Source organism: Paraburkholderia sprentiae WSM5005 (assembly GCF_001865575.2).
Classification (GTDB): Bacteria; Pseudomonadota; Gammaproteobacteria; order Burkholderiales; family Burkholderiaceae; genus Paraburkholderia; species Paraburkholderia sprentiae.
In genome coordinates this window covers 396,681-453,190 of the sequence record NZ_CP017562.2, presented here as the reverse complement: position 1 = coordinate 453,190, position 56,510 = coordinate 396,681, and the positions used below count along the sequence as shown (strand labels likewise).

Below are 56,510 nucleotides of genomic sequence, written 5' to 3'. Positions count from 1 at the left end.
ACGTCCGCTGCGAGCGCTGCGAGTCGCTGCTCGGTTATCTGCATGAACTGCGAGAAATCAGCGCGTTCGAAGACGCCGGCGACGGCCGCTGGCGCAGCTTGCACCCGGGTGCGAAAGGCGCGCTGTTCCGGCAATGCCACAACTACGCGGTCGAAAACGTCTGCAACTGGATGATCCCCGCCGATTCGCCCGACACGCTGTGCCGCGCGTGCGAGTTGACCCGCACGATTCCGAACCTGAGCGAACCGGACAACCGGCTCTACTGGTACCGGCTCGAAGTCGCGAAGCGGCGTCTGCTGTACACGCTGGGCGAGCTTGGCCTCGAGGTGCAAACGCGCGACGCGGACCCCGAGCACGGCCTCGCGTTCGAATTCCTCGCCGACGGCGGCGACGGCGACCCTGTGATGACCGGTCACGACGACGGGCTGATTACGCTGAACATCGCCGAGGCGGACGACGCGCATCGCGAGAAAGTGCGCACCGCGATGGGCGAACCGTACCGTACGCTGCTCGGTCACTTCCGTCACGAGACCGGCCACTACTTCTTCAGCCGGCTGATCGACAACGAACCGCGCTGGCTCGAACCGTTTCGCAAGCTGTTCGGCAACGAGCGGGCCGACTACGGCCAGGCGCTGAACGCGTACTATCGCGACGGCGCGCCGGCCGACTGGCAGGCGTCGTACATCAGCGCCTACGCGACGATGCATCCGTGGGAAGACTGGGCGGAAACATGGGCGCACTATCTGTTGATCGTCGATGTGCTCGATACGTCGACGTCGTACGGACTTGCGCTGCTGCCCGACGATCCGAGCGAGCCGACGCTGACCGACCGCACGCCGGTCGAGGATGCGAGCTTCGGCAATCTGATGAAGCGCTGGTTTCCGCTCACCTATGCGCTGAACAGCCTGAACCGCAGTCTCGGCCTGCCCGACGGCTATCCGTTCACGCTCGCCGCGCCGGTGGTCGACAAGCTGCGCTTCGTGCATCGCGTGGTCACGGCGGCGGGTGGCACGCGTGGCGATCGCGGGTGCATCAGCGCATAAAAAAGCCTGCCGCCGGAGCAACCGGCTACGCGTGCTTGGTACGCGGGTTCACCGCGCCGCTTCAGTACGCCACATAGGGCCCCTTCCCACCCGGCGTCGACTGCTGCTCGATCGCCGCGTACACGTTGCGGCCGTAGAAGAACGGCAGCCCCCAGTCGAACACCGCCGACGTGACGAATGCCGGCCCCGCGAGTAACGGCAACGCCGAGTCGCCGCTATAGGTCTGCGCGATCGACGTCGCATTGCCGACGTCGAACGTCACCGCGCTTGTCGTGCCATTCACGCCCTCGATCATCGCGCTCAACTGTTGCGTCGAGTTCGGGCAGTAATACGCGCTGTTCGGGCTCGCGCAAGCCGGCATCAAGGTGGTCTGGAAGAAAAGTCCGGTCGAGCCGCTGTCGAGAATACTGCGCGTATACGTGGTGCCGTTCTGCACCGTCGTAAACGTGCCGTTCGACGGACTCACGCCGATCACCTGCGCCCCGCCGAGCGCATTGTTGCTCTGCGTGCCGATGCCGAACACGAGCTGCCCCGACACCGCTGGCGCGCCGCCCGACACAGTCGGCAGACTGAGCATGGAGCCGTTGTTGTCGGTCGCGAAGTACGGCACCGGATTGGCGACCTGATAGGTCTGCGCGAGCGGAATCGACGTGCAGCTGGTGCCGCTGCAACCGTAGTAGGTCGCGGGGATCGCCTGCTGCACGCAGCTCGCGCCGCAGTCGTGCTTGAACACGCCGATGCCTAGAATGCCGTTCGCCTGCAAGGCGGCCGGGGTGTTGCGCGCCGCGCCGACGGCCGCGCAATCGCCCGGCAGCGACGCGTAGTTCGGGTCGATCACCTGGATCGGCAGCGACGCGGCTTTCTCGCCGGCGAGTTGCACATCGGCGAGCTTCACCGCGCCCCACGTGTAGCCGTCGAAGAACTGCATGCATTCGGCGACGAGGTTGCCTGAGCCGTCCTTCTGCTGCGGCAGGTTCATCGACCCGGGCAGCTGCGACGCGAACACGCGCACGCCCCACGAGCCGGTATCGACGAGCACGTGATCGATCGTCTGGCAGTTGCTGGTGCCGGGTGCGCAAATCGTGATGCTGACGAACGGCATGTTCGGCACGTTGCTCACGCCCGCGTCGACCGTCACGCGCACCGCGTTCGCGGCCAGCACCTGCGGCGATGGCGACGTGTTGGTCACGGTCGAACCCGACGAGCTTGTCGCGCTGCTGGGCGTGCTCGAATTGGCCGTGGTGCTCGCACCACCGCTACCGCCGCCCCCGCCGCCACACGCGCCCAGCAGCAGACTCAAAACCACGATGGGCGCCGCGCCCAGCACGGTCATCCACGAAGACCTGGATCGCATGATTCGCTCCGTTACTGGATGACGCTGACGTCGACACCCGCAGGCACCGCCTGTGGCAGATAGGCGTACCCGGTGAACGCGCGCAGATGTCCGCTCGAGAACACCACGAGATCGCTGTTCGAGACCGCGAGCGGCACGCCGCGCCGCGTCGCGCTGGCGGCGACGTAGGCGTCGAATGACGTGCCGAGCATCGCCTTCAGATCGGGCAGCGTCGGGCCATCCCAAGCGACCCCGAACACGATGCCATTGGCCGCCACGTACTCGCGCACCTGGGTGCCGGACGGCAGCGTGAGCGCATGCACCGAATACGCGCCACGTGCGCTAGCCGCGCGAGCGACCGCGTGCAGGCGCGTCTGATCGCTGTCGACGGTGGTGGCGTTCTGGCCGAGCGTCGCGTGCGCGGCGAATGGCAACGCGCAACATGCCCCGAGCATTGCGCAGGCAATGCGGGTGAGAAGCATCGGTTTCAAGAGATTTCCTTCGAGGTGAAACGCCCGCGACCTGGACTGAGCCGATCGCAAACGCGAAACTAGGGGCGCACACCTGACCGGCTAAGCCGGGTTGCCTTCACGCCGGTTGGGCTGCGTGAATGCGTCTACGGACAAGCGGGCCGAAACTTTAGTCAGCGCGATGGCGCGCGCCAATCGTTTGCGGCGCGAATTAAACCTTTGCGGGTTCGGCCGCGGTTCAGCTCCGATTGGAACAGTGCGGACAAAGCCTCGTAGAGACAATGCCTTGGCGCCGTTTTCGTTTCCGTATGACGTTATAACCGGCAGCCTGTGGAAATCGCGGCCGCTGCGCGTTAAAGCTGCGAATAGGAGCGGCGTCTTTTCGCGCATGTAAGCGTCTGCCGAAAAAACGAGCGCGCGTGCGCATTCCTCTGACCAGGTGCGGCTTGCGACGCAAATCGCGACGGTAAATAAAAACCGCGGAGGGCTTGGCGGCCCTCCGCGGTTTCGAGTCGTTCGTCAATGGCGGCGCGCGCTACTTCTTCTGCTGCTGAAGCAACGACTTCAGCTCCTGCACGTTTTCCTCGACGCGTTTCGCGATCACCGCATACGACTCCGCCTGCGTCTGATACGCGGCTTGCGCGAGCTGCTGCATGTCGGCCAGCGCCTTGTGTAGGCTCTGCTGGATCAGCTCCGCGGTTTTGCTCGACGGCGCGGTGCCGGTCGCCGTGAGTTGCGTCGTCAGCGACTGTAGTTCACCCAGCGTGGTGCGCAGCATGTCGGCCTGTTTCTGCGCGAGCGACTGCATCCCCTGGAATGCTGTCTGATTCGCCTGAACCAGCGCTTCCATGTCCTTGCGGCGCGCTTCCATGATGGCGGGCACGTCGAAGCCGGGGAGCTTGAACTGCTCCAGCATTTTGGTGAAGTCGCCAAACGGATTGGCTGCATCGGGTCGGTCCATGCGAAATCCTCCTTGCGGTTGAAGACTCATCGCCTCTGCGCCGCCAGTACCGGGCGCGACGCCGATGCGGGCGGCGGCGTGTGCCGCGCGTGCCGCCACGGCGAGGTGCTCTTGGGGTCGCACGGCACATCGCAGCAATCATGCGCTATCCGGCTGCGTTGCGCCAGCGGGCTCTCGCCTTCAGCCGCTCCATGCGGCCGTGCGGGACTGCGTGGGCTGTCCCACATTGGCGCTTCACTGGCGCTTTCCATCTTCGGTCAGGTGATTACGATAGGGGCTTCACAACGCAAGGACAGGGTGACGGAATGCGCTATCCGCTGGACATGGCCATTGCCGCCGCCCTGCTCGTGTTCGTGCTGTGCTGCATCGTCAAACTCGCTTTGAACTGATCGGCAGTTCGACGTCCACAGCCTCTCCCTCGTCTCGCTCCCCTGCCGTTTCGCGTCGCCTTTCGCCCACGCATGACGCCGCGCACATCCGCACTTCGCGCCCTCATGTCGCCGTGACATCACTCGAAATAATTGTTGAATAGAGTTCGGCGGAGCACTCACCCATACTTCGTTCGCTGCCGGTGCGTGACGAATCACAGACGCATGAGATCGAAAGGCTTCATGTGCGACTCCCCTCGCCGATGATCGACGATCCCACGGTTGCCCGATCATCGGCGATGGACTCGAACCGACTGGCACCGCGTGCCGACCACAGGATCATCATGTTGACTTCAATGAACTTCATCAAAACGAACGCCGCCCGTTTCACCTGCATCGCACTCGTCTGCGGTAGCGCGCTACTGAGCGGTTGCGCCGGCGCCAGCGTCACGAATCTGAGCGCGACGAGCACCTCCGCGCCGGCCGACGCAGGCACGCAGTCGACGATGCATCCGGACACGATCTATGTCTATACATTCGATGCCGATCCGCAGCAGGTGAAGCTCGACCATGGCGGCATGCTGCAGAAACTGAAGGCGCAGATGTCGGCTTCGTCGGATGCACAGAAACAGGTTGCCGATGCCGCTCAGGTGCGCGAGCAGGTCGCAGACGAAATCGTCCAGCGATTGCAAGCTATGGGTCTGCACGCGGTACGCACCGACGCGCCGGTGCCCGCCGGCCAGAACGTGCTGCTCGTCCAAGGCAGCTTCGAGACGATCGACGCCGGCAATCGCCGCCGTCGCACGCTGATCGGCTTGGGCGCGGGCAAGAGCGACGTGAGCAGCACGGTGCGGATCGTATACCAGCCGGCAGTCGGCGCGCCGCGTGTGGTGCAGAGCTTCACCGCCAACGCGGACAGCGGCAAGATGCCTGGCATGGTCGAAACCGCCGGAGTCGGCGCGGCGGCCGGCACCGTCGCGACCGCAGCCGCGGCCGGCGCGGGCCTGCATGGCGTGACCGAAACGAAGCGCGCAGGCGTGTCCGACGACGCGAAGCGCCTCGCCGACGCGGTCGTGAAACAGATCGCGCAGTTCGGCGTCGAAGCCGGCTGGCTGCAGGCCGCGCCGAAGAGCTGAGCGGTCGCGTCCCGCATTTTTGCGAGGTCCGAACGGCTCGACGCCATCAAAAACACCCGTTTGTGCCGTGCCTTCTGCAAATCGTTGCGTCTGCGCAATAGGAATGATTCCTATTTGCACTATAATTCGGTCGAACCTTCGTTCTGCGCTCGGACCGCTTACATAGGAGAGCATCGTCCGCGCGTGCAACCAGGATAAAGGCCGCCCGGATTTCAATCAGCGCCCCGGGACGGAAGATCGACGACCACGCCTACTTTCCCATCCATGTCCGTTTCACGCTGGAATCGCCCGCAGGCCACGCCTGCCCAAGCCACTCTGCATCGCGCCACCATCCTCGCCGCCATCGCCGTCGCTTTCAGTGTTCCGGCCAGCGCGTTCGCCCAATCCACCGACACCGCCTCCTCCGCCGCCGACGGCACGCTACCTGCCATCAAGGTTCAGGCGCCCGCCGTCGAAGAGCTGCCCGGCGATCTGTCGCCGACTTACGCGGGCGGCCAGGTCGCACGCGGCGCCGACTACGGCGTACTCGGCAAGCAGCGCAACATCGACATGCCGTTCAGCATGACCACCTACACGGCCAGGCTGATCAAGGATCAACAGGCGCGCACGCTCGCGGACGTGGTCGAGAACGACCCATCGGTGCGGACCGCATACGGCTACGGCAATTTCTCGGAAGTCTTCGTGATTCGCGGCTTCCAGCTCAACGCGGACGACATCTCGATCAACGGTCTGTACGGTGTGACGCCGCGCCAGCTGGTCTCGACCGCGGCGCTCGAGCGGGTCGATGTGTTCAAGGGCGCGAACGCGTTCCTGAACGGTGCATCGCCGACCGGCTCGGCGATCGGTGGCGGCGTGAACGTGCAGTTGAAGCGGGCCGAGGACACGCCCACGACCAACGTGACGCTCGAAACCAGCGGCTCCGGCGAGTTCGGCGCGCACGTCGACGTGGGCCGGCGTTTCGGCAGCGAAGGCCAATTCGGGATTCGCGTGAACCAGGCGAATCGCGACGGCGAAACCAGCATCGACGGCGAACACCGCCGCGACAACACCACCGCGGTCGCGCTCGACTGGCGCGGCGAGAAGCTGCGTCTGTCCGGCGACTTCCTGTATCAGCGCGAACACGTCAGCGACGGCCGCCCGGTCGTCTATTTCACCGACGCGATTCCGGCCGTGCCGTCGGCGACGTACAACTACGCGCAGAACTGGTCGTACACGAACCTCGAAGACACAGTCGGCATCCTGAAGGCCGAATACGATTTCCTGCCCGGCTGGACCGCTTACGCTACCGGCGGTGTGCGTCGCACGGTCGAGCAGGGCGAATACTATTCGCCGACCTATTCGTCGAGCGGCGTCACCGGTGCGCGTCTGGGCGTGCCGTATAACCAGAACTCGACGTCCGCCGAAGTCGGTGTGCGCGGCCGCTTCGACACCGGCCCGGTGTCGCACAGGGTCGCGCTCGGCGGCGCCATCACGAGCGAGGACACCAACTCGGCCTGGACCTACGCCTACATGGGCCCGGTCTCGCTCTACAACACGGTGCAGACGCCCTACCCGCCCACGACGCTGTCAGGCGGCAATCTGGCCGATCCGGGCATGACGGCCACCACGGTGATCCGCAGCGTGTCCGCATCCGACACGCTCGGCTTCCTGCATGACCGGGTGCTGTTCACGCTCGGCGCACGCCGCCAGCAAATCGCGACGGCCAACTACGACAACACGGGCATCGGCAGCGGCAACTACAGCGACGGCATCACGACGCCGCTGTTCGGCCTCGTTCTGCGGCCGACGCGCAACATCTCGATCTTCGCGAACCGCAGCGAAGCGCTGGCCGCGGGCAGCATCGCGCCGGCCGGCACGCTCAACTACGGTCAGCAACTGGCGCCGGTCCGCACGAAGCAGTGGGAAGTGGGTGTCAAGTACGACACGCAAAGACTCGGCGCGTCGTTTGCGGCTTTTCAGATCGAACAGCCGTCGGCATACACCGACCCGGTCACGCATATCTATGGCCTGAACGGCAACGAACGCCATCGCGGCCTCGAAGCCGAAGTGCACGGCGAGCCGCTCAAGGGTCTGCGTCTGCTGGCCGGCGCTTCGCTGATGAACGCGACGCTCGAGAACACCCAAGGCGGAACCTACGACGGCAACCGTCCGGTTGGCGTCCCGAACTTCCTGTTCAACCTGGGCGCCGATTACGACATTCCGCTGGTGCCGGGGCTCGCGGTCAACGCGCGCTGGATCCATACCGGCGCGCAGCAAGCGAACGACGCGAACACGCTGTCGATCCCGTCATGGAACCGCTTCGACCTGGGGGCGCGTTACGAGACGTCCATCTACGGCAAGAAGACGACCTTGCGCGCCACCGTGCAAAACGTGACGAACAAGGCTTACTGGTCGGCCGTGTCGGCCTACGGGGCGACGACGTACCTGACCCAGGGTGCGCCGCGTACGTTCCTGTTGTCGGTCAGCACCGACTTCTGATCGCTGAACGGCGGACGCCGCCTCGCGTCACTCGACCGGCGGCTCGCCTTCGGGTTTTTTCTTCAGCCGCTGCTGATCGTCGTCGCGCTGCGGCAGCTTGCTGTTTTCGTTATCGCTGTGCTTGACGGGCTGCGGATGATTGAACTGTTCGTCGACGTCTTTCATGGTGTGCCTCCGTGCCAACGCAGCTCAACACACACAACACAACGCTCATGAATGTTCGGCGGACCGCGCGGTCTCGCCTGTGCCCGCGACTGCGGCGGGTGCATCGGCTGCCGCGCCCATCGTCACCAGCACGCTGCACGTCACGCGATCGAGCAGCAGTCCGTCGTGGCGGCCGCCCCACCAGCGCGCAAGTCCGTGACTGCGACGATGGCCAACCACGACCAGATCGGCCTTCAGATCGTTGGCAAAAAACGGGATCTCATCGAGCGGTTCGCCGATCGCGAGATGACCTGTCGCGCGAATTCCGCGTGCGGCGAGTTTCTGCAAGCCCTCGTCGAGCAGCGCTTTGGCGGATTCGTTGATGAAATCCACCGGCACTGCGGACGTGATGTCAGCGCCCTGCATCCACGCCGTATTGTTGAGCACGGAAAGCAGGTGCACTTCCGCCTTCAGGTCTTGCGCGAGCGCCGCACCGTCCTTCAACGCGTGTTGTCCTTCGCGGGTTCCGTCGTAACAGAGAAGAATGCGCTTGAAGCCCGACATGAGAACCTCCGTGCGCAGCGTGCGCGGCACATGATCAATCAAGTATATGTCAATTCGTGACATATACCGCGCGCCACTCATTCATGCAAATACCTACAGAAGCGCCCTGAAAAAAGCACTATTCACGCGGTTCGGCTGCCACCGATTCCCTGCCTTGAAATAGCGAAATGCGCCGGAATCGTTCCCGCTCGCGTTCCTCGTTGAAGATCGACAGCGAGGGTTTGACGAGATCGTGTCGCGACACGATGCCGATCAGCCGATAGCTGGATACATCGGCGACGACCGGCACGCGATCGAGCGAACGCGCGGCCAGCCGCGCGGCGACATGGCGGCAGGTCTCTTCCGGCAACGCGATGTCGAGCCGTTCGTTCGCGAGGTTCGCGTCGCTCGTGCACAGATCGCCGACCGTCGCGCTCGCGCGGCCCTCGTCGAGCGCGGCGCTCAGCATCCGCCGATCCGCCATGCCGACGAGCCGCCCCGCCTGCACCACCGGGTACGCGCGATGAAGCTGCGTCGCGCCGAAGTACTGCGCGAGCGCGTCGGCGACGCTGAGGCTCGCATCGATCGTCTGCACCGCGCGCGTCATCACTTCGTCCACGTGATGACGTTCGAGCGGATCGATGCCGTACTCGCGATAGATGTGATATCCGCGGCGCGCGATCTTTTCCGTCAGAATCGATCGGCGCATGAACAGCACGGTGAAGCCATACGACACCGCGGCGGCGGTCAGCAGCGGCAGCAACGCATTCGCGTCGTGCGTCAGTTCGAACGCGAACACGACGGCCATGATCGGCGCGCGCATCATGCCGCCGAGCGCCGCCGCCATGAACACCAGCGGCCAGATGGCGGGGTCGCCGCCCGGCATCGCCGGACCGAGCACCGCACCGACGCCCGCGCCCATCATCAGCAATGGCGCGAGCACGCCGCCGGAGGTGCCCGAAGCCAACGCGATCACCCAGATCACCGCCTTGACCAGCACGATCGCCAGCACGACGCGCACGGCAAGGTGATGCATCAGCAGATCGCCGATCACGTCATAGCCGACGCCTAGCGCGCGCGGCTGGAAATAGCCGCCGATGCCCACGGCGACACCGCCGAGCGCGGGCCACCACATCCAGTGAATCGGCAGCCGCGCGAAAGCATCCTCGACCTTGTAGAGCCACGTCGACAATCCCCACGACAGCGCGCCGGCGATCAGCCCCGCGAGCGCGCACGACGCGAGCCCGAGCGCGCCGAGCGGCAAGGTCTGCAATGGGAACAGCGGGCCGCTGCCCAGCAATAGCGGTCGCGAAAAGCCCGCCACCGCGCACGAAACCGCAACTGGCAGCAGACTGCGTGGCCGCAATTCAAACAGCAACAGTTCGACCGCGAGCAACACGGCGGCGACGGGCGTGCCGAACACCGCGGTCATGCCGGCGACCGCGCCCGCCACCAGCAGCGTCTTGCGCTCGCCGCTCGACAGATGGAAAAACTGCGCGATCAACGAACCGAGCGCGCCGCCGGTCATGATGATCGGCCCTTCGGCGCCGAACGGTCCGCCGCTGCCGATCGCGATCGCCGACGCCAACGGCTTCAGCACAGCCACCTTCGGCGACATGGCGCTCTTGCCGAACAGGATCGCCTCGATCGCTTCGGGAATGCCGTGCCCGCGAATCTGCTCCGAACCGAAGCGCGCCATGAGCCCGACGATCAGACCGCCGACGACCGGCACCACGATCACCCACAGTCCCAACGCGTGGCCGGCGGGCGAGCGGCCCGCGACCGACAGCGTCTGAAAGAAAAACAGATTAGTGAAAAAGCGGATCAGGTGCAGCAGGAAGTCCGCGGCGAACGTGCTGAACATGCCAACCACGGCGGCAATCACCGTGATTCGCAGAAGCCGGGTATCGGTGGCGAAGTCGCCTTTTGACGCGTTGGTCTGCACTGCCGCTCCTCGTGGTCGGATAAAGATGGGGAATTCGTGCGCCGTCGCAGCAGCGTCGAGTACGCATTAGCCGTACCTGAACGCACGCAGTTGCGCGGCGCGACGCTCGGGGACGCCGCGCTACGCCTGCGGCCACATAAAGAAAACGTGAGCAGCGTTTGCCGCTGGAACCACGGGCAAACTATCGCTATGCCGCCGAGCGGTCCATGCCTCGTGCGGCGAACCATTCGGCCATTTCACGAGCACCACCGCTCCATTGGACAACTGATCGACGACGGTGCCGCCATACACGCCGATCACCCTGCTTCGCACCCCGGTCTCGCCCGACGCGGCGCATGGGCCGCGCATCGGCTGCGGGTATCGGCCGATCTGCGGCACAGGTGAGAACGCATAGGCAAGCGGAACCGCGCAAACTGAAATAAGCAGGATTGCCAAACGTCGACGCGACGCACGGGCTTTCATCGCGACTCCTTCGACGAGCTACAGGCCCCAGATGATGTCCGCATCCGACTCGCGCGCCGCGCGCATCATGTCGAGAAACGGCCACGCACGCTGCGACAATCGGTTGCGCGACTCGCGTTGATTGCTCGTTGAACGGTGCAATGCTTCGAGCGTCGTTTCCGCGGCCGCGTCTTCGGTGATGGCGGCTTCGAGCCGATCGATCGCATGGGGCAGCTCGTCATGGCTGATGACACCGCGCTCGCCAAGCCGCTTGCCGATCAGACCGAGTAGATATTGCGCGAGATCCCTGAGCATGACGACATCCGGCGCCGCCGTCGATTGAAATGTAATCATCATGATGGCTCCTTTTCGATCCCCGCGATCCGCTTACCATCATTTTATCTCACAGCATGATAAAAAAGAACGCATACACGGCGCTCAAGATCATGCAGGAGAGTCTCGGTCGCGCGCTCGACCGTCTGCGAAACGCCACGGTTTATGCTGCATTCGGAATGGTCGGACCGCTTTTTATATCATATTGAAATATAATTATGACCAGACTGTATTCGCGTTGCCAGGGTTTCCCCGGTAATGTCGGGCCCCGCTTCATCGACTACTTTCCGCTTCTATCTTGTCCCGCTCCCCTGCTCGTGGCTGGCTTGCCAGCTTTCTCCCCGCACCGGTCACCGTGAAATGGCACGAGCGCGCACGTTCCTGCCTCGGCGCGCTGCTCGGCATCGCATTTACTGGCGGTCTGATGCACCTGCTGCTCGGCCCGGCCGCGAATATTCCACTGCTCGTCGCGCCGATGGGCGCCTCCGCGGTGCTGTTGTTCGCGGTGCCCGCGAGCCCGCTCGCGCAGCCGTGGTCGATCATCGGCGGCAACCTCGTGTCGGCGACGATCGGCGTGAGCTGTGCGATGCTGATCGGCGATCCGACGCTGGCGGCCGCCCTCGCGGTGTCATTGTCGATCAGCGGCATGTTCGCGCTGCGCTGCGTGCACCCGCCGTCGGGCGCGGTCGCGTTGACCGCAGTGCTGGGCGGCCCGGTCATTCATGCGCTCGGCTACCGCTTCGTGCTCGAACCGATCGCGATTCAGTCGGCCGCGCTGCTGCTCGCCGCGCTCGTGTATCACGCGGCGACTGGCCACCGCTACCCGCATGCGGGTCGCCAGGACCGCGCGACGCCGAGCCAGGCCGCCGACGAAGCCGCGCGCATCGGCTTCACGCGCGACGACGTCAAAGCCGTGCTCGGACGCCGTGACGAAATGCTCGACATCGACACTGACGACCTCTATTCGCTGCTGCGCGAAACGCAGCTTCAGGCTTTCTCGCGCAGCTTCAACGAACTGCGCTGTGAAGACGTGATGTCGCGCCACGTGGTGTCGGTCTCGCCGGGGACGCGCGCCGCCGCCGCATGGGAGTTGTTCAAGCGCCACAACGTGAAGGCGCTGCCGGTGGTCGACGCGACGCGCAAGCTGCTCGGCATCGTCACGCGCGCCGATTTCGTCGACAGAAGAAGCTTCGGCGCATTGGGTCCGATCCTGAACTACTTCGACGGCTGGCTGCGCGGCGATGCGCTTCGCACGTCGAACGTCGGCAACGTAATGACGACCGACGTGTGCACCGTCGCCGCAACCGCGCCGATCACCGAGCTGGTGCCGATGTTCGCGAACTTCGGCCATCACCACGTACCGGTGCTCGATCGCGCCGGGCGCGTGGTCGGCATGATCACGCAGGTGGATCTGATCTCCGGCCTGTATCGACAAACCGCCACCCGGGCTCGCGAGGCGGCCTGATTTTCAGCTAGAAGACCGACAGGCCTGCTGCGCGATGCCGTTGCCACGGCCGAAACTCCGCACCAGTACATCATGACGTGATATATTTTCGGTTTTTCTTCACATCGGCGGATCTGCCATGAAAGTACGGACTCGCAAGCTCCTCAAGAGGGATTTCGAGCAGCTGTCGCAGTTTCGCTACCAGATGCGGCGCTTCGAGCGCTTCTCCGAGCAGGCTGCGCAGAACGAGGGCATCACGCCGTTGCAATACCTGTTGTTGCTGCATATCAAGGGCTATCCGGAGCGCGACTGGGCAACCGTCGGCGAACTCGCGGAGCGTCTGCAGGCGCAGCATCACGGCGTCGTCGCACTGGTATCGCGCTGCGAGGCGCTGAATCTGGTGCGCCGCCAGGTCAGCGAGATCGATCGCCGCCAGGTTGAAGTACACATTGAAAAAGCGGGAGAACGGGTACTCGAGCGGCTTGCGGAATTGCATCGCGCCGAACTGAGATCGCTCGAAGGCTCCTTCCAGATTCCACAGATCGACCTCGACTAACCATGAGCATGGATTACCACAAACGCGACTTCGCGGCGAATGCCCGGCTGCCCGGCATTTTCGCGCTCGCCGCGTGCATTGGCTTCGTCAGCACGATTGCCGCTTTTGTTTTGCTGAACCTGATTCGCCTGTTCACCAATCTGTTTTTCTTCGGCACGCTGTCGTTCGTCGACCGCTCGCCCGCCACCAACACGCTGGGCCTCTGGGTGATCGGCGTGCCGGTAATCGGCGGTTTGATCGTCGGCCTGATGGCGCGCTTCGGCTCCGAAAAGATTCGCGGCCACGGCATTCCCGAGGCGATCGAAGCGATCCTGTTCGGCAAGAGCAAGATGTCGCCGAAAGTGGCGGTGCTCAAGCCGTTGTCGTCGGGCATCGTGATCGGCAGCGGCGGGCCGTTCGGCGCCGAAGGCCCGATCATCATGACCGGCGGCGCGCTCGGCTCGCTGATCGCTCAGTGTGTGAAGGTCACGTCGGCGGAACGCAAGACGCTGCTGGTGGCCGGCGCCGCGGCCGGCATGACCGCGGTGTTCGGCACCCCGGTCGCGGCCGTGCTGCTCGCGGTCGAGCTGTTGCTGTTCGAATGGCGCCCGCGCAGCTTCCTGCCGGTCGCGGTGGCCTGCGCGGTCGCCGGCTTCGCGCGCGCGATTTTCTTCGGTACCGGTCCGCTGTTTGCGCTGCAGACCGCCGCGCCCGATGGCTGGTCGCTGCTGTCATGCGCGGTCGCGGGCGTGTTGTCGGGCGCGCTGGCCTCGGGGCTATCCGCCGCGCTCTACAAGGTGGAAGACCTGTTCGGCAAGCTGCCGATCCACTGGATGTGGTGGCCCGCGCTCGGCGGCATCGTCATCGGGATTGGCGGCTGGCTCGAACCGCGTGCGCTCGGCGTCGGTTACGACGTGATCGGCGATCTGCTGCATCAGCATATCGCGGTGCAGGTCGCTCTTTTGCTGCTCACCGTGAAGGCGGTGATGTGGGTGATTGCGCTCGGCTCGGGCACCTCGGGCGGCGTGCTCGCGCCGCTGCTGATGCTCGGCGCCGGACTCGGCACGGTGCTCGCGCACTGGCTGCCGGGTAGCGGGCCGGCGCTGTGGCCGCTCGTCTGCATGGGCGCGACGCTTGGCGCCACGCTCGGCGCGCCGCTGACGGCCATCGTGTTCGCGTTCGGCCTCACGCACGACGCCAACGCGCTGCTGCCGCTGTTGACGGCAACGCTAATCGCACACGGCTTCTCCACGGTCGTGATGCGGCGCTCGATCATGACCGAGAAAATCGCGCGACGCGGCTATCACATCTATCGCGAGTACGGTGTCGATCCGCTCGAGCGCCACTATGTCGACGAAGTGATGACCGCCTCGGTCGAATCGGTCGATGCCGCCACGACGGTCGGCGCAACGCTGCAGACGCTGTTCGGCGCGACCCAGCTGCGCCGCGCGTATCCGGTGCTGCGCAACGGCGCGGTGATCGGCGTGGTCGACCGCATGTTGCTCGAACGCTCCTGCGCCGGGGACGCGGAGCGCAAGCGCGCAATGACGCTCGCCGACGTGTTCGCGCAGCACAACACCGCGTTTGCGTTGTCATCCGAAACCTGCCGGCTGGTGGCGACGCGGCTCGCCGTGCTGGGGCTGGAACGCTTGCCGGTGGTCGCCGACAGCAACAGCATGCGTCTGATCGGCATCGTGTCGCGCAGCGATCTGGTCAAGCCGTCGCTTGCCCACTTCGAAGAAGAACACAAGCGGGAGCGTTTCCGTCGTATCGGGCCGTCGCTGGGCAAGCGGCGTTTCGCGCCGGTTCGTAAAGCCGGCTAAAAAGGCTACGGGGAAAATCAAAGGCCGAGACCCGTTGGGGACTCGGCCTTTTTATTTGCGCACTGAGCTACTTGCCCGCGCCACGCGACTCCGTGCAACCGAGCACGAGGGTATCGCCCGATTTCGCGCCAGGACTCAACGCCGCGCGGTGAAAGTCGGCGTGGTCGCAATGCCATTCGGCGTGAAAGTCGCGTGGGCATGCCATCGTCGTGCCGCCTTTATGCAGGCCGGGCAGCGGGTAGTCGCAAGTCGCCCGTCCGTTGCAATGACGCGCGAGCTCGCGGGTCAGATTGCCGGGCGGCGCGCCGCAATTCTCGCCATAGGTGCCCGATACGATCGTGATTGCGCGCATTGGCGCGTCGGCGTGCGCGGACACCATGCAGACGCCGCCCGCTAATGCGAGCGCAGCACGAAGGATTCCACTGGCAAAAATCCGTCCGCATCGCGAAGTTTCCATCGGCTTCGACACTTTGCACCTCCATTCCCGCTACCGGACGACGCGCTCAACCCAAACGCGCCGCCTGTACCTGGTATAGAAGAAAGAGCAAAAGATCGCCACACAAATATCAATGCCTACATGGGATGGCTGCAAAAACCGTTATTCAAGCGCCTTGTCGTTCGGCGTCGCATAAAGCTGCTTCAGCGAATCGCTCATCGGAAAGTCGAAGCTGATGTTTTTCGGCGGCACCGGCTTGATGAACCATCGGTCGTACATCGTGTGGATTTCCGGTCCTTTCATCACCTGTTCGAGCGTGTCGTCGACCAGCTTTCTGAACTCGGGATCGTCGCGCCGCAACATGAAGCCGTACGCTTCCGACGATTGCGGCGTGCCGGTGATGATCCAGTCCGATGGCTTCGCGGTCAGCGTGCGCGTGCCGGCAAGCAACACGTCATCCATCATGTACGCGACGGCACGGCCGCTTTCGAGCGTGAGGCGCCCTTCGCCGTAATCCTTCGCGCTGATGATCTGCATGTTCATCTTCTTGTCTTCGTTCATCTTGCGCAGGATGCGCTCGGACGTCGTGCCCTGATTGGTCACGACCGTCTTGCCCGCGAGATCCGGAAAGTCCTTGATGCCCGAGTCCTTGCGCGTCAGAAGACGCGTCGTCGCGACGAAGAACGTGTCGCCGAACGTCACCTGGCTTTGGCGCGCGGCGAGATTGGTCGTCACGCCACATTCGAGATCGACCGTGCCGTTCTGCACGAGCGGAATGCGATTCTGCGAGGTGACCGGGATGAAGCGCACCTTGAGGTCCGGACGCTTCGTTTTCGCCTTGACCGCATCGATGACCTTGTTGCACAGGTCCTGCGAAAAGCCGACCACCTCGTTGTTCGCGTCGACGTAGGAGAACGGCACCGATGTCTCGCGATGGCCAATCGCGATCACACCGCTGTGCTGGATCTTGGCAAGCGTGGACGTCGCGTCCTGCGCGAACGCGCCCGGACTTGCCAACGTTGCCGCGACGAGCAGGGCAACAGTGGACCAATTCATCACTTTCATGGGTATCTCCAATCGTGCGGCAGGTTCCTGATAGATGGCGGACTGCTGCGCCAGTCGTCTACATATGTTGCCATTAAAAAAATAATTGCAACATATGTTAACTACCGACTCCATGGCGCCGCGTTGCAGCCGACCAGTCATCATCGATCCGTACCGGACGCCATTCTTCAAACCGTACAGGTACTGTACAGGGCCCTGTAGCTAGAATGAGCTTCACCGTTTTCTGTTCGCGACACCGGAGCATTCATGTCTTTCGTCACTCTCAGCGCGCTGCCCGCCGGCATTCTATTCGCGCTCGTCACCTCGATCACGCCCGGTCCGAACAACACGATGCTGCTCGCGTCGGGGGTCAACTTCGGCTTTCGCCGCACGCTGCCGCATCTGTCCGGCATCAGCGCCGGCGTGGTGCTGTTGATGTTGTCGGTCGGGATCGGCCTCGGCGAGGCGTTCGTGCATTTCCCCGTGCTGTATACGGTGCTGGAAGTCGTCAGCGTCGCTTATCTGCTGTATCTGGCGTGGAGAATCGGCACCTCGGGCGAATTGAAGCTCAGGAGCGGCGAGCGCCGCCCGATGCGCTTTCATGAAGCGATCGCGTTTCAGTGGGTCAATCCGAAGGCGTGGATGATGGTGCTGACCGCCGCGACGACGATTCATCTGAGCAACAGCTTCGGCATGAACGCCGTTGCGATGGCCGCGGTGTTCTGTGTGATCGGGTTTCCGTGCATCTGCGCGTGGGCCGGTTTCGGCACCGCGATGCGCGAGGTGCTGTCGAACCCGAAGCGGCTGCGCGTCTTCAACATCGCGATGGCGCTTCTGCTCGTGGCGTCGCTGTATCCGGTCGCGCTGAAGCTGCTTGGGCACGGCGGCTGAGCTTTCGACGCGCGTCGCCGCGTCTACCATGCCCCCTGCCGGACCCGCTCGATGAAGCGCCACAACGCGTCGTCGGTCGAATACGGCGCGTTGAAGCGGAACCACGCGCTCGGCGCGTCGTCGGGACGAAAGTAGGAGCCCGGCGCGAGCCAGATGCCGTGCGCGAGCGCGGCGGTCGCGACCTCGGCGGCGCGCTCCGCTTCGATCGGCAGACGCGCCAGCAAAAAGAGCCCCGCGCGCGGCCGGTGAAACACGTCGAGCCCGAGCGCGTCGAGCCGTTCTTCGAGTGCCACATGCGCGAGCTTGAGCCGCTCGTTGACCGTCTCGACGTGGCGCGCGTAACGCCCTTCCACCAGCACCTTGTCGACGATCCGCTCGATCGTTTCCGACGACGTCAGCCCCACCGCCATCTTCGTGCGCGCGAGTTCGCGCAGCACCGCCTGCTCGGCGACCACGTAACCGCAGCGCAGCGCCGGCGTCACCGTCTTCGAGAAGCCGCCGACGTACAGCACGCGCTGCAAGCCCTCCATCGCGGCGAGGAGCGGCGCGCCGGCCGGCGCGAGTTCGCGGCTCACGTCGTCCTCGATCACCCAGATGCGTTCGCGCTCGGCGATCTGCAGCAAGCGGAACGCGGCCGACATGCCGAAGCTCGCGCCGGTCGGATTCTGCAGCGTGGTGTTGACGAAGATCGCCTTCGGCTTGTGCCGCGCGACCAGCGTTGCGAGCACCTCCGTATCGACGCCGGCCGGCGTGCGCGGCACCCCATGCACGACCAGCCCGGCGAGCTTCAGGATCTGCAGCAGGTTGCAGTAGCCGGGATCTTCGACGATCACCGCATCGCCCGCGCGCAGCAGCGTGCGCACGATCAGATCGAGACCCTGCGTCGCGCCCTGCGTGAGCAGCACGTTCGCGAGCTCGACGGGCAGCCCGCGCCGGTCGAGCTGTTCGGCGATGTGCTCGCGCAGCGGCGCGAAGCCGTAAGGATGGCCGTAGTCGCCCAGGCGCGCGGCCGGCACCCGGCTCAGTGCCCGCAGTGAATGCTGCAGCCCGCTCTCGTTGATCCATTCGCTCGGCAGCCAGCCGCAGCCGGCCTTGATCGGCACCGAATGATCGGCGAACACGTCGGACAGCAGCCACGTCGCGGTCAGGCTCGGCGGCTGCCAGTCGGCGACGGGCGCTCGCGTGGACGGCGAGCGCGCCGCCACCCGATAACCGGAGCCGCGCCGCGCGACCACGAGCCCCATCGACACCAGCCGGTTGTACGCCTCGGTCACCGTGAAGGTGCTCAGCGCGTGGCTTTGCGCAAGCTGCCGCACCGATGGCAGCAGCGCGCCCGCGCGCAGCGAGTGCGCGTCGATCGCGCGCGCGAAGCCTTGCACGAGTTGTTCGACGAGCGTCGGCGCCGCGCGCCGGTCGCGTTGAAGGTCGAGTTCGATCATGTTTCGGGCGAAAAATCAGGGAAGAAGGCGGACTCCGGACGGCCCGACCACCGGGACAGTTCGCGCGAATCCGCCAGCACAGTTGGCACCACACTTCGTCAACTGTTTATGCCGCCATTAAACCGCGGACGCTACAGTTTGGCTACGCTAAAAGCCCCAACCGCGCCCCTTCGAGGAGATGCCATGACTTCGCGCCCCGTCATCGACGATCTGTCGTCCTTCTGGATGCCGTTCACCGCCAACCGCCAGTTCAAGGCCGCGCCGCGCCTGCTGGAGTCGGCGCAGGGCATGTACTACCGAAGCACCGACGGGCGCGAGATTCTCGACGGCTGCGCCGGGCTGTGGTGCGTGAACGCGGGCCATAGCCGCGATGAAATCGTCGCCGCGATCACCCAGCAGCTATCGACGCTCGACTTCGCACCGACCTTCCAGATGGGCCACCCGCTCGCGTTCGAAGCAGCGGCCAAAGTCGCCGAACTGATGCCGGCCGGGCTCGACCGCATCTTCTTCACGAACTCGGGCTCCGAATCGGTCGACACCGCGCTGAAAATCGCGCTCGCCTACCATCGCGCGCGAGGCGAAGCTCAGCGCACGCGCCTGATCGGCCGCGAGCGCGGCTATCACGGCGTCGGCTTCGGCGGGATTTCGGTTGGCGGCATCGCGCCGAATCGCAAGACGTTTTCGGGGGCGCTGCTACCGGCGGTCGATCATCTGCCGCACACGCACAACCTCGAACACAACGCGTTCTCGAAGGGCCAGCCCGCATGGGGCGCGCATCTGGCCGAGGAACTGGAGCGCATCGTCGCGCTGCACGACGCTTCGACGATCGCCGCGGTGATCGTCGAACCGGTGGCCGGCTCGACCGGCGTGCTGATCCCGCCGCAAGGCTATCTGCAGAAACTGCGCGAGATCTGCACGAAGCACGGCATCCTGCTGATCTTCGACGAGGTGATCACGGGCTTTGGCCGCGTCGGCAAGGCGACCGCGAGCGAATACTTCGGCGTCACGCCCGACCTCATCACGCTGGCGAAGGCGATCAACAACGCGGCGATTCCGATGGGCGCGGTCGCGGCGAGCCGCACGATCCACGACACCGTCGTAGGCAGCGGCGCGCCGGGCGCGATCGAGCTGTTCCACGGCTACACGTACTCGGCGCATCCGGCGGCGGCCGCGGCCGCGATCGCGACGCTCGATCTGTACCGTCGCGAGCAGCTGTTCGAGCGCGCGGCCAGCCTCGCACCGGGATTCGAAGCCGCCGCGCACGCGCTGCGCGGCGCGAAGTACGTGAAGGACGTGCGCAATCTCGGCCTCGTCGCGGGCATCGAGCTCGAATCGCGCGACGGCGCGCCGGGCGCTCGCGCTTACGAGGCGTTCGTCAAATGCTTCGAGGCGGGCGTGCTGATCCGCTTCACTGGCGACATCCTCGCTTTCTCGCCGCCGCTGATCATCGACGAAGAGCAGATCGCGCGGATCTTCCGCACGGTTGGCGAGGTGCTGGCGACGGTCCAGTAAGAAGGCGCGCCGCCAGGCGACGACAAAAGGCAATCCGCGCGCCGCAACCTCAGTGATGCGAGCGTGATGCCCGCGTTTGCGCGGCCTTCTTCGCGGCAGCGGAGCGTCCAGCCGCGCCCTTGGTTTGCGCGGCTTTTTTGGCTGCGGCCGAGCGGCTCGCGGCAGGCCGCTTGGCCGCCGCCGACTTCGCCTGTTTCGACATCGCCGCCGACGACGCCCCAGCCTTGCTCTCGCGCTTGAGCACGTTCTCCGACACGCGCGAGCGCTTCGCGCTCGACTCCTTGCTCGCGCTCTTCTTCGCGGCGCCTTCATGCTTGCCCGCCGCGCTGTCCTTCTGTGCTTTCTTGCGGGTCGCCTCGCTCGCGGCGCCCTTCTTCGGCGGCTTCAGATCGACACCCGCGCGACGCGCCTCCGACAGCCCGATCGCGATCGCCTGCTTCGGCGAGCGCACGCCGTGCTTGCCGGCGCGGACCTTGTCCACCTGTTCCTTGACGAACTCTCCCGCTTGAGTACTCGCTGATTTGCCCGCGCGTTTATCGGCCGCGGCACGCTTCATGGTTTTCTGCTCTGGCATGACGGTTCTCCGGTTGTGGTTGAGGCTTTAGCGTTCAGCAACGAGCGTGCCGGAGCGCCATCCGCACCAAGGTTCGGCGGCAGTTGCGCGGCGGGACTCGCGCGCGTCGGCGGGACGGCGTATGGTGTGGAGATGAGTCCGGCGTCGCGCTAAACGTGCTGCCCCGGGTCGACTGCGGTGCATGGGAGACAGCCATGAAGATAGCTACTGTTCGCGCTGGCGCACATATCGAGGGCGTGCACTGGATCGCCGAATACGCCGAAGACGTCCACGAAATCCGCGTGTTCCGCGAAGGGCAGGAAGTGGACGTGCACAACGCGCCGTCCACGCTATTCGGCGATGAAGAAAACGCGGGCTCGAAAAACACCGCCGATCATCGCGCGATGGAAGCCGCCGTGCTCGCTTATCTGAAGCGCTTCGTCTCGGAGCACGACGCGGAAGAATAGTGTTGGCCGCGGCAACCGCAGTCACGACGAAGCGCCGCGCACCACGTCCTCAATCCGCCGGCCGCAGTTTCTTCACCTCGGCATCCGATGGCTGCACGCTCGCGCCATCCACATAGCGGTACGACGTCATCACGCCCTTGCCATCCTTCACACCGGTCACGCCGACATACGCGCCCATCGTCGACTGATTGTCCTGCGCACGGTACATGATCGGCCCGAACGGCGTCTGCACGTCGAGCCCCTTGAACGCGGCGGCAAGCTTGTCCGGATCGGTCGACCCGGCCTTCTTGATCCCGTCCGCGATCGACATCAGCGCCGAATAGCCGACCACCGAGCCCAGCCGCGGATAGTCGTGATATTTCGCCCGATACGCGTCGACGAATTGCTTGTTCGCGGCCGTATCGATCGAATACCACGGGTAGCCCGTCACGATCCAGCCGCTCGGCGCTTCGGCGCCGAGCGGATCGAGGTAGTCGGGCTCACCGGTCAGCAGCGACACCACCGCGCGGTCCTTGAAGAGCCCGCGCGTATTGCCCTCGCGCACGAACTTGCCGAGGTCGGCGCCGAACAGCACGTTGAAGATCGCGTCGGGCTTCGCATCGGCGATCGCCTGGGTCACGGCGCCCGCGTCGACGTTGCCGAGCGGCGTCGCCTGTTCGACGACGAACTGCACGTCCGGCTGCGCGGCGGTCAGCAGCTTCTTGAAGGTCGCCACCGCCGATTGCCCGTACTCGTAGTTCGGGTACACGACCGCCCAGCGCTTCTTCTTCAGCTTCGCGGCCTCCGGCACCAGCATCGCGACTTGCATGTAGGTCGAAGGACGCAGACGGTACGTGTATTTGTTGCCATCGGCCCAGACGATCTTGTCGGTCAGCGGCTCGGCGGCGAGAAAGAAGATCTTCTTCTGCTTCGCGAAGTCGGCGAGCGCGAGACCGGTGTTCGACAGGAAGCCGCCGAACAACAGCTGAACCTGCTCGCGCGCGATCAGTTCCTGCGCGACGCGGACCGTATCGCCAGGGTTGCCGTTGTCGTCGCGCGAAACCACTTCGAGCTGCTTGCCGAGCACGCCGCCCGCCGCGTTCACCTGATCGAGCGCGAGATTCCAGCCTTGCTTGTAAGGCCCGAGAAAGGCGGGTTGGGCTTTGTAGCTATTGATCTCGCCGATCTTGATGGTCTGCTGTGCGCTCGCGCCGAGTGCGGCGAACGAGCACACGGTCGACACCATGAGGCGAGAGATCCATCCTGCGCGCGTGGTCATGCGTTTCTCCGTTATCAGAAGGACTGCTGGTTTTGGACAGACGTGCGAACGTGCGAACGTGCAAGGTGCGAGGGCTCATTGCTCGCGCGGTTGCGCGCGGATTCTGGCCACGTTCGCGGCGACGTCCTGCCAAGCCGGCTTGCCGCCCGCGAACTGCGAGCGCAGGTACGACACGAGCTCGGCGACCTGGGCGTCGTTGAAACTGTCGCGGTACGCCGGCATCGTACCGAGTTCGGGCCGCGCAGGCGAGCCGATGCCGTCGAGAATCACGCGAATCAGGTTGTCCGGTGTCGCGCCGTGCAGGTTCGTATTCAGCGCGAGCGACGGATGCGCGCCGAACAGCTGCGGCCCGCTGCCGGTGTGATGGCACGCGGCGCACGCGCCGTCGAAAAGCCGTGCGCCCGCCGTGACCGGCGCGCCCGTCATCGTGCTGGCCAGCTCGTAGTTGCGCGCGCTGGCGGCGGGATCGGCGTTCGGCTCCAGCGGATTGAGCGACGCGAGATAGACGGCCATCGCGCGGATGTCGCTGTCGGGCAGCGCCGCGAGGTCGCCGATCACGGGCGCCATCGGCCCGGCCGCGACGCCGTGCAACGGCGCGTAACCGTCGCGCAGATAGCGAAACAGCTCGTCCTCGCTCCACGGCACCGGCGCACTCGACAACGCCGACAGCGCGGGCGCTTGCCAGCCCTCGGCGCTGCCGCCGCCCATGAACGCCGCGCCGGTTTTTTCGGCGCCGAACGCGTTGCGCGGCGTGTGGCAGGCGCTGCAATGGCCGAGGCCATTCACCAGATACGCGCCGCGATTCCATTGGACGCTTTGCGCGGGGTCGGCGGCAAACGCGGTGCGGCGGAGAAACAGGCCGTTCCATGCAGCCATCAGCGGACGCACGCTGAACGGAAACGCCAGCTTCGTCTCCGGCGGCCGGCTGCGCACCGGCGTTTGCGACATCAGGTACGCGTACAGCGCGTGCAGATCGTCGTCGGAGATATTCTGGAACGACGTGTACGGAAACGCGGGATACAGCCGATGACCGTCGCGGCTGATGCCGTGCCGCATCGCGCGCACGAACGCTTCGAGCGACCAGTGGCCGATCCCGGTCTGGCCGTCGGGCGTGAGGTTGGTGCTGTAGACGGTGCCGAACGGTGTGGCGAGCGGCTTGCCGCCGGCGTTCGGCACGCCGTTGCGGGCGGTATGGCAAACCGCGCAATTGCCGAGCGACGCGAGCAGCTTGCCGCGCGCGACCAGTTCCGGCGCGAACGCGCTCGCGAGCGGCGGCGCGATCGGCGCAAGCGGCGCGCCGGCAACCGAGGCGAACGACAGCGCGCCAATCCAGCCGAGCGCGCCCGCCGCGCCTGCGGCCAACACGCCGAACAAGCCGCGCCGCCAGCGCTTGTTGCGGCGCGCCGCGTTGTCTTGCGCCTGCGCGTCGGCGAGCGCGGCGCGAATCTTCTCCGGCGTGAACGGCGGACGTCGGAAACGTACGCCGGTCGCATCGTACAGCGCGTTGGCGATCGCGGCCGCGCCGGGCAGCGACGCGGATTCGCCCGCGCCCATCGGCGGCTCGCCGTGGCGCGGCATCATTACGACGTCGATCACCGGCACTTCGCGGAACGTCAGGATCGGATACGCGCCCCACTCCTGGCTCGTCACCGCGTTGTCGCCGAAACTGACCTGCTCCTTCAGCGCGCGGCTCGTCGTCTGGATCACGTTGCCGTGAATCTGATGACGCAAGCCGTCGGGATTGACCACCGTGCCCGTGTCCTGGCCGACCACGACGCGCGTGACCGCCAGCTCACCGCTCCTGCGATTGACTTCGACGTCGGCGACCCACGCGGACCATGCCGCGCCGAAACCCGGAAATTTGCTGTGCACGTAGCGGGCGTACGCGATGCCCCGGCCGCGCGCGATGTCACCGTCTTCGTGGTCTGCGCCGCGCGTTTTGAACGCGGCTTCGCGCGCTTGCCACCCGGCTTTCGCCGCGACCGCCTTGACGAGGTCGATCGCGCGCGGGTCGGTTAAATGCCGGAGGCGGAATTCGACCGGATCGACGCCGGCCTGCTCGGCGAGTTCATCGATGAACGACTCGTGCGCGAACGCGTTCGGCAACGCGGACACGCCGCGCAGCCACGCGGCGCGCACGATCGGCGGCGTGTCGTCGCAGACGATGCGCATGCTGCGATAGTCGTATGGCGGCACGGCCGTGCGGTCGCCCATCTCGAACACCTGCGGCTGGGCGGGGATCGCGCCGGTCAGCAGCAGCGCGAGCGTGGGGGCGTCGTTCGACGGATAGCGCGTCGCGAAGTCGTAGGCGGCGAGTTCGCCTTCGGCGCTCAGCGCGCCGCGTACGTCCATCAGTTGCGCGGCGCCCTTCGGTTCCCACCCATGTTCGTCCTCGCGCGATAGCTGCACGCGCACCGGCGCGCCGACCGCGCGCGACAGCAGCGCGGCGTCGGCGGCCACGTCGTCCGCGCAATTGCGCCCGTAGCAGCCCGCCGCATCGATCCGCACGATGTCGATGCGCGCTTCGTCGAGCGCGAGCAGCAACGCGAGATCGGCGCGCAGCGAATGCGGGTTCTGCGTGCCGGACCAGACGTTGAGCTTCGCGCCTTCGCGGTCCGTGTTGCGATAGTCCGCGACCGCGCAGGACGGGCCGATCGATGCATGCATCTGGAACGGCCAAACATAGGTTCGCTCCAGCGTGCGGGCCGGGTGTTGGGCGAGCGCGGCATCCACGTCACCTTCGATTACCAGATCGCGCCGCGTCGCCGGATTGGCGCGCAACGCCGCTTCGACCTGCTCGCCGGTGTCGAGCGGCGGCAAGCCGTCGACCGTTTTCCAGCGCACGTCGAGCCGCCGAGCCGCCAGCTGCGCGATCTCCTCGCGCTCGGCGACGATACCGACGAAGTCGCGAATCACGACCACCTTGACGATGCCCGGCAAGTCGCGAATCGGCGCTTCGTTTACTTCCAGCAGGCTATGTCCGATGAACGCGCCCTGCGCGATGCCCGCATAAGGCGGCCGCACCACGCGTCCGTGCAGCATGCCGGGCACGCGCACATCGTGCACGAAGCTCAGCTCACCGGTCGCCTTGGCGGGAATGTCGACACGCGGCGCGCTTTTGCCGACGACGCGGTACGCGTGCGGCGATTTCAAAGGGGCATCGTTCGACAGCAGCAGTTCGACACGCTGGCCTTTGATCAGCTCGCCATAGGGAATGCCCTGCGCCGGGTCGCCATTGCGCGCAAACACGCGGCCGTCCTGCACGTCGAGATCGTTCGTGTCTGCATCGAGGCGCGCGGCTGCTTGCGCGAGCAGATACTGACGCGCTTGCGCCGCCGCTTGCCGCAGCGGCACCGCCGAAATCTGAATCGTCGCGCTGGCGATCGTCGGTCCCTGGTTCGGCGTTTCGCCGGTATGGCCGAGCACGATCGACACACGCGTGAGCGGCACATCGAGTTCTTCCGCGACGATCTGCGCGAGCGCGGTGCCGATGCCGGTGCCAAGGTCCACGTGACCATTGAACGCGACCACGCTGCCATCGTCGCGCACGGCCAGAAACAGCTCGGCCTCGCTCGGCACGAACGACGAACGCGAGCCCGGCTGGCCGGACGCGGCCTTGACCGGTGCAGGCGGCGGCCGCGCGACGATCAGCACGCTCTGCGCGTCGTACAACTGCTTGCGCGACGGCGGCGCGCCACGACGATCGACGCTGAAGTCGGGCCCGGTCATCCGCGCGCTCCGTCGTGCACATCGGTCTGCGCGGCGAGCAATTGCGCGGCGCGCTGCACCGCGCGCACGATCTCGACATGCGTGCCGCAGCGGCACAGATTGCGCGACAACTCGCGCTGGATCGTCGCGACGCTCGGATGCGGATCGCGATCGAGCAGCGCCTTCGCGGTCATGATCATGCCGTTCAGGCAGTAGCCGCATTGCGCGGCCTGTTCGTCGATGAACGCCTGCTGCACCGGATGCAACGCGGTGCGGGTGCCCAGCCCTTCGAGCGTCGTGATCTCGCGGCCCAGCGCCACTTCGGCGGTCGTCACGCAGGCGCGCGTCGGTATGCCGTCGAGCAGCACGGTGCAGGCGCCGCATTCGCCGAGGCCGCAGCCGAACTTCGGCCCGTTCAGCGCGAGATCGTTGCGCAGCAGATAGAGCAGCGGCGTCTGCGCCACCGCATCGACCACATGCGTCGCGCCGTTCACCGTCAGCACGAGCCGCGCGGCGCGGTTCGTCATCACGCGAGCACCCTGTCGCGCCGCGCGTTCACAGCACCACCGGCACTTCGGTCGCGGGCGGCGTATTGCGGCTGCGCCGGCAACGGATCAAACCATCGATCATCACCATGCCCACACCCGGAATATCGCCGAGCTGCACGCTTTCGAGCAGCGTGTCGGCGGCCGTATGCTGCGCGCGGTCCATGAACACGAGATCGGCGGGACGGCCCACCTCGATCAGCCCCTGGCGCAGGTTGCGCTGCCGCGCGGTATTACCGGTCGCAAAGCAGAACGCGATTTCGGCGGGTACGTCGGCCAAGCTCGCGATCAGCGCGATCATGCGCAGAATGCCGAGCGGTTGCACGCCCGAGCCGGCCGGGCTATCGGTGCCGAGAATGATCCGGTGCGGGCACTTCAATTCGATCGCATGCCGCGCGGTCAGCAACGCGATGCGCTCGTTGCCGTTGTGGACGATTTCGAGCGCGCGGCTCGACTGCTCGCACAGATCGCACACGTGCCGATACGACAGCGAGGTATGCCCGCCGTTGACGTGGCCGATCACGTCGGCATCGGCGGCGAGCACCACGTCGCGATCGATCAGGCCCGAGCCCGGGATCGACGGACCGCCCGTGTGAATCGTGCTCTGGATGCCGTACTTGCGGGCCCACGCAACCATCTGTTGGGCTTCCTCGCCGCCCTTCACGCTGCCGAGGCCGACTTCGCCGAGCAGCTTCACGCCGGCCTCGGACAGCTCCTTGAAGTCCTGCTCGACCATGCCCTTCTCGAGCACCGGTGCGCCCGCCAGCACCTTGACGCCGCCACCGACGCCGGCCGCGCGCATGCCTTCGAACGAGCGCTGCGCGGTGATCGCGAGCGCCTTCACGCCGAGCACGTCTTTCGGCCGGCCAGGCAAATGCACTTCGCCGGCCGAGATCATCGTGGTCACGCCACCGTTCAGATTCGACTCGATCCAGCCGAGCTGATTCTGGCGCGGCGTCCAGTCACCGAACACCGGATGCACGTGCGAGTCGATCAGGCCCGGCGCGACCGTCGTGCCTTTGCAGTCGACCGTCGTGCGCGCGCCTTCGAGATCGCAGTCTTTTTCGCGGCCGAGCGCGACGATCAAGCCGTCGTCGATCACCAGCGTGTCCGCGTCGACGATCGGCTGATCGATATCGCCCGACAACAGCAGCCCGATGTTCGTTACCGCGACCTTGCCCGACAAGCCTGTCAACGTCTCTGCCGCCATCTGCCTCTCCTTTCGCCGACACTACCGATGAATTCACACGCTCAGATAAGCGCGCCTCACTGTTTCGTTCCGCGCGAGTTCGCCGATCGTGCCGCTGAAACGGATCTGCCCTTTTTCGAGCACATACGCGCGGTCGCTGACCAGCTCGGCGAAGTGCAGATTCTGTTCGGATAACAGAATGGATAGCCCTTCGCGCTTCAGTTCGAGAATCATGTTCGCCATCTGCTCGACGATCACCGGCGCGACCCCTTCGGATGGTTCGTCGAGCAGCACCAGATACGGATTGCCCATCAGCGTGCGCGACACGGTCAGCATCTGCTGCTCGCCGCCGCTCATCTGGCCGCCGGGGCGCTTCGGCATTTCGCCGAGATTCGGAAACAGGCGGAACAGCTTCTCGGGTGTCCATTGCGGCGCGCCTTCGCGCGGCGGCTGGCGGCCGGTGTCGAGGTTCTCCATCACCGTCAGATCCGCGAACACCCGGCGATCCTCGGGCACGAAGCCGACGCCCATGCGGGCGATCCGGTACGGCGCGAGCGCGCTGATGTTCTGGCCGCGAAACGTCACTTCGCCGTGGCGGCGCGGCAGTAGTCCCATCAGCGCTTTCATCGTCGTCGATTTGCCCGCGCCGTTGCGGCCCATCAGCGCGACTACTTCGCCACGGCCGACTTCGAGGCCGACGTCGAACACGACGTGCGCGCGACCGTAGAACGCGTTGAGGCCGGAGACCTTCAGCATCGGTTCGCTCATTGCAACGTCCCCCGGCCGCTCTGCGCATTGGCCGCGGCGTCCTGTAACGGCGCGTGCGGCCGGAACGTCTTCCCGGTGCCGAAATAGACCTCCTGCACGCGCGCGTCGTTGCGGATCGTGTCGGCGTCGCCCTCGGCGATCAGCTTGCCGCGTGCGAGCACGATCATCCGGTCGGCGTACGCGAATACGACGTCCATGCTGTGCTCGGTGAACAGCACGCCGATCTTGTGTTCGCTCACCAGACGCTGGGTCAACGCCATCAATTCGTTACGCTCCTTCGGCGCCATGCCGGCGGTCGGCTCGTCCATCAGCAGCAGCTTCGGCCGGTTCGCGAGCGCGATCGCGAGTTCGACGCGCTTCACGTCGCCATACGCGAGCACGCCGCACGCGCGCTGCGCGTGCGCGCCCATGCCGACCTGTTCGAGCAGCGCGAACGCTTCGTCGGCATAGTGCGAGCCCGCTGGCTTCCATAGGCCGAAGGTCTTTTTCTCGCGCGACACCAGCGCCATCTGCACGTTTTCGAGCACCGTCATCGAGTTGAACGTCGCGGCGATCTGGAACGTGCGGCCGACGCCGCGCCGCCAGATATCGCGCGGCCGCATGCCGACGAGTTCATGACCGTCCAGCAGAATCGAACCCGACGACGGCTGCAACTGGCCGTTGACCATGTTGAAACAGGTCGATTTACCCGCGCCGTTGGGACCGATCAGCGCCAGCAGTTGACCGGCGTGGAGATCGAACGAAACGTCGTCGACCGCCTTCAGTCCCCCGAACGATCGCGACAGACCGCTTACGCGCAGCAGACTCATAGGCCCTCCTTGACCGCGGCGCTCCGTTGCGGCGGCGAGGCGGCGGCGCCGTCGGCGTTGTCGGCCTGATCGCCGTTGGCATCGCCGAAGCGCTCGCGAACGAAGCCGACGATCCCCTGCGGAAACGCGATCACCAGTAACAGGATCGCGAGCCCTAGCAGCGCCTGCCAGTAGTCGGTCTGTCGCGCGACCGTGTCTTGCAGCCACGTGAACACGGCCGCGCCGACGATCGGCCCGCTCAACGTCTGCAAGCCGCCGAGCAGCACCATCACGAGGCCGTCGACCGACCGGCTCACGCTGATCACTTCGGGCGAGATGTTGCCCTTGGAAAACGCATACAGCGATCCGGCAAGCCCGCAGAACAACGCCGCAATCACGAACGACGCCCACTGCACGCGCTTCACGTCGATGCCGATCGCCTCGGCGCGCAGCGCGGAATCGCGCGACGCGCGCATCGCATAGCCGAGCGGCGAGAACAGCATGCGGCGCAACAGCCACACGCCGAGCACCACGCACGCTAACGTCAAGTAGTAAAACGCGACCGGCGACGACAGCCAGTTCGACGGCCATAGACCGAGAACGCCGTTGCTGCCGCCCGTCACGTCGTCCCACTGGAACACGACCGACCAGACGATCTGCGCGAACGCGAGCGTCAGCATCGCGAGATAGACACCGGACAGGCGCACGCAGAACCAGCCGAACACGAGTGCGCCCACCATCGCGAGCAGCGGCCCGAGCAGCAAGGCCGCTTCCATCGGCAGATTCAGCACCTTGAGAAACAGCGCCGCGCCGTAAGCGCCAAGTCCAAAGTACGCGGCATGGCCGAACGAATGCAGGCCGCCCGGACCCATGATGAAATGCAGGCTCGCCGCGAACAGCACCGCGATCAGGATTTCGACCAGCAGCACCGGCATATAGGGAAACGCGTTGGCCGCGAGCGGCGCGAGCGCGAGCACCAGCAATACGAAGGCGGCCAGCCACTTCAGACGCTTGCCCGCCGGGCGCAATGGCGTTTCCGGCGCGCCCATCGCGCGCACCGCGGCGCTCGCGCGGCCGAGCAGACCCCAGGGCCGCACCACCAGCACGACCGCCATCACGACGAATTCGGCCACCAGCGTAAAGCGGCTCAGCGACAAGCCGATGCCGAAAATCGTCACGTGGCCGATGCCGATACACAGCGCCTTGATCTCGGCGATCAACAACGCCGCGACGAACGCACCCGGAATCGACCCCATGCCGCCGACCACGACGACCACGAACGCATTGCCGATCGTCTCGAGATCGAGCGACAGGTTCGCCGACATGCGCGGTCCTTGCAGCGCGCCGCCGAGTCCCGCGAGAAACGCGCCGACGAAGAACACGCCGGTAAACAGCCACGCCTGGTTGATGCCGAGCGCGCCGAGCATCTCGCGGTCCTGCGTCGCGGCGCGCACCAGCGTGCCCCAGCGCGTGCGCGTCAGCGCGTACCACAGCAGCAGCAAGACGACGGGACCGATCACGATCAGCGCGATGTCGTAGGTAGGCAGCGGATGGCCGAGAAAATCGACCGCGCCCGCGAGATGCGGCGCGCGCGGGCCGAACAGATCGTCGGGGCCCCAAAGCCATAGCGCGGCGTCGCGAAAGATCAGCACGAGCGCGAACGTGGCGAGCAGATGGAACAGCTCGGGCGCCTGGTAGATCCGCCGCAGCACGACGATTTCGACGAGCGCGCCCAACACCGCGACCGCGAGCGCGGCCGCCAGCACCGACAGCCAGAAGCCGCCCGCCGTGTGGCCAAAGCGGCTCGCGATGCTGTAGGCGACGTAGATGCCGAACATATAGAACGAGCCGTGCGCAAAGTTGACGATGCGCGTCACGCCGAAGATCAACGACAAACCGGCGGCGACCAGAAACAGCGTCGACGCGTCGGCGAGTCCATTGACCAGTTGTACCAGCAAGTTCGAAAGCATCGCGACCCTCGGCAGCTCGCCGAACGGCGCGCGCAACATGCGCGAACGGCCGATCGGCGGACGTTGCAGCGCGGGCGGCACCATGCACGCCCGCGTCAACGGCAGGACACTACCAGCGAAACAACCCATGCAACAAGCGAACGCAAACAAGCGTCCGAAGAAAAACGACGGCTCAGCGCAAACCGTCCTCGCCCTTGATCTCGCTCGCCTGCAGGCCGCCGATGCGCGGCAGCGGCCGGCCCGACGCGGTCACCGCGACCGCCACGACGATTTCGTTCGCGCGCGGCGCGTCGGCCACGCGCGCCTCGATCGCGTCGAAATGGCTGCGCACGTAGGCGGCGTCCTTGTGGCCGAGCGGCACGTCGATCGCGGTACCTAGCGTGCCGATCTTCTTCGCCGACGGCACCAGCGCCGCGCCCTTTTCGACCGCCGCGCGCAGCGGCGCGCCGAGCTTCGGATGCAGGATCGCGGCCGCATGTTCGAGCTCGCCCGCCTCGCCGACGATCGCCGCCTTGCCGTAGCTTTGCGCTTCGCCGGGCGCGATGCCCAACGCCTCGACGCAGCGCTTGCCGAGCAGCGCGCCGAGTTCCTCGCCCGCTTCGATCAGCGCGTCGAGCTTCGCCTCGTAGCGGCCCGCATACGGATTATCGATCACCGCGATCGCGACCGCGCGGCGCGCGGGCGGCTCGACGGTCTGGCCCATTTCGATGCGTGTTTCGTCGACCTGCACGACCAGCTTGCGAAGCCTGATTGCCATTTCCGCTCTCCGAGTTTCGATGCCTTGCTGCGTTGCTGCGTGGTGGCCGCGCGCCGCTTCAGCGCAAGCCGTCCTTGCCGACGATCGCCTCTTTCGCGAGGCCGCCCACCCGCGCATGCACGCGCTGCCCCGTGCTCATGACGAGGATGTAGACGATCTCGTCGGCCGCCGGGGCGCCGGGCACGCGCACTTCGATCGCATCGAAGTGGCTGCGCACGTAGCTCGCGTTGACATGTGTGAGCGGCACGTCGAGCGCGGTAGACGGCGCGCCGACTTTCTTCGTCGACGGCACGATCGCGTGGGTCGGCACACCGTGCTTGTCGAGCAGCTCGCGCATCGCATAGCCGCCAGGCACGTGCCACAGCGCGCCGTGCTCGAGCTCGCCGCGCGCGCCAACGATCGCGCCCTTCCCATAGCCCTCAATCGACGCATGCGGCACCGCCATCGCCGTGAGCAGCCGCTGCGCCATATCGAAGCCGATCGGCTTCAGCGCCTCCATCGCGGGCTCGATTTTCGGTTCGTAGCGGCCCGCGAACGAATTCGTCATCACCGCGGCAATCGCGCCGCGTCTGAGCGGCTGCGCGGGTGCGGGGCCGAACTCGTGAAAGATGTCCTCGACGTGCGTCAGCACGCGGCGTATTTCGAACACGGAGCCTCCGTTGTCAGTGAAGCGCGCGTGGTGGACAGCGCGCGTGAATCGGCGATGCCTGTGACGCGCGCCCGCCCTTGCAGGAACAGCGCGGCGCCTTCGATCAAACCCTGCTCGCGCAGCTGCGCGGCGAGCTCGACGCCGCGCGCCAGCGCGAGATCGATCAGCGGCCGCGGCAGGCTCGGCACATCGACGGTCACCAGCAGATCGCCGAGATCGCTATCGTCCTTCAGCGACGATGCCGCACGCCGCACGATGCCCGCATGGTCGAGATCGACCGCGTTGGCGATCATCGTCGCGGCGGCGTCGGCGCTCGCGGCATCGCGCGCGAGCACCGTCACGCTATCGGCGATGCCGAGACTGAAGCTGCGGCCGCGCCAGCCGCTCGTCGCAATGCCTCGGATCGGCTGTCGCGCGTCGAGCGTCAGGTGCGCGTCGAGCGCATGCGCCTGCGCGAAACGCATGCCCGAAAATTGCGCGAGGTCCGCGAACACGCCCACGCGATACTGCTGCCCGGCGGCCAGGTGCAGCGCGATGTCACCACCGTTATTGATGAACGCACGCGAGATGCCGTCGCGCGCGAAGACGGCGATCAGTTCGTCCGCGACGCTGCCTGCCACCGCTGCCATCGGCGTGATGAAGCGCGCGCGATGCGGATGGCACGCGCGCCACATGCGCCGCGCGACCGGCCCGTGAAGCGGGCAATCACGCAACGCCGCGAGCGCCGGCATCGGCTGGCGAAGCACGCGCAATTCGCCGACCAGTGTCTCCAGCACGCCGCTGAAACGCTGCCAGCACGCGTCGTACGCGGCACGCACTGCGTCGGGCTCGCCGTCGGCCCCGAGGATGAGGTCGATCGGTCCATGCTGCCAATGGAAGCGCTGCGCGTCGAGCCGGATGCGAGTAGGGGTCATCGGATGATCTTTAGTCAGGAAGCTCAGCCACGCATTGCAGGCGGCCACGGATTGTCCGGATCGCGCGCGAGCGTGCGCCGCCCGCGCGGCGCGCCTTCCGTATGCGTGGGGCCGCTCGCGAGCACGCTCTGCAACGAGCGCACCGCATCGAGGTGGCCGCCGAGATCGCGGTAGGTGTCGTACGTCATCGTGAATTCGATCGGCGCGACGATCGCCGGTGTCGGCACCGTGCCGAACGAGCGGTCCGGCATTCGCATCACGTCGACCATCACGGTGATGCCGCCGCCCGGCCACACGTAAGCGGGCGCGCCGCCGCACGTGACGTTGACGAGTTTGCGCTTGATCGCGCGCGTGAGCAGCACCGGATTCTCGGTCGCGCCCGCGCGCAGACTGCCGCCCGCGCCGCCGAGAAACAGCACCGTCGCAAGCGACGGCTCGCAGTTCTCGCCGATCCGCTCGACCGTACGGCGCACCGCGTCGGGCATCGGCGCGACGCGCGGCGCGAGCTGCGCGTCGAGCTCGTACCATTGCGCGTGCTCGCCGGTCGTCGACACCATCAGCACGCGCATGCCCGGCTTCGCGACCGACGGATCGAATCCTTCGACGATCGCGAGCGGGTCCTGAATGTCGGTGCCGCCCCAACCGGTGCCAGGATTGGCGACCTGAAAATAGCGGCCCGGCGTCGATTTGCGGCCGCGTATCTTGATGCCCGAGCGCGTCATGCCGAGGCATCGGCCTGCCTGATGCTCGGTCAGCACGCCGGTGATGTGATCGTCGACGACCACCACTTCATCGACGTGGCCGAACCATTGCTTCGCGAAGATGCCGATCGTCGCGGAACCGCAGCCGACGCGCATGCGTTGCTCTTCGACACCGTCGACGATCGGCGCGGCGCCCGCCCGGATCGCGAGACTCGCGCCGCCGTCGATGCTGAGCTCGACCGCCTCCTTGTTGCCAAGGGCGAGCATCGTGTCGCAGGTCACGCGGCCTTCCTTCTTGCTGCCGCCGGTCAGGTGATGGACGCCGCCGAGGCTCAGCATCTGCGAGCCGTATTCGGCCGTGCTCACGTGGCCGACGATCTCGCCGTCACAACGCACGTTCGCCTGTTCGGGGCCGAGAAAGCGGTCGGTGTCGATCTTCACCTTGAAGCTGCAGTAGCTGAAGATGCCTTCGGTGACGACGGTGATCATGTCGACGTCGTCGAGCTTCGACGCGACGATGAACGGCGCGGGCTTGTAGTCGGGATAGGTGGACGAGGCGCCGACGCCGGTGACGAACAGCGCGGGTTCGGCGGTGCTTTGGTCTGCCCCGGGGGTTGCGGCAAATTCGATCGCCGCAGTTGCGCTATCGGCGCCGGCATCATTCGCACGCGCGAGGAATACCACCGGATCGACGCGTACCAACCGCCCATCCGCATTCGCATAACGATCGCACGCGCCGGTGCGCCCTGCCGAGATCTGGCACAGCACCGGACACGCGTTGCATTCGATCTTGTTCGCCGCCATGCGCTCGCTGCGCGGCACCGCCTTGTCGAGCACGGTGGGGCCGGGCGTCGACGCGGTATCGCGATCGACACGCTCTGCACCGAAATCGACCTTCGTATGTTCTGTCATCGTGGGGTTCCGTACGACATAACGGGCGCGACATGGCTGGCGGTGCTGCGCGGTGCGCGAATCGTGCCGGTTTCATGACACTCTCGCGTGGGCCGCCCATTTTCATGTTGCGGCCACTCACCGTTCATGTAGTATCTTCTACACCAAACTTGAATGAAATCTACTCGATCAAAATCGACTATGCAACGTGTTTTCCGTCGTGCGGGGTCCAGACCTTCATGAGTCGCATCGCTGCCCGCAAGCCGGGCGCCATCGGTATCCGTGCGAAACAGGCGCAGGACACCCGCGCCAAGATCCTGAAGGCTGCCATCAAGGTGTTCGCGAAGCAGGGATATGCGAGCGGCCGCATCGAAAGTATTTCGAAGGCCGCGCGTTCGCACGACCGGATGATCTACTACTACTTCGGCAGCAAGGAGCAGTTGTTCATCGAAGTGCTGGAAACGATCTACACGCAGTTCAACGAAGCGGAAAGCAAACTCGATCTCGATCTGCGCGATCCGGTGCACGGCCTCGAACAGATGGTCGAGTTCGTTTGGCAGTACTACCTCGATCACCCGGAGTTCGTGACGCTGCTGTCGAGCGAAAACCTGCACCAGGGCAAGCATGCGAAAAAATCGCTGAAGCTCAGGGAGATTTCGGGTTTCGCGATTTCGGTCGTGCAGAAGCTATTGGACGCGGGTCGCGCGCAGAACGTGTTTCGCGCCGATATCGCGGCGCGCGACGTGTATCTGATGATCGCGTCGCTCGGCTATTTCTATAACGCCAATCAGTACACGCTCGGCGCGTTTCTCGGCGAACCGCTGATGGACAAGGCCGCGCTCGCGCATTGGCGCGAGGTGATCAGGGAGACGGTGTTGCGGGCGGTGTGCGTGCAGATGCCGGCGAGCGTCGTAGCGACGACTACCGCGTAAAAATATCGGCGCCTGGCCAACCTGGGCCATTTTTTCGCCGTATGCCCCATACGCTTGAGTTCAGTACGCGGCTTCGCTGACGCTCCCTCCGCTGGCCCGATACAGGGACGTGAATGAACCACCGCGCTTATCCCGAAAATTGCACGCAGCCAGATGATCTGATGTAATCGTTGGTTCGTACAACCAATGAAGAAAAGAAAATGGTGTGGATTTACAAACAGACCAGCGGCGAGATGTATCACAACGGCGTTCTCATGGAAAAAAAGGGATATTCGGGCAAACGTGAAGGAAAGAATAAGCGCCGCATGCAATATGTGCGCGACAAAGGTCCCATTCCCATTGGCCGGTACGAAATTACCGCACCGTTTGACCATACGCACACAGGAAAATATTCACTGCGGCTTAACCCCGTTTGCGGAACGTGCCTGGGCGGGCGTGACGGCTTCATGATCCACGGCGATAGCCTCAGTGACCCGGGCAACGCGTCAAACGGCTGCATCGTTATCGACAAGCGAATACGCAAAAAGATGTGGGACAGTGGTGACAGATGGCTGGAGGTGGAGTAACCATGAGACGCGCTTTTGCCATCATGCTGCTGTCTCTTCCCGCGTTATGCCTGGCGAAGTCACCGCCATGCGACAGATACCCCACCAACGTCGCCGAGGTCGCACTGACAAACGAGCGCCTCACTGACCCGGCGAAGATCGACCATTCGAAAACCCGTGCCGTTCAACTGGCATCCGAGAAGATCGGCAAGGACGAGGACGGCGAGCAACTGTGGCGCCAGGTCTATCACATTACGTTTTACGAAAAAGGCGGAAAAGAGTTCAAGGTTATTACCGTGGGTGAAGCCGCCTGGTCGGAATGCTCAATGAGTGCTGTTGAGGTTTTTGTCGTCTCGCGACATTCGCCACCAGTTCACAGACTGTTCAAGGACATAGAGTAACTGTTCACGCGCGCGCTATTCCAGCATCGCCGGTCAGCGCGCGAGACTGACCATGAAACGTGGAACCCATCGCTATGAACAATAAAGGTGGTGCCATGAAACGCACTCTTGCAGCCATTCTCATAGCGCTTTCCGCGCTATGCATGGCGCAACCTAAACCAGAACCCCAATGCGACAGGTGGCCGACCAACATAGCCGAGGGGAGACTAAAAAAAGCTGGCATGCTTGGCAATATCGACTATACGAAAACCCAAGCCATGCAACTGGCGTCCGAGAAAATAGGAAAAGAAGAGGATGGCGAACAGTTGTGGCGTGAGGTCTATCACATCACCTTTCACGAAACAAACGGAAACAAGGTCAAGGTGATTGCCGTGAACGACGCTGGGGAATTTGAATGCTCGATGAGTGCCGTAGAAGTCTTTGTCGTTTCGAAGCATTTGCTGTCAAGAGTCGAGAACGACAGAATGTTCAAGCAGATAGAGTGACGTCCTTTAAATCGATGAAACACGCTCTTGCAGTCCTGCTGCTATCCCTTCGCGCATTATGCCTGGCGGAACCCGGACCATACCCGCCATGCGGCGACCGGTTCCCGGCCTGTGTGGCCCAGATGGCGCTAAGAAAAACTGACATCCTCTCGCTGGATTTCGACGCGACGAAAACAAGGGCGGTGCGACTCGCGTCCGAGAAGATCGGTAAATACGAGGATGGTGAACCAATGTGGCGCGGGATCTATCAGATTGCCTTCGAGGAACGAAACGGAAATAAGATCAAGCTAGTTGATGTGTATGAGATAGGCGAACTGGAGTGTACGATTAGTGACGAACAGTTTCTTATCGTTTCGAAACAGTTGCAGCGTGGCGGCGGGGACACTCGGTACAGGCAGATCGAGTGAACCGCGCCGCTTCCGGCGCGCGGCGATGAAGAAAACGGACACGGGCGGCGGCAAGTCGGTGGGCGCACACCTGGATGCGCGCCTGCTGCGTGTCATGCGCCAGCCGTTCAAATTCCCGCTGCCGGACGGCGCGCGGGCGCAGTTCGAACTGCGGTTCGTCGCGCTGGAGGATGAGCGCGACACCATGCGCATCGGCGGTCTCAGCGCGGCAGAAATGTCCGTCGCGCTTTTGCTGAATGAAGCGGGAAAACTACAGTACTCAATCTTTACGACTTCGCCGCCACAGCCGCATCGTCCTCGCGGAACAGCTTGTCGGCCAGGTGGAACGCGGAATTAGCCGCCGGCACCCCGCAGTAAATCGCGGTCTGCAGCAGCACTTCCTTGATCTGCTCGCGCGTCACGCCGTTGTTTTTGGCGGCGCGCAAGTGCAGCGCGAGTTCTTCGTTGCGATTGAGCGCCACCATCATCGCGATCGTCAGCAGGCTGCGCGTATGACGCGGCAGACCTTCACGCGTCCAGATCTCGCCCCACGCATAACGCGTGATCAGGTTCTGGAACTCGTCGGTCAGCTCCGTGCGATTCGCGAGCGAACGATCGACGTGCGCGTTGCCCAGCACCGCGCGACGCACCCCCATACCGGCTTCGTAACGATCTTCGTCGTTCATTTTGGCTCCGTCAGGAAGTCGAGCACGGTCTTCGTGAACTCGCCGAGCTTTTCGATGTTGGAAATATGCGAGGCGTCGAGTTCGACGTAGCGCGCGCCCGGAATCGCCTGGGCGAGTTCGCGGCCTTGCGCAGGCGTGGCGGCCAGATCGTGCGTGCCGCTGATCACCAGCGTCGGCAGCTTGATGCCCGGCGCTTCGGGGCGCAGATCGGCCGCGTTGATCGCGTCGCAGTTCGATGCGTAGCCTTCCTTGTCGGTGTGCACGAACACGTCGCGGATCATCGCCAGCACGACCGGCTCGCGTTCGATGAAGTCTGCGGTGAACCAGCGCGGCAGCACCGCGTCGGCGAGTGCGAACATGCCTTCGTGGCGCGCCTTCGCGGCACGCGGCACCCACACTTCCGGCGAGCCGATGCGTGCGGCGGTGTTGCTCAGCACGACGCGCTCGAAGCGGTCGCCGTGGCGCGCCGCGAGCGCGATACCGGTCAGCCCGCCCATCGAGATGCCGCAAAAATTCGCGCGCGAGATCTTCAACGTATCCATCAGGCCGAGCACGTCGCCGCTCAGCTGATCGATCGTGTAAGGACCCTTCGGCGCTTCCGAATGACCGTGGCCGCGCGTGTCGTAGCGCAGCACGCGGAAGCGCTTCGAGAGCGCCGCGACTTGCGGCGTCCACATGGACATATCGGTGCCAAGCGAATTCGACAGCACGAGCCACGGCGCGTGGCCGTGGCGGTCGCCGTCGATACGATAGTGAAGCTCGGTGCCGTTGACTGCGGCGTAGGGCATGCCGGTTACTCCTTGGAATGGGCGCGCTGCGCGCGCGTGGTGTGAAGCGCCAGCGCGGCGTCGACATACGCGTGCGCCTGGCCGACGTATTGAGCCGGGTCGAGCAGTTGCTTCAGGCGCTCGAGCGGAAGATGTTCGGTGACGGCCGCGTCGGCGGCGAGCACGTCGTACAGCGTCTTGCCGTCGCGGATCGCGGCCTTCGACGCGCGCTCGACCAGATGATGCGCGTCGAGCCGGCCGATGCTGTCGCCGAGCGCGAGCATCACCGCTTCGCCGAGGATCAGGCCGTGGGTGACGTCGAGATTCGCCGCGAGACGCGCCTCGTTGACGTTCAGACCCGCGGCGATCTGTTGGATGTTCGCGAGCGCGCCGCCCGCGAGGCGCGCGAGATCCGGCAGAGCGTCCCATTCGGCCTGCCAGCCGCCGAGCGCGCGCTCGTGCTCCTGCACCATGCCGGCGAACACCGTCGCGACGAGACCGGGCGCGCGCGTCGCGGCCGTCAGAACCGCCGCGCAGCCGACCGGGTTGCGCTTGTGCGGCATCGTCGAGGAACCGCCCTTGCCGGCCGCGGCCGGTTCGGCGAGCTCGTCGATTTCGGTTTGCATCTGCAGCGAGACATCGCGCGCGATCTTGCCGAGCGTGCCGATCAGCATGCCGAACAGCGACGCCGTTTCGGCAATGCGATCGCGCTGCGTATGCCACGGCAAGGTCGGCACCGCGAGGCCGAGTTCCTTGGCAAGCGACTGCGTGACCCGCGGCGCCGCCTCGCGAAGACTCGCGAGCGTGCCGGCCGCGCCGCCGAATTGCAGCACCAGCACGCGCGCGCGCAACGCATCGAGCCGCTCGCGATGACGCAACAGCGCGTCGAGCCATTGCGCGAACTTCAGACCGAGCGTGATGGGCAGCGCCTGTTGCAGCCACGTGCGGCCGATCATCGGCGTCGCGCGATGGGTGGCCGCGAGTTTCGCGATCGCGTCGCAGGTGGCTTGCAGGCCGCTGTTGAGCAGCTCGAACGTGTCGCGCAGTTGCAGCACTGTCGCGGTGTCGATGATGTCCTGGCTGGTCGCGCCCCAATGCACGTATTTGGCCGCTTCAGCATTGGCGGCCTTGACGCGTGCCGTCAGTTGCTTGACGAGCGGAATCGCGAGGTTGCCGCCGAGCGCGGCGTCGCGTGCGAGCGTGTCGGCGTCGAGCTGATCGGCCTGGCAGGCCGCTTCGATCGCGGGGACGGCGGTTTCAGGAATGACATGGTGCGCGGCCGACGCGCGCGCGAGTGCGGCTTCGACGTCGAGCATCCGCTGCAGCGTGGCACGCGGCGCCCAGATGTCGTTCATCGGCTGCGTGCCGCAAAGAAGGCCAGTCAGACGGGCGCTGGAGTCGAGCATGGTGACGTCGATGTTCGAGGCAATCGGAAGTGAAGAAGCGGCGCGGCGCGCGGCGGCTCCAAGCAGGCAACGCGGCGGCGCGGTGCCGTGCTTGCGCCTGGTTTGTGCCTGGTTCGCGCGTCTTCTGCGCCGCGGTAGGTGCTCCGTATTGTGCGCCAAAGGCGGCCAGAGCGTTGCTGAAGTCGCCCGGTCAGCGCTGGCCCGTTCGTGCAATGCCGCCTTCAGCCGGGACGCCATCGGCGCGGCCACCACGCGGACCGCCGCCGCGACGCCTAGCCAACCGTCAGGCCGCGCGCGCGGCCTGGGTGCCGTCGGTCATCGGCACACCGGTCAGCTTCAGCAGTTCGTCGAAGCCGATGTCCGAGAAGATCTCTCGCACGACGAGGCCTTCCTTCGTGACGTCGATCATCGCGAGGTCGGTATAGATACGGTTCACGCAACCGATACCGGTGACCGGATATGAGCACTCGGCGGTGATCTTGCTTTCGCCCTGCTTGGTCAGGTGCTCCATCATCACGTAAACCTGCTTCGCGCCGATCGCGAGGTCCATCGCGCCGCCGACCGCCGGAATCGCGTCGGGCGCGCCGGTGTGCCAGTTCGCGAGGTCGCCCTTCGCCGACACCTGGAACGCGCCCAGCACGCAGAAGTCCAGATGGCCGCCGCGCATCATCGCGAACGAGTCCGCGTGATGGAAGTAAGCGCCGCCCGTCAGCAGCGTGACGTGCTGCTTGCCGGCGTTGATCAGTTCGTCGTCTTCCTGGCCTTTCGCCGGTGCCGGGCCCATGCCGAGCAGACCGTTTTCGCTGTGCAGGAAGATTTCCTTGTCGGCGGCGAGGTGGTTCGCCACCAGCGTCGGCACGCCGATGCCTAGGTTCACGTAAGCGCCTTCAGGGATGTCCTGGGCAACGCGCCTGGCCATTTCATCGCGGGTCAGTTTCTTCATGTCGGTCTCCGGGTCAGGCAGCAGCGTCGTGAGGATTGGGCGTCGGCGCATGCGCCGCTTGCGGCACCGCGATCACGCGTTGCACGAAAATGCCGGGCGTGACGATCTCTTCCGGATCGAGGCCGCCGAGCGGCACCACTTCCGACACCTGCACGATCGCGGTCTTCGCGGCGCTCGCCATGATCGGCCCGAAGTTACGCGCGGTCTTGCGATAGATCAGGTTGCCCCAGCGGTCGCCCTTGTACGCCTTGATCAGCGCGAAGTCAGCATGCAGCGGCGCTTCGAGCACGTAGTGACGGCCGTCGATCAGGCGCGTTTCCTTGCCTTCGGCGAGCTTGGTGCCGTACGCGGTCGGCGTGAAAAAGCCGCCGATGCCCGCGCCCGCCGCGCGGATGCGCTCGGCGAGGTTGCCTTGCGGCACGAGCTCGAGTTCGATTTCGCCGGCGCGATAGAGCGCGTCGAACACGTATGAGTCGGTCTGGCGCGGGAACGAGCAGATGATCTTGCGCACGCGCTTGGCTTTCAGCAGCGCCGCGAGGCCGATGTCGCCGTTACCTGCGTTGTTGTTGACGATGGTCAGCTCCCGCGCGCCCTGCTCGATCAGCGCGTCGATCAGCTCGGACGGCATGCCGGCCGTGCCGAAGCCGCCGATCATGACGGTCGCGCCGTCGTGGACATCGGCGACCGCCGATTGAAGTGTCTCGAAAATCTTGTTGATCATGTCGAATTTCCTTTGGGGGCGCCGCGTGCCACCGGGCTGACAGCTGTAACCGGCAAGGCTCGCGCCGAAACAGTCTGCGCGCATGCTGGCGACGGCTCGCGAATGGAAAGCGGGCTGACGCCTTCGATCGGTTCACCGCCAAATTGTTCGTTGCGTGAACAGTGATTCGTTTAGCGAACGATTCGTCGATTATGGTTGTCCGGTACGCGGGTTGTCAAGGCAGGGAAACCCCCTTCATCATAGGTCGCCGCGTGCGCAGCGGCGAAGGTCTGAGTCGCGCTCGCGCTGCGCGAAACAGACGGCCCAGCATCATCCCACTATGCTGACGGGCGATTTTCCAACTAGACTCTATAGCGATACGGCATAGGCACCGCGTTGCCCCGCCTGCCCTCGCGAGCCATAACAAGCATGTCCGACACACACCTGGATCTGAACCTGATCCCCTATCTGGTCGCAATGGAAGACACCCGCAACGTGAGCCGCGCCGCCGAGCAGCTCGGCGTGAGCCAGCCGCGCGTGAGCACCGCGCTTGGCCGCCTGCGCGAATACTTCGACGATCCGCTGTTCGTGCGCACATCGAAAGGCATGGAGCCGACACCGCGCGCGCTCGCGATCCTGCCCGCCGCCCGCGACGCGCTGCTGCGCATCGAGAAAGGCATGCTCGACGTGCAGGATTTCGATCCGTCGACGAGCACGCACACCTTCTCGATCGCGTTGTCCGACGTCGGCGAGATCGTGTTTCTGCCGCGACTGTTGCAGCTGTTCGCCGAGCGCGCACCGTGCGCGAATCTGCGCTCGGTCACGCTGTCGCCGTCGCAGGTGGAACGCGGGCTCGAATCGGGCGATGTCGATCTCGCCGTCGGTTATTTTCCCGACCTGGCGGGCAACAACTTCTTTCAGCAGCGGCTCTTCACGCATCGCTTCATCTGCCTGATGCGCAGCGGACATCCGCTGTCGAACGGGCCGCTCACGCTCGAGCATTACGTGGCGTCCGGGCATGCGGTCGTGCGCGCCGAGGGACGCAGCCAGGAAGTGCTCGAGCAGTACCTCGCGAAGAAGCGTATCAAGCGCCGCGCGGTGCTTGAAACACCGCATTTCATGAGCCTGCCCTTCATCCTCGCGCGCACCGATCTGCTCGCGACCGTGCCGCACGCGATCGGCTTCGCGTATGTGTCGGAGCATGCGTCGATCATGCTCGTCGAGCCGCCGCTGCCATTACCGCGCTTCGACCTGCGACAGCACTGGCATCGCAAGTTTCATAACGATCCGCGCGGCAGCTGGCTGCGCGGCGTGGTCGCCGAGCTGTTCAACGACGCGCTGGACGAATGGCCGAAGTAGTCGTGTGCAGCACGCCCGCGGCCACCCCGGCGACGAAAGGGCATTGGCACGTTCGGGCGCAAAAGATGGAACAATGACCGTAGTTACTGACCCCGCGCGCCGCGCAGCGTCGACGCGCGATCCAGGAGGACGTCGCATGACCAGCAGCAAGACAAATAAGACCGACCCGGTAGCGGCCGCCGTCGAACGCCCGAGCCGCGAAGAAGCCGAGGCAGCCGTGCGCGTGCTGCTGCGCTGGGCCGGCGACGATCCGCAGCGCGAAGGCCTGATCGACACGCCGGCACGCGTGACCCGCGCTTACGAGGAGTTCTTCGCCGGCTATCAGGTCGATCCGCGCGAAATCCTCGCGCGTACCTTCTCCGAAGTGGACGGCTACGACGAAATGATCGTGCTGAAGGACATCCGCTTCGAAAGCTATTGCGAGCACCATATGGTGCCGATCATCGGACGCGCGCACGTCGCGTATCTGCCGAATCATCGCGTGGTCGGCATTTCGAAGCTCGCGCGCCTCGTCGATGCATTCGCGAAACGGCTGCAGATCCAGGAAAAGATGACGGTGCAGATCGCCGATACGCTGAACGACGTGCTGCAGCCGGCGGGTGTCGGCGTCATTCTCGAAGCCGCGCATCAGTGCATGTCGACGCGTGGCGTGCATAAGGCGGGTGTCACGATGGTCACCTCGCGCATGCTCGGCACGTTCCGTACCGATCCGTCGACGCGGCGCGAGTTTCTGTCGATCGTCGGGAATCCGGGCGTGGTGACGGTGCCCAACAGCTGACGCAGGGCACATAGGCGGGGGCTGTTTATGGCTCCCTGACGATGCTGCCCCCGCCCTTGCGAATCCAGCGGGCACCCCCGTGCGCAATTTCCTTCGAGCTCGCCCGCAACGTTGCCGTGGGCACGCGGGGTTGGCAGTTAGTTGCGTATTACTGATCAGGCGAGTGCACAGCACCAAATCCGCGGTGCGGCTGGAACAGGCTTTGCGATTCGCTGCGGGCGCACGCCCATGCAAGCCTTTTGCGCGCACATGCCGGCCCAACAGCAGCACAGGAGCGCCTCAATTGGTCGAGTTTCCGTTGTCGGCGATTTCAACCTGGGGCAGCGCGATCGTGTTCGTGAACGTCCTGCTGACACGACTCGGCGTCCCGATCCCAGCCGTGCCGATGCTGCTGTTCGCGGGCTCGGCGATCGCCGCGGGCACCCTGTCGTTCTGGCCGATCTTCGGCGCGGCAGTGCTGGGCGCATTGATCGGCGACGGCAGCTGGTTCGCGGCCGGCCGGCTGTATGGCCGCAAGCTGCTCGCGTGGCTCGGCCGCCTGTCGCCCGCGGTCGATACAAGGCTCGAAACGGCGCGCTCGCTGTTCGAACGTTATGGCGTGCCGCTCGTGTCGATTTCGAAGTTCGTGCCGGGGCTCGGCCTGATCACACCACCGCTGATGGGCACGACTGCCGTCGACATCCGCATCTACGCGCTGTGGGATCTCGCGAGCGTGATCGCGTGGGCAGCGTTCTGGCTGCTCGGCGGGGCGGCGGTGGAGCGCGAGCTGCACATGCTGCGCGCGTTCGTCGGGCAACGCGGCGGCACGCTCGCCGACATTCTTCTTGCGGTGGCGCTCGTCTATCTGCTGTACCGGCTGTCCATGCGATATCACGAACGGCGCCGGCTCGCGCGAGCCGCGTCGGCCTCGGCCACGCCGACGCTGACCGAGCCGACGCACGCGTCACCGGCGAGCGCCGCGTCGCGAACGCCGTGGCGCTGGCGGCGCTCCGGTCGCCCGAGCCGCATGACGCCGTCACGAGTGCTCGATGCGCGGCCCGGCGCGCCGCTGCTCGATCTGCAACGCCAGATTCCCGACGCGCTCGCGCTCGATCCGCACTCGCCCGAGCAGATCGACGGCGCGCTGCGCACGCATGACATGGTCATCTATTGCATTTGTCCGGACAGCGCGACGGCGCTCGAGGTCTCTCAACATATGCGGCGCAACGGCTACACGCGGATTCGCGCGCTGCGCGGCGGGCTCGATGCGTGGCAGCGCCGCGGTTTCCCGGTGGGTCTGCTGGCTCACGCGGAGAATTCGTCTGCCGATCAGCCGCGTCCAGCGTGGCGGGGCGAAACCTCAGCGGCGGTGACGTTGCGCGGTTTCGCGCCGCGCCTCGCGGAACGCGCCTGAGTCGCACCGGGTCGCGACAATCCGAGCCGAGAAAGCGCGCACCTGAACATGGGCGCTAAAGCGCCGCGCCCGTACGACACGCTAGCGAGGATCGAACGCGCGCGATCAGCCGAGTAGCTGCGACGCCGCGCGCAAGCGGCGTTTGCGTTTCCTGTCGAGCCAATCCAACGCGGCCTCGATGTGGTCCGCGTCGGCAAGCGACGCGGCATTGTCGCGCAACAGCGCTTCGCTGGCGACGGCATCGTTGAGCATGCCGAAGCGCTTCTGAATTTTTTTCAACCGCTTGAGCGTGCGCTTATGGCCGCCTTGAAGCACCGGCCCGAAAAACTCGAACAGATAGCGCAGTTTCTTGCCCGCTTTTCTGACATCGTGAAAGGCCGCGTAATTCGAGCGTTTCGCACGGCTTGCGCGTTTGATACGCTTTTTCAACGAGCGCTCCGATGCCCCGATGCGTTGAGCGGCAAATTTGCGCAGCGCAATACCGGGTTCGTGCGCGGCGTGCAGTTCCGCGGAAGTCGTGGCCAACGCATCGCGCAGCAGATGTTTGACGTCGGCATTCACTAACGTCGCCCGGCTGGTCGCCAGTGTGTCGCGGCGCGCCTGTTCGAGCTTGGGCATCAACGCTTGCGCGTCGCTGTCGTCTTGTCCGAGCAAGTCGATCAGGATGTCCCAATCGCGCGTTTTCCCCGCCGCGGTGGCGAGAAACTTGTAGACCGCGCGTTGGCGGGTGTTTTCGCCCTTGTCGACCAACGGCGCGAACGCCCACCACAGCGACCGCAAGCGCCGCAGCGACACGCGCAGTTTGTGCAGCGCTTCGGGGGATGCGTCGTCGCGCACGCCTTTGGCGAGTGCGGTCGCCCGATCGACCAGCGGCGCGGCGTACGACCTGAAGGCCTGCTGCGCCGGTGCTTCGCTTACCGACTGGTTGACTGTGTCGCTCTCTTGCTTCATCGACGTTCCCACGAAATGTGACCTGGTTCCAGCGAAGCAAACATGATGCCCAAGGAGTTTCGCCGCGCATCCCAGCCCGCTTCCGGTCACGCGTTGGCGCGTCGCGTCCGCAACGTCTATCCTCAACCGGTGGGGCCGCGCATTGCGTGATGCGGTGAATGCTGCGAATTGACGATGCAATGGGCAGCGCGGCACGTGCCGCAACAACAGACCGTAGGAGGATGTATGCGAATACTCGTGGTCGGTGCGACGGGCCTGCTCGGCTCGCACATCGTGAGGCTGCTCGCCACCGAGCATGACGTGGTCGGAGCGAGCCGCAAGGGCTCGCAACTGCACGTCGACCTGTCGGACAAACGCAGCATCGAAGCGATGTATGCGCAAGCCGGCAGCTTCGACGCGATCGTCTGCGCGGCGGGCTCGGCGAAGTTCGCGCCGCTCGCGGCGCTTCGCGACGAAGATTTTTCCTTTAGTCTTGCCAACAAACTGATGGGCCAGGTCAATCTGGTGCGCTGCGGCACCGGCCATGTGTCGCAAGGCGGCTCGTTCACGCTGACGAGCGGCGTGCTCGCGCAACAGCCGATGGAAGGCAGCGCCGCGGTCAGCATCGTCAATGCGGGAGTCGAAGCGTTCGTGCGCTCGGCCGCGCTCGAGTTGCGCGGCAAGGCACGCGTCAATGTGGTCAGCCCGGGATGGGTCGCCGAAACGCTCGAATCGATGGGCCGCGATCCGTCGCAAGGGGTACCTGCCGAGATCGTCGCGCAAGCCTATAAACGCACCCTCGGCGGCAGCGCAAGCGGCGAAGTGATCAGCGCATCCTGAACGCAGCCGCCGCGCGTTCGCCGCCTCGTTTTAGTCATCATTAGCCCGGTCCGCTTCGGACTTCTTCCTGTTCGGTTCCGCCCGCTCGCGTCGTATCTGTCGACGCGAGCGGCGCAGCATAGGCCGCACAGCGCCTGTCTTTTCGCGCCCCAAAAGCCGTCACGCGCTTGTCATCATTGCGACACATGGCGGAAGCAGCATCGAAAACTCTGCGACCGACTTTTTTGGGGCTCATGACATGCCGGAACTTTCGTATCCGCAACCAGGCACCACCAGCAAAGGGCGTAATGCGGGCCTGTTCATTTTCGTCGCCCTGCTCATCGCCGGCGTCGTGTACTGCGGCGTGCATCTGATCGACGATCTGCAGCCGGTACGTGAAAGCTCGGTGCTGCCCTATCTGTTGCTCGGTGTCGCACTGCTGATCGCGCTCGGTTTCGAGTTCGTCAACGGCTTTCACGATACGGCCAACGCGGTGGCCACGGTTATCTATACCCACTCGCTGACGCCGAATATCGCTGTCGTCTGGTCCGGCGCGTGGAATTTTCTCGGCGTGCTGACGTCGAGTGGGGCCGTCGCCTTCGGGGTGCTGCAACTGCTGCCCGTCGAGCTGATCCTGCAGGTTGGCAGCAGCGCCGGCTTCGCGATGGTGTTCGCGCTGCTGATCGCCGCGATCATCTGGAATCTCGGCACGTGGTCTTTCGGCCTGCCGTCTTCGAGTTCGCACACGCTGATCGGCTCGATCATCGGCGTCGGTCTGATGAATCAGATCATGCATGGTACGAACGGCACCAGCGGCGTCGACTGGAATCAGGCGCTCGGCGTCGGCAAGTCGCTGCTGTTTTCGCCGATCGTGGGCTTTCTGCTCGCGGGCTTGCTGCTGCTGATCCTGAAGGCCCTCGTGCGCGTGCCCGCGCTGTACGCCGAGCCGAAGGGCACGGAGCCGCCACCGTTCTGGATTCGCTGCCTGCTGATTCTGACTTGCACGGGCGTGTCGTTCGCGCATGGCTCGAACGACGGCCAGAAAGGCATGGGCCTGATCATGCTGATCCTGATCGGTACGGTGCCCACTGCCTACGCGCTGAACAAGGCGGTCACGGCGGAGCAATCCCAGAACTTCGTCGCGGTCGCGCATCAAACCGTGGCGACGCTGTCGCGTTACACCCAGGGCGCGGCGCCCTCCGCGGATCCGCGCGCCGACGTCGAGGCATTCGTGCGCACCCGCCAGCTGACGCCCGCTACGCTGCCGGCGCTGCAGCAACTGGCCGGGCAGATCGGTCGCCAGGTCGGCGAATCAGGCTCGATGGCCGCGGTGCCGCAAGGCATCGTCGATAACGTGCGCAACAACATGTATGTCGCGTCCGAGGCGATCCGTCTGATGCAGAAGGCCAATCAGCCGCAGTTCTCGCCCGACGACGCGAAGGTCATCGCCAACTTCCGAACGCAACTCGATCACGCGACCAAGTTCATTCCGCCGTGGGTCAAGGTGGCGGTCGCGATCGCGCTGGGTCTCGGCACGATGGTCGGCTGGAAGCGCATCGTCGTTACGGTAGGCGAGAAGATCGGCAAGCAGCATCTGACCTACGGCCAGGGCGCGGCGGCGGAAGTCGTCGCGATGGTCACGATCGGTGCCGCCGATGTCTATGGTCTGCCGGTGTCGACGACCCACGTGCTTTCTTCCGGCGTGGCCGGCACGATGGCGGCCAACGGCTCGGGTCTGCAATGGGCCACGGTGCGCAGCCTGATCCTCGCATGGGTGCTGACGCTGCCCGCCTCGATCGCGCTCGCCGGCGGGCTGTACTGGGTATTCCGTTCGGTGTTCTGAGTTCGCCGATCTGGCGGAGCGAAGCATGAAAAAAGCGCGGTGCGTTCATCGACGTACCGCGCTTATTCGTTGACCAGCTATTTGATACGCTCCGCTCTTTAATAGACCTCGGGCACGATCATCGCCTGAGGCACCGGCTGGCGGCTATAGTCCTCGTGATAGACACGCGGCGGCAATTCGACAAGCGGATGCTCGATCTCGTGATACGGCACCTGGCTCAGCAGATGGTGAATGCAGTTCAGACGCGCGCGTTTCTTGTCGACGGCCTGCACGACCCACCAAGGCGCCTCGGGAATATGCGAGCGCTGCAGCATCACTTCCTTTGCCAGCGTATAGGCTTCCCAACGGCGCCGGCTTTCCAGATCCATCGGACTCAGCTTCCACTGTTTGAGCGGATCGTGAATGCGATTCTGAAAGCGGATCTCCTGCTCTTCGTCGGTGATCGAAAACCAGTACTTGAGGATTTGCACGCCGCTGCGCGCCAGCATCTTTTCGAATTCCGGCACCGAGCGGAAAAACTCTTCGTACTCGTCGTCGGTGCAGAAGTTCATCACGCGCTCGACACCCGCGCGGTTGTACCAGCTGCGATCGAACAGCACCATCTCGCCGCCTGCCGGCAGATGCGATACATAGCGCTGGAAATACCATTGCGTGCGCTCGCGATTGTTCGGTGCAGGCAACGCGGCCACGCGGCACACGCGCGGATTCAGGCGCTGCGTGATGCGCTTGATCGCGCCGCCCTTGCCGGCCGCGTCGCGCCCCTCGAAGATCACGACGAGCCGGTGCCCGGTCGCGACGATCCAGTCCTGCAGCTTGACCAGCTCTCCCTGCAGCCGGAACAGTTCGCGGAAGTATTGCTTGCGGGCGTCGCGATACTCGGGCGTAAAGCCGGTCGGACCGTCGATGATGCGGTCATCGACTTCCATTTCGAGCTCTTCGTCATAGGCGTCGATGAGGTCTTCCTCGAAACGGCGTTGCCGCTCCGCCATCAGTTCGGTATCGGTTCTCGGGTCCGGCTCTTTCATTGCGGCTCTCCTCGCAACTGGAATGGGATGGCGCGCGGCGGCTCGCGCGACGCGGTGGCGTTCGATTATCAAAGCGCGAGGTGTCAGCCGTGTTACCGCGTGCGTGCGGGCGGGCGCTGCGCATGCGTGGCAACACTCATGATAGCGAGTTTTATCCGGACGTCCGTCGCTAGTGCAGCGGCCGTGCGAAGCTCAGTTCGTGGCCGTCCGGATCAGTGATGTGAAAATAGCGCTCGCCCCACGGCCCATCCGACGGTGCGAACGACGGCGCGAGACCCGCCGCGCGCGCCTTGTCGTAGATCGCATCGACGTCCGAGACGTAAATGATCACGCGTCCCCACCAGTTGACCGGCGCGCGTGCATCGGCGATGAGGTTCAGATACGAGCCACCGAACGCGAACGAGGTGAAGGCCTCGCGTGGACCTCCATACTTCAGCGGGAAGCCGAGGGCTTCGTAGAACGCGACGGCGCGCTGCATGTCGCGGGTCGCGAGCGTGATCGCGCTGAGGGACTCGATGCGGGGATCCGGCTGCGGGGGTTGCGTCGCTGAAGGTGTAGAGGCGGACATGAAGAGGGTCTCCGTGGCGCGAGCGAGCGACGGCTCGCGTGAGAAAGTGTCTCACACGCGGCCGCCACCGGTTTGGCGCCGGCGGCCGGCACGCCCCGACGCCGCCGGATAGCCTTGAAAACCCGCGCAGCGCCCCGCATCTCGCAGCCCGTCTATCCGGAGCATCGTTATGGGAAGCCGCCCACGCTTCATCGATGACCTGTCGAGCGCCGCATCCGACGCCCCCGGGCCCCAATCCACCGACCTTTTGACTCACGACGACGACGCGCTGCTCGACGCCTATTCCCGCACGGTGATCGGCGCGCTGGAGCGCGTGCAGCAGGCGGTCGCGTTCATTGCCGTCGAACGCCGGCTGCCCGGCGAAGCGTCCGCGCATGGGCGCGGCGCGCGCGGCGGCACCGGCTCGGGCTTCCTGTTCACGCCCGACGGCTACCTGCTGACCAATAGCCACGTCGTACATGGCGCAACGCACATCCAGGTGACGCTGGCCGACGGCGCGAAGTTCGACGCCGATCTGGTCGGCGACGATCCCGGCAGCGATCTCGCGGTGCTGCGTATCGGTTCGCCGGAGCCGCTGCCGCACGTCGAACTCGGCGAATCGTCGAAGCTGCGCGTCGGGCAGATCGCCATTGCGGTCGGCAATCCGCTCGGGCTGCAGCAGACCGTGACGACCGGCGTCGTTTCGGCGCTCGGCCGTTCACTGCGCTCGAACTCCGGCCGCATGATCTACGACGTGATCCAGACCGACGCGGCGCTGAATCCGGGCAATTCCGGTGGACCGCTGATTAATTCGGCGGGTCAGGTGATCGGCGTGAATACCGCGATCATTCCTGGCGCACAGGCCATCTGTTTCGCGACCGCGATCGATACCGCGAAGTGGGTCATCATGCAGATCTTCGCGCACGGCCGCGTGCGACGCGCCTATATTGGCGTGGCCGGCACGACCACGCCGGTGTCGCGGCGCGTGCAGCGCTACTTCGGGCTCAGCGCGCAAAGCGGCGTGCACGTGATGGAGATCGTCAAAGGCAGTCCGGCCGCGCTCGGCGGCTTGCGCACCGACGACACGATCGTCGCGATCGACGCGCAGCCGGTGCAGGATGTGGATGGTCTGCAACGCACGCTCGACGCTTCACGTATCGACAAGCCGGTCAGCGTGTCGGTGTTGCGCGGCGCGCAGCGGATGGAGTTGACACTGACGCCGGTCGAGCAGGCGGGGTGATCGGGGACTTCGCGTTGGGCAGCCATGCGTGGATGCCCAGCATGAAAGCCTACCGAACCACCCGCGTCGTCCCTCGCCCACGCGGGTCGGCCGCCGCCTCCGGCTGGTCCCCGTCGACCTTGATGACCTGAACATTGCCGGTGAAATCCTGTTCTTCCAGCTTGTAGCCCTTCGCCTCGAGCTGCTGCGCGAGCTCGCCCTCGATCGGCTTGTACGGTTCCGAATAGATCGTGTTCGGCGGCAATAGCTGGTGATGGAAACGCATCGCGGCGAGCGCATCCGACAGCGGCATGTCGTAGTCGTAGATATCGGTTATCACCTGGAAAATCGACGTGAAGATGCGCGACCCGCCCGGCGTGCCGATCACGAGGGCGACCCTGCCGTCTTTCGTCAAAATGGTGGGCGCCATCGACGACAATGGGCGTTTCTTCGGCTCGATCGCGTTCGCGTCGCTGCCCACCACGCCGAACATATTTGCGGCGCCCGGCTTCGCGGAGAAGTCGTCCATCTCGTCGTTCAGCGCGATGCCGGCCCCATCCACCACGACGCCCGAGCCGAACGCGCCGTTCAGCGTGTACGTATTCGACACCGCGTTGCCCCATTTGTCGACCACCGAAAAATGCGTGGTCTGCGCCTTCTCCGGCATCGAGGTTCCGAGTCCCGGTTGAATGCTCTGTGTGTCCGACGGCACATTCGGATTGATTTCGGCCGCGCGCTTCGCCAGGTACGGGTCGTCGATCAGTCGTGCGACCGGCACCTTGTAGAAATCCGGGTCGCCGAGATACTGCGCGCGGTCCGCGAACACGCGCTTTTCGAGTTCCGCGATCAGATGCACGTATTGCGCGGAATTGAGCGGCACGTCCTTGAAGTCGGGCGCGAGATCGGCCTTCATCTTCAGCAGTTGCACGAGCCCCACGCCACCCGAACTCGGCGGCGGCGCGGTGATCACGCGATAGCCCTTCCAGTTCCCCTGCACCGGCTCGCGCCACACGGCCTTGTACTGCGCGAGATCGGCCTTCGTCATCAGGCCGTGGCCGCGCATCGAAGCGGTAATCAGATCCGCGGTCTTGCCCGTGTAGAAATCTTTCGCGCCCTGATCGGAAATGCGCTGCAATACCGCGGCAAGGTCAGGCTGTTTGAAGGTGGCGCCCTGCCTCAGATTGCCGAAGTAGGTGTCGAAATTGGTCTTGCCCGCGAAGTCCTTGGCTGCATCGTCGCGCAGCTTCTGCAGTTGCGGGGCGACCACGAAGCCGTCGCGCGCATAGTGAATGGCGGGCGCGAGCACCTGCTGCCACTTCAGCTTGCCGAAGCGGCGCTGCGCTTGCCACATGCCGTCGACGGTACCGGGCACGGCCACCGCGCGATAGCCGATCAGGCTCATGTCCTTGATGATCTCGCCCTTGTCGTCGAGATACATGTTCTTCGTCGCGGCGAGCGGCGCGCGCTCGCGATAGTCGAGGAAATACGGCTTGCCGTCGACATACAGCGTCATGAACCCGCCGCCGCCGAGGTTGCCCGCGTCCGGGAACGTGACCGCAAGCGTGAAGGCGATCGCGGTGGCCGCATCGACCGCGTTGCCGCCCTCGTTGAAGATCTGCTCGGCGGCATCGGCGCTGTATGAGTCGGGCACCGCGATCGCCGAACCGGCAAGCACGGCCGGTTGCGTCTTCGCGGGCGCTTTCCCGACGGCAGGCGCCGGCTCGAGAAAAGCGCTCGAAACGCAGACCAGTGCGATCAGCGCGAAACCGCTGATCGAAGCGCTGGTTGAAGCTTTGACGTGGCGGAACAACTTCATGTCCTCCTGATCGACGACGACTGCGTTCGTATCATCGCTTACGCTCTCCCGCGGCTGCCGCGCGCAATCTCATCACCCGCGTCTCGCGGCAGGCGCCGCGTAATCGGAATCGACAGGCACGAGAACAGACCGACGACGAGAAACGCCGGCCAGAAATCGGAGAACACGATGGTCGGATGACCTTGCGCCTGATGCGAAATCTGCAGCACGATACCCGCGATCGTCACGCCGAGGCCGAGCGACATCTGCTGGATGACGCTCGCGACACTGGTCGCGCGGCCGACGTCGCTGCCCGGAATATCCGCATAGGCAAGCGTATTGAGCGACGTGAATTGCAGAGACGGAAAGAAGCCGCCCACCAGCACGATGCACCAGATCACCCAATGCGGCGTGCCGGGAAAGAACAGGCCGTACACGGCGATCGCGAGACCCGCGCACGCGGCGTTGACCATCAGCACGGTGCGAAAGCCGAAGCGTTCGAGAATGCGCGACGCCATCGTCTTCATGAAGATCGAGCCGAACGCGGACGCGCACGTGATCGCGCCGGCTCTGAACGCGGTCATGCCGAGACCCTCCTGCAACGCGAGCGGCAACAGGAACGGCACGGCGCCAAGACCGATACGAAACAGCGAACCGCCGATCACGCTCGCATGAAAACTCGGGATCCGGAGCAGCCGCAGGTCGAGCACCGGCAGCGCGACGCGGCTCGCGTACAGCACATAAACCACCAGCAGCGCGATGCCGATCACGCACATGCCGACCGACTGTCGCGTCGACACGAGTTCGCCGCCGACCAGCGAGAGCCCGAGCATGAATAGCGAAGCCCCGCTCGCCGACAGCACGAAGCCGAGCCAGTCGAGCCGGCCTGGATGCGGCTCGCGCGTATTGGCGATGTACTTGTTGGTCAGCCAGATGCCGAACAGGCCGATCGGCACGTTGATCACGAAGATCAAACGCCAGTGCAGATAGGTCGTGATAAAGCCGCCGAGCGGCGGTCCGACCACCGGACCGAGCAACGCCGGCACCGTCAGGTAGTTCATCGCGCGAATGAACTCCGACTTCGGCAGCGAACGGAAGATGATGATGCGGCCCACCGGCACCATCAGCGCGCCGCCGATGCCCTGCACGAAGCGCGCGAGCACGAAGGTAGCGAGCGACGTGGAGACCGCGCACATCAGTGAGCCCGCCATGAAGATGCCGATGGCTGTGCGGAACACGGTTCGCGAACCGAAGCGGTCGGCGACCCAGCCGCAGATCGGGATGAACACGCCAAGGCCGATCACATACGCGGTGACCGCAAGCTTCAGCGTGATCGGATCGTGACCGAGGTCGCGTGCCAGAACCGGCAGTGACGTCACGATGACCGTGCCGTCGACGTTTTCCATGAACATCGCGCACGCGACGATCAGCGGAACGATGAAAGCGCCTAAAGCGAGCAGCATTGTCATGGCGACGGGCGGCCAGCCATCAATGGAAAGCGTCGATTATGGCATCGCGGCGACAACACATGTTGTCACGCGAGACGATTTTGCCGCGCCTCGTCCGCGCGGCACCGGCGCCTTAGCGCGAAGCGCTGACGAGCGGCTGCAACTGCGGCAGGATTTCGTTGGCCGCGCGTGCGACGTCGTTCGGGAAGTCGATCTCGATCCACGGTGCGCCGCTCACGTCGGCCGTGTCGAACAGTTGGCTGCGCTCGAGCAGCAGGTCGCGCACCGCTTCTTCGTGCGGCATGTTCGCGCGGCCGCTGTCGATATAGCCTGCGACGATCTGCGTGAAGCGCCGCGCGGTTTCCTCGCGGAAACGGAAGAAGCCGACCGACTCGCCGATCGTGTCGTACTCCAGATTGACCGCGAGCTGCTTGCGCAACTCGACCGGCACGCCGTCCTTCAGGCACAGTTTGACGGGCTCGTCGCCCGCTTCGAAATCGCGGTCGATCAGCAGACGGTTGACCGACTCGCCCGCCACCAGCGCATTCAGAATGCGCTCGTCGTACAGCACGTCGGCGTCCATCAGCAGCACGTCTCCACCGCGCGTCAGTGCATCGGCAACGGTA

The 56,510-nt window shown here is 65.1% G+C and carries 53 protein-coding genes (2 of these 53 cut by a window edge); 20 read left to right on the top strand and 33 right to left on the bottom strand.

Annotation, left to right across the window (positions count from 1 at the left end; translation table 11 throughout):
• Positions 1-1,043, top strand: the 3' portion of a protein-coding gene (locus BJG93_RS18835) for a zinc-binding metallopeptidase family protein (RefSeq protein WP_027195821.1). Its footprint begins 49 nt before the window's first position; the window shows 1,043 of its 1,092 coding nt (coding positions 50-1,092); its start codon lies off the left edge, out of view; it ends in the stop codon at positions 1,041-1,043.
• Between the two features lie 61 nt (positions 1,044-1,104).
• On the opposite strand, the gene BJG93_RS18830 is transcribed toward BJG93_RS18835, so the two are convergent.
• From BJG93_RS18830 to BJG93_RS18820, 3 genes are all read right to left on the bottom strand, one after another.
• Positions 1,105-2,397 carry a DUF3443 domain-containing protein gene (locus tag BJG93_RS18830; RefSeq protein WP_027195820.1) on the bottom strand — a complete coding sequence of 431 codons (1,293 nt, stop codon included), beginning with the start codon at positions 2,395-2,397 and terminating at the stop codon, positions 1,105-1,107.
• 11 nt (positions 2,398-2,408) lie between these two features.
• Positions 2,409-2,858, bottom strand: coding sequence for a DUF2844 domain-containing protein (locus BJG93_RS18825; RefSeq protein WP_027195819.1), 450 nt, complete (start codon positions 2,856-2,858; stop codon positions 2,409-2,411).
• Positions 2,859-3,381: 523 nt separating this feature from the next.
• A complete protein-coding gene (locus BJG93_RS18820) occupies positions 3,382-3,807 on the bottom strand; it encodes a phasin family protein (protein WP_027195818.1) in 426 nt (141 codons plus the stop codon).
• A gap of 712 nt (positions 3,808-4,519) precedes the next feature.
• Between BJG93_RS18820 and BJG93_RS18815 the strand changes: the two genes are divergently transcribed.
• Both BJG93_RS18815 and BJG93_RS18810 read left to right on the top strand, forming a co-directional pair.
• The gene (locus BJG93_RS18815) at positions 4,520-5,311 is read left to right on the top strand and encodes a DUF4410 domain-containing protein (RefSeq protein ID WP_027195817.1); all 792 of its coding nucleotides are present in this window, start codon (positions 4,520-4,522) and stop codon (positions 5,309-5,311) included.
• A 264-nt stretch (positions 5,312-5,575) separates the two neighbouring features.
• Positions 5,576-7,789, top strand: a complete 2,214-nt coding sequence (locus BJG93_RS18810) for a TonB-dependent receptor (RefSeq protein ID WP_034478202.1) — start codon at positions 5,576-5,578, stop codon at positions 7,787-7,789.
• A 27-nt stretch (positions 7,790-7,816) separates the two neighbouring features.
• On the opposite strand, the gene BJG93_RS18805 is transcribed toward BJG93_RS18810, so the two are convergent.
• The 4 genes from BJG93_RS18805 to BJG93_RS18790 all read right to left on the bottom strand — a co-directional run bounded on the left by BJG93_RS18805 (position 7,817) and on the right by BJG93_RS18790 (position 11,219).
• Positions 7,817-7,954, bottom strand: a complete 138-nt coding sequence (locus tag BJG93_RS18805; RefSeq protein ID WP_167544171.1) for a hypothetical protein — start codon at positions 7,952-7,954, stop codon at positions 7,817-7,819.
• A gap of 45 nt (positions 7,955-7,999) precedes the next feature.
• Positions 8,000-8,497: a universal stress protein gene (locus BJG93_RS18800; protein ID WP_027195815.1), complete on the bottom strand. Its 498-nt coding sequence runs from the start codon at positions 8,495-8,497 to the stop codon at positions 8,000-8,002.
• A 118-nt stretch (positions 8,498-8,615) separates the two neighbouring features.
• Positions 8,616-10,421 (bottom strand): chloride channel protein, encoded by a 1,806-nt coding sequence (locus BJG93_RS18795; RefSeq protein ID WP_027195814.1) that lies wholly within the window; start codon positions 10,419-10,421, stop codon positions 8,616-8,618.
• Positions 10,422-10,901: 480 nt separating this feature from the next.
• Complete coding sequence (locus BJG93_RS18790; RefSeq protein WP_027195812.1) at positions 10,902-11,219, bottom strand: DUF1840 domain-containing protein; 318 nt, start codon at positions 11,217-11,219, stop codon at positions 10,902-10,904.
• A gap of 274 nt (positions 11,220-11,493) precedes the next feature.
• Here BJG93_RS18790 and BJG93_RS18785 point away from each other — a divergent pair, with 274 nt between their 5' ends.
• From BJG93_RS18785 to BJG93_RS18775, 3 genes are all read left to right on the top strand, one after another.
• Complete coding sequence (locus BJG93_RS18785) at positions 11,494-12,660, top strand: HPP family protein (RefSeq protein ID WP_027195811.1); 1,167 nt, start codon at positions 11,494-11,496, stop codon at positions 12,658-12,660.
• Positions 12,661-12,778: 118 nt separating this feature from the next.
• Positions 12,779-13,195, top strand: coding sequence for a MarR family winged helix-turn-helix transcriptional regulator (locus BJG93_RS18780; protein ID WP_027195810.1), 417 nt, complete (start codon positions 12,779-12,781; stop codon positions 13,193-13,195).
• 2 nt (positions 13,196-13,197) lie between these two features.
• Positions 13,198-14,997: a chloride channel protein gene (locus BJG93_RS18775; protein ID WP_027195809.1), complete on the top strand. Its 1,800-nt coding sequence runs from the start codon at positions 13,198-13,200 to the stop codon at positions 14,995-14,997.
• A gap of 67 nt (positions 14,998-15,064) precedes the next feature.
• On the opposite strand, the gene BJG93_RS18770 is transcribed toward BJG93_RS18775, so the two are convergent.
• Both BJG93_RS18770 and BJG93_RS18765 read right to left on the bottom strand, forming a co-directional pair.
• Complete coding sequence (locus BJG93_RS18770; protein WP_231337560.1) at positions 15,065-15,376, bottom strand: hypothetical protein; 312 nt, start codon at positions 15,374-15,376, stop codon at positions 15,065-15,067.
• 219 nt (positions 15,377-15,595) lie between these two features.
• Positions 15,596-16,498 carry a glutamate/aspartate ABC transporter substrate-binding protein gene (locus tag BJG93_RS18765; protein ID WP_027195807.1) on the bottom strand — a complete coding sequence of 301 codons (903 nt, stop codon included), beginning with the start codon at positions 16,496-16,498 and terminating at the stop codon, positions 15,596-15,598.
• Between the two features lie 246 nt (positions 16,499-16,744).
• Here BJG93_RS18765 and BJG93_RS18760 point away from each other — a divergent pair, with 246 nt between their 5' ends.
• A complete protein-coding gene (locus tag BJG93_RS18760) occupies positions 16,745-17,368 on the top strand; it encodes a LysE family translocator (protein ID WP_027195806.1) in 624 nt (207 codons plus the stop codon).
• A 23-nt stretch (positions 17,369-17,391) separates the two neighbouring features.
• On the opposite strand, the gene BJG93_RS18755 is transcribed toward BJG93_RS18760, so the two are convergent.
• Entirely contained in the window at positions 17,392-18,807 is a 1,416-nt protein-coding gene (locus tag BJG93_RS18755) for an aminotransferase-like domain-containing protein (protein WP_027195805.1), read from the bottom strand.
• 183 nt (positions 18,808-18,990) lie between these two features.
• Here BJG93_RS18755 and BJG93_RS18750 point away from each other — a divergent pair, with 183 nt between their 5' ends.
• On the top strand, positions 18,991-20,319 hold the full coding sequence (locus BJG93_RS18750) for an aspartate aminotransferase family protein (RefSeq protein ID WP_027195804.1): 1,329 nt from the start codon (positions 18,991-18,993) through the stop codon (positions 20,317-20,319).
• Between the two features lie 49 nt (positions 20,320-20,368).
• Here BJG93_RS18750 and BJG93_RS18745 read toward each other — a convergent pair whose 3' ends face one another.
• On the bottom strand, positions 20,369-20,893 hold the full coding sequence (locus tag BJG93_RS18745) for a DUF6496 domain-containing protein (protein ID WP_027195803.1): 525 nt from the start codon (positions 20,891-20,893) through the stop codon (positions 20,369-20,371).
• A 194-nt stretch (positions 20,894-21,087) separates the two neighbouring features.
• On the opposite strand from BJG93_RS18745, the gene BJG93_RS18740 reads away from it, so the two are divergent.
• Positions 21,088-21,339 carry a hypothetical protein gene (locus BJG93_RS18740; RefSeq protein ID WP_027195802.1) on the top strand — a complete coding sequence of 84 codons (252 nt, stop codon included), beginning with the start codon at positions 21,088-21,090 and terminating at the stop codon, positions 21,337-21,339.
• 49 nt (positions 21,340-21,388) lie between these two features.
• On the opposite strand, the gene BJG93_RS18735 is transcribed toward BJG93_RS18740, so the two are convergent.
• The 11 genes from BJG93_RS18735 to BJG93_RS18685 all read right to left on the bottom strand — a co-directional run bounded on the left by BJG93_RS18735 (position 21,389) and on the right by BJG93_RS18685 (position 35,498).
• Positions 21,389-22,597 carry an ABC transporter substrate-binding protein gene (locus BJG93_RS18735; RefSeq protein WP_027195801.1) on the bottom strand — a complete coding sequence of 403 codons (1,209 nt, stop codon included), beginning with the start codon at positions 22,595-22,597 and terminating at the stop codon, positions 21,389-21,391.
• Between the two features lie 75 nt (positions 22,598-22,672).
• Positions 22,673-26,326, bottom strand: a complete 3,654-nt coding sequence (locus BJG93_RS18730; RefSeq protein ID WP_027195800.1) for a molybdopterin cofactor-binding domain-containing protein — start codon at positions 26,324-26,326, stop codon at positions 22,673-22,675.
• Entirely contained in the window at positions 26,323-26,832 is a 510-nt protein-coding gene (locus tag BJG93_RS18725; RefSeq protein WP_027195799.1) for a (2Fe-2S)-binding protein, read from the bottom strand. The genes BJG93_RS18730 and BJG93_RS18725 overlap by 4 nt, the downstream gene beginning before the upstream one ends.
• A gap of 28 nt (positions 26,833-26,860) precedes the next feature.
• A complete protein-coding gene (locus BJG93_RS18720; protein WP_027195798.1) occupies positions 26,861-28,060 on the bottom strand; it encodes an amidohydrolase family protein in 1,200 nt (399 codons plus the stop codon).
• A gap of 33 nt (positions 28,061-28,093) precedes the next feature.
• Entirely contained in the window at positions 28,094-28,807 is a 714-nt protein-coding gene (locus tag BJG93_RS18715; protein WP_027195797.1) for an ABC transporter ATP-binding protein, read from the bottom strand.
• On the bottom strand, positions 28,804-29,616 hold the full coding sequence (locus BJG93_RS18710; RefSeq protein WP_027195796.1) for an ABC transporter ATP-binding protein: 813 nt from the start codon (positions 29,614-29,616) through the stop codon (positions 28,804-28,806). Before BJG93_RS18710 ends, BJG93_RS18715 begins: the two co-directional genes overlap by 4 nt.
• Positions 29,613-31,565, bottom strand: a complete 1,953-nt coding sequence (locus tag BJG93_RS18705) for an ABC transporter permease (protein WP_027195795.1) — start codon at positions 31,563-31,565, stop codon at positions 29,613-29,615. Before BJG93_RS18705 ends, BJG93_RS18710 begins: the two co-directional genes overlap by 4 nt.
• 172 nt (positions 31,566-31,737) lie before the next feature.
• On the bottom strand, positions 31,738-32,322 hold the full coding sequence (locus BJG93_RS18700; RefSeq protein ID WP_027195794.1) for an amino acid synthesis family protein: 585 nt from the start codon (positions 32,320-32,322) through the stop codon (positions 31,738-31,740).
• Positions 32,323-32,380: 58 nt separating this feature from the next.
• Complete coding sequence (locus tag BJG93_RS18695; protein WP_027195793.1) at positions 32,381-32,971, bottom strand: amino acid synthesis family protein; 591 nt, start codon at positions 32,969-32,971, stop codon at positions 32,381-32,383.
• Positions 32,947-33,885, bottom strand: coding sequence for a UPF0280 family protein (locus BJG93_RS18690; protein ID WP_027195792.1), 939 nt, complete (start codon positions 33,883-33,885; stop codon positions 32,947-32,949). Before BJG93_RS18690 ends, BJG93_RS18695 begins: the two co-directional genes overlap by 25 nt.
• Before the next feature lie 23 nt (positions 33,886-33,908).
• Positions 33,909-35,498, bottom strand: a complete 1,590-nt coding sequence (locus tag BJG93_RS18685) for a hypothetical protein (protein ID WP_027195791.1) — start codon at positions 35,496-35,498, stop codon at positions 33,909-33,911.
• Positions 35,499-35,716: 218 nt separating this feature from the next.
• Between BJG93_RS18685 and BJG93_RS18680 the strand changes: the two genes are divergently transcribed.
• The 5 genes from BJG93_RS18680 to BJG93_RS18660 all read left to right on the top strand — a co-directional run bounded on the left by BJG93_RS18680 (position 35,717) and on the right by BJG93_RS18660 (position 38,247).
• Entirely contained in the window at positions 35,717-36,409 is a 693-nt protein-coding gene (locus BJG93_RS18680; protein ID WP_027195790.1) for a TetR/AcrR family transcriptional regulator, read from the top strand.
• Positions 36,410-36,579: 170 nt separating this feature from the next.
• Positions 36,580-36,975, top strand: a complete 396-nt coding sequence (locus BJG93_RS18675) for a tlde1 domain-containing protein (RefSeq protein ID WP_231337559.1) — start codon at positions 36,580-36,582, stop codon at positions 36,973-36,975.
• 2 nt (positions 36,976-36,977) lie between these two features.
• Positions 36,978-37,355: a hypothetical protein gene (locus tag BJG93_RS18670; RefSeq protein WP_034478196.1), complete on the top strand. Its 378-nt coding sequence runs from the start codon at positions 36,978-36,980 to the stop codon at positions 37,353-37,355.
• 95 nt (positions 37,356-37,450) lie between these two features.
• Positions 37,451-37,840: a hypothetical protein gene (locus BJG93_RS18665; RefSeq protein ID WP_027195788.1), complete on the top strand. Its 390-nt coding sequence runs from the start codon at positions 37,451-37,453 to the stop codon at positions 37,838-37,840.
• Entirely contained in the window at positions 37,837-38,247 is a 411-nt protein-coding gene (locus BJG93_RS18660; RefSeq protein ID WP_231337558.1) for a hypothetical protein, read from the top strand. The genes BJG93_RS18665 and BJG93_RS18660 overlap by 4 nt, the downstream gene beginning before the upstream one ends.
• A 266-nt stretch (positions 38,248-38,513) precedes the next feature.
• Here the strand turns inward: BJG93_RS18660 and pcaC are convergent, their stop codons facing one another.
• The 5 genes from pcaC to BJG93_RS18635 form a co-directional block, all read right to left on the bottom strand.
• The gene (gene pcaC / locus BJG93_RS18655; RefSeq protein ID WP_027195786.1) at positions 38,514-38,912 is read right to left on the bottom strand and encodes a 4-carboxymuconolactone decarboxylase; all 399 of its coding nucleotides are present in this window, start codon (positions 38,910-38,912) and stop codon (positions 38,514-38,516) included.
• On the bottom strand, positions 38,909-39,700 hold the full coding sequence (gene pcaD / locus BJG93_RS18650; protein WP_027195785.1) for a 3-oxoadipate enol-lactonase: 792 nt from the start codon (positions 39,698-39,700) through the stop codon (positions 38,909-38,911). Before pcaD ends, pcaC begins: the two co-directional genes overlap by 4 nt.
• 5 nt (positions 39,701-39,705) lie before the next feature.
• The gene (locus BJG93_RS18645) at positions 39,706-41,085 is read right to left on the bottom strand and encodes a 3-carboxy-cis,cis-muconate cycloisomerase (RefSeq protein ID WP_027195784.1); all 1,380 of its coding nucleotides are present in this window, start codon (positions 41,083-41,085) and stop codon (positions 39,706-39,708) included.
• A 283-nt stretch (positions 41,086-41,368) separates the two neighbouring features.
• A complete protein-coding gene (locus BJG93_RS18640; RefSeq protein ID WP_027195783.1) occupies positions 41,369-42,028 on the bottom strand; it encodes a 3-oxoacid CoA-transferase subunit B in 660 nt (219 codons plus the stop codon).
• 13 nt (positions 42,029-42,041) lie between these two features.
• Entirely contained in the window at positions 42,042-42,749 is a 708-nt protein-coding gene (locus BJG93_RS18635) for a 3-oxoacid CoA-transferase subunit A (protein WP_018423571.1), read from the bottom strand.
• 408 nt (positions 42,750-43,157) lie between these two features.
• On the opposite strand from BJG93_RS18635, the gene BJG93_RS18630 reads away from it, so the two are divergent.
• The 3 genes from BJG93_RS18630 (at position 43,158) to BJG93_RS18620 (ending at position 46,258) form a co-directional block, all read left to right on the top strand.
• Entirely contained in the window at positions 43,158-44,087 is a 930-nt protein-coding gene (locus BJG93_RS18630) for a LysR family transcriptional regulator (protein WP_027195782.1), read from the top strand.
• Between the two features lie 136 nt (positions 44,088-44,223).
• A complete protein-coding gene (gene folE, locus BJG93_RS18625) occupies positions 44,224-44,865 on the top strand; it encodes a GTP cyclohydrolase I FolE (protein ID WP_027195781.1) in 642 nt (213 codons plus the stop codon).
• Between the two features lie 283 nt (positions 44,866-45,148).
• Positions 45,149-46,258, top strand: a complete 1,110-nt coding sequence (locus tag BJG93_RS18620) for a VTT domain-containing protein (RefSeq protein ID WP_027195780.1) — start codon at positions 45,149-45,151, stop codon at positions 46,256-46,258.
• Positions 46,259-46,363: 105 nt separating this feature from the next.
• Here BJG93_RS18620 and BJG93_RS18615 read toward each other — a convergent pair whose 3' ends face one another.
• Positions 46,364-47,209, bottom strand: coding sequence for a CHAD domain-containing protein (locus BJG93_RS18615; RefSeq protein WP_027195779.1), 846 nt, complete (start codon positions 47,207-47,209; stop codon positions 46,364-46,366).
• A 225-nt stretch (positions 47,210-47,434) separates the two neighbouring features.
• Between BJG93_RS18615 and BJG93_RS18610 the strand changes: the two genes are divergently transcribed.
• Positions 47,435-48,028: a short chain dehydrogenase gene (locus tag BJG93_RS18610; protein WP_027195778.1), complete on the top strand. Its 594-nt coding sequence runs from the start codon at positions 47,435-47,437 to the stop codon at positions 48,026-48,028.
• A 238-nt stretch (positions 48,029-48,266) separates the two neighbouring features.
• Entirely contained in the window at positions 48,267-49,850 is a 1,584-nt protein-coding gene (locus BJG93_RS18605) for an inorganic phosphate transporter (protein ID WP_027195777.1), read from the top strand.
• Positions 49,851-49,948: 98 nt separating this feature from the next.
• On the opposite strand, the gene ppk2 is transcribed toward BJG93_RS18605, so the two are convergent.
• Positions 49,949-50,875 (bottom strand): polyphosphate kinase 2, encoded by a 927-nt coding sequence (ppk2, locus tag BJG93_RS18600; RefSeq protein WP_027195776.1) that lies wholly within the window; start codon positions 50,873-50,875, stop codon positions 49,949-49,951.
• A gap of 169 nt (positions 50,876-51,044) precedes the next feature.
• The gene (locus BJG93_RS18595; protein ID WP_027195775.1) at positions 51,045-51,443 is read right to left on the bottom strand and encodes a VOC family protein; all 399 of its coding nucleotides are present in this window, start codon (positions 51,441-51,443) and stop codon (positions 51,045-51,047) included.
• Between the two features lie 169 nt (positions 51,444-51,612).
• Between BJG93_RS18595 and BJG93_RS18590 the strand changes: the two genes are divergently transcribed.
• Complete coding sequence (locus tag BJG93_RS18590) at positions 51,613-52,662, top strand: S1C family serine protease (protein ID WP_027195774.1); 1,050 nt, start codon at positions 51,613-51,615, stop codon at positions 52,660-52,662.
• A gap of 49 nt (positions 52,663-52,711) precedes the next feature.
• On the opposite strand, the gene ggt is transcribed toward BJG93_RS18590, so the two are convergent.
• From ggt to BJG93_RS18575, 3 genes are all read right to left on the bottom strand, one after another.
• Positions 52,712-54,457 (bottom strand): gamma-glutamyltransferase, encoded by a 1,746-nt coding sequence (ggt, locus tag BJG93_RS18585; protein ID WP_027195773.1) that lies wholly within the window; start codon positions 54,455-54,457, stop codon positions 52,712-52,714.
• Between the two features lie 38 nt (positions 54,458-54,495).
• Positions 54,496-55,899 carry an MFS transporter gene (locus tag BJG93_RS18580; protein ID WP_027195772.1) on the bottom strand — a complete coding sequence of 468 codons (1,404 nt, stop codon included), beginning with the start codon at positions 55,897-55,899 and terminating at the stop codon, positions 54,496-54,498.
• A gap of 118 nt (positions 55,900-56,017) precedes the next feature.
• On the bottom strand, positions 56,018-56,510 hold the 3' portion of the coding sequence (locus tag BJG93_RS18575; protein ID WP_027195771.1) for a phosphocholine cytidylyltransferase family protein. 272 nt of this gene lie beyond the right edge of the window; only the last 493 of its 765 coding nucleotides appear in the window; its start codon lies beyond the right edge, outside the window — the gene reads right to left on this strand; its stop codon occupies positions 56,018-56,020.

Bases quoted from the DNA above. Each gene is read 5' to 3' on its own strand.
- BJG93_RS18830 (WP_027195820.1), bottom strand. From the start codon at position 2,397: ATGCGATCCAGGTCTTCGTGGATGACCGTGCTGGGCGCGGCGCCCATC.
- BJG93_RS18825 (WP_027195819.1), bottom strand. From the start codon at position 2,858: ATGCTTCTCACCCGCATTGCCTGCGCAATGCTCGGGGCATGTTGCGCG.
- BJG93_RS18820 (WP_027195818.1), bottom strand. From the start codon at position 3,807: ATGGACCGACCCGATGCAGCCAATCCGTTTGGCGACTTCACCAAAATG.
- BJG93_RS18815 (WP_027195817.1), top strand. From the start codon at position 4,520: ATGTTGACTTCAATGAACTTCATCAAAACGAACGCCGCCCGTTTCACC.
- BJG93_RS18810 (WP_034478202.1), top strand. From the start codon at position 5,576: ATGTCCGTTTCACGCTGGAATCGCCCGCAGGCCACGCCTGCCCAAGCC.
- BJG93_RS18805 (WP_167544171.1), bottom strand. From the start codon at position 7,954: ATGAAAGACGTCGACGAACAGTTCAATCATCCGCAGCCCGTCAAGCAC.
- BJG93_RS18800 (WP_027195815.1), bottom strand. From the start codon at position 8,497: ATGTCGGGCTTCAAGCGCATTCTTCTCTGTTACGACGGAACCCGCGAA.
- BJG93_RS18790 (WP_027195812.1), bottom strand. From the start codon at position 11,219: ATGATGATTACATTTCAATCGACGGCGGCGCCGGATGTCGTCATGCTC.
- BJG93_RS18780 (WP_027195810.1), top strand. From the start codon at position 12,779: ATGAAAGTACGGACTCGCAAGCTCCTCAAGAGGGATTTCGAGCAGCTG.
- BJG93_RS18775 (WP_027195809.1), top strand. From the start codon at position 13,198: ATGAGCATGGATTACCACAAACGCGACTTCGCGGCGAATGCCCGGCTG.
- BJG93_RS18770 (WP_231337560.1), bottom strand. From the start codon at position 15,376: ATGGTGTCCGCGCACGCCGACGCGCCAATGCGCGCAATCACGATCGTA.
- BJG93_RS18765 (WP_027195807.1), bottom strand. From the start codon at position 16,498: ATGAAAGTGATGAATTGGTCCACTGTTGCCCTGCTCGTCGCGGCAACG.
- BJG93_RS18760 (WP_027195806.1), top strand. From the start codon at position 16,745: ATGTCTTTCGTCACTCTCAGCGCGCTGCCCGCCGGCATTCTATTCGCG.
- BJG93_RS18755 (WP_027195805.1), bottom strand. From the start codon at position 18,807: ATGATCGAACTCGACCTTCAACGCGACCGGCGCGCGGCGCCGACGCTC.
- BJG93_RS18750 (WP_027195804.1), top strand. From the start codon at position 18,991: ATGACTTCGCGCCCCGTCATCGACGATCTGTCGTCCTTCTGGATGCCG.
- BJG93_RS18745 (WP_027195803.1), bottom strand. From the start codon at position 20,893: ATGCCAGAGCAGAAAACCATGAAGCGTGCCGCGGCCGATAAACGCGCG.
- BJG93_RS18740 (WP_027195802.1), top strand. From the start codon at position 21,088: ATGAAGATAGCTACTGTTCGCGCTGGCGCACATATCGAGGGCGTGCAC.
- BJG93_RS18735 (WP_027195801.1), bottom strand. From the start codon at position 22,597: ATGACCACGCGCGCAGGATGGATCTCTCGCCTCATGGTGTCGACCGTG.
- BJG93_RS18730 (WP_027195800.1), bottom strand. From the start codon at position 26,326: ATGACCGGGCCCGACTTCAGCGTCGATCGTCGTGGCGCGCCGCCGTCG.
- BJG93_RS18725 (WP_027195799.1), bottom strand. From the start codon at position 26,832: ATGACGAACCGCGCCGCGCGGCTCGTGCTGACGGTGAACGGCGCGACG.
- BJG93_RS18720 (WP_027195798.1), bottom strand. From the start codon at position 28,060: ATGGCGGCAGAGACGTTGACAGGCTTGTCGGGCAAGGTCGCGGTAACG.
- BJG93_RS18715 (WP_027195797.1), bottom strand. From the start codon at position 28,807: ATGAGCGAACCGATGCTGAAGGTCTCCGGCCTCAACGCGTTCTACGGT.
- BJG93_RS18710 (WP_027195796.1), bottom strand. From the start codon at position 29,616: ATGAGTCTGCTGCGCGTAAGCGGTCTGTCGCGATCGTTCGGGGGACTG.
- BJG93_RS18705 (WP_027195795.1), bottom strand. From the start codon at position 31,565: ATGCTTTCGAACTTGCTGGTACAACTGGTCAATGGACTCGCCGACGCG.
- BJG93_RS18700 (WP_027195794.1), bottom strand. From the start codon at position 32,322: ATGGCAATCAGGCTTCGCAAGCTGGTCGTGCAGGTCGACGAAACACGC.
- BJG93_RS18690 (WP_027195792.1), bottom strand. From the start codon at position 33,885: ATGACCCCTACTCGCATCCGGCTCGACGCGCAGCGCTTCCATTGGCAG.
- BJG93_RS18685 (WP_027195791.1), bottom strand. From the start codon at position 35,498: ATGACAGAACATACGAAGGTCGATTTCGGTGCAGAGCGTGTCGATCGC.
- BJG93_RS18680 (WP_027195790.1), top strand. From the start codon at position 35,717: ATGAGTCGCATCGCTGCCCGCAAGCCGGGCGCCATCGGTATCCGTGCG.
- BJG93_RS18670 (WP_034478196.1), top strand. From the start codon at position 36,978: ATGAGACGCGCTTTTGCCATCATGCTGCTGTCTCTTCCCGCGTTATGC.
- BJG93_RS18665 (WP_027195788.1), top strand. From the start codon at position 37,451: ATGAAACGCACTCTTGCAGCCATTCTCATAGCGCTTTCCGCGCTATGC.
- pcaC (WP_027195786.1), bottom strand. From the start codon at position 38,912: ATGAACGACGAAGATCGTTACGAAGCCGGTATGGGGGTGCGTCGCGCG.
- pcaD (WP_027195785.1), bottom strand. From the start codon at position 39,700: ATGCCCTACGCCGCAGTCAACGGCACCGAGCTTCACTATCGTATCGAC.
- BJG93_RS18645 (WP_027195784.1), bottom strand. From the start codon at position 41,085: ATGCTCGACTCCAGCGCCCGTCTGACTGGCCTTCTTTGCGGCACGCAG.
- BJG93_RS18640 (WP_027195783.1), bottom strand. From the start codon at position 42,028: ATGAAGAAACTGACCCGCGATGAAATGGCCAGGCGCGTTGCCCAGGAC.
- BJG93_RS18635 (WP_018423571.1), bottom strand. From the start codon at position 42,749: ATGATCAACAAGATTTTCGAGACACTTCAATCGGCGGTCGCCGATGTC.
- BJG93_RS18630 (WP_027195782.1), top strand. From the start codon at position 43,158: ATGTCCGACACACACCTGGATCTGAACCTGATCCCCTATCTGGTCGCA.
- folE (WP_027195781.1), top strand. From the start codon at position 44,224: ATGACCAGCAGCAAGACAAATAAGACCGACCCGGTAGCGGCCGCCGTC.
- BJG93_RS18615 (WP_027195779.1), bottom strand. From the start codon at position 47,209: ATGAAGCAAGAGAGCGACACAGTCAACCAGTCGGTAAGCGAAGCACCG.
- BJG93_RS18610 (WP_027195778.1), top strand. From the start codon at position 47,435: ATGCGAATACTCGTGGTCGGTGCGACGGGCCTGCTCGGCTCGCACATC.
- BJG93_RS18605 (WP_027195777.1), top strand. From the start codon at position 48,267: ATGCCGGAACTTTCGTATCCGCAACCAGGCACCACCAGCAAAGGGCGT.
- ppk2 (WP_027195776.1), bottom strand. From the start codon at position 50,875: ATGAAAGAGCCGGACCCGAGAACCGATACCGAACTGATGGCGGAGCGG.
- BJG93_RS18595 (WP_027195775.1), bottom strand. From the start codon at position 51,443: ATGTCCGCCTCTACACCTTCAGCGACGCAACCCCCGCAGCCGGATCCC.
- BJG93_RS18590 (WP_027195774.1), top strand. From the start codon at position 51,613: ATGGGAAGCCGCCCACGCTTCATCGATGACCTGTCGAGCGCCGCATCC.
- ggt (WP_027195773.1), bottom strand. From the start codon at position 54,457: ATGAAGTTGTTCCGCCACGTCAAAGCTTCAACCAGCGCTTCGATCAGC.
- BJG93_RS18580 (WP_027195772.1), bottom strand. From the start codon at position 55,899: ATGCTGCTCGCTTTAGGCGCTTTCATCGTTCCGCTGATCGTCGCGTGC.